The following is a 57,671-nucleotide window of genomic DNA, read 5'->3' on the forward strand; positions in this document are numbered from 1 at the left end:
CCTTGTTGCCATTGTGCTAATGATTCAACTCCCATAGATTGTAAGAATGCTTGTAATTCTTGTTGGCTCATTTGTTTCATCATCACTTTTGAATGCTGAATATTTTGAACCTTTAAGTTAGATGGTTGTACTGTTGCAGCTTGTGCATCTAGAGAAGATACTCCTAAAGTAAGAGCTGTTGCAGCAGCTACAGATAATAAAACACGCTTTTTCATGATGTGTGTCCCCCTATATAAAGTTTTAATTTGTTTTCACACGATTTGTTTTTGACAGCCTGTCTGACTGACAAATTCATCGTAGCATACAATTTGCGAGAAAAAAGATGGAAAAAAATTCATAGACTTTAAAATTACCTAATTTATCCTAAGAGAAGGAGGGAGCAAAAATAAGAGAAATATAGAGTATAAAAGGAATTTATAGTGTTTTTATACTTGGTTTTAAGAGGGGGTTTTTGGATAAAGTTACCTAAATAGAAAATGAAGAATCCTATTGTATCAATGGTTTGAGCGATTTTTTGAGGAATATAATGGATTGATTTTTACAAAACTGTAATGTTTCTGTTGTTCTTTTTTATAATAAAGTAACATATTTTTAATGTTGTAGCAGACAAAAAAGCGGCTATCTCTTTACATAGACGAAGGAGATAGCCGTTTTCCTATTATTACGTATGTTACGAGTTATTACGAGTTAGTTTCAATTGCTTCTAATAATAAATCCACAATGTGAATTCCTCTTATCTTATGAGAAAGCCCTTCTCGCTCAATACCCAATTTCATTTGTAATAAACAACCTGGATTTGCAGTAACAATGGTTGCTGCTTCTGTTTCATGCACACGGTCCATTTTGTAATCTAGAAATTCCATTGATAACTCTGAATGAACAATATTGTAAATACCAGCAGAGCCACAGCAACGATCGGCATCTTTCATTTCTCGATATGTTGCACCTTGGATAGCCTCTAGTAACATACGAGGTTCAGAAGATGTGCGCATAACATTGCGTAAATGACAAGAGTCTTGATACGTAATAACTTGCGGCGTGAGTCGTAAGTCAGTTCGCTTATGGAAGTCTAGTTCTACTAGTATAGCAGTAATATCTTTAATCTTAGAAACAAACTGCTTAGCACGTTCAGCCCAATCCGGATCATCCTTTAAAAGATAATCATAGTCTACGAGGTAAGCTCCGCAACCACCAGCATTCGTAATAATATAGTCGATGTTTAAGTCTTCGAATGCTTTTATATTGCGCTTTGCTAATTCTTTTGCTCCACTCTTTTCACCAGCATGTCCATGCAATGCACCGCAGCAACTTTGTGTTTTCGGAATAACGATATCACAACCAGCTAATTGAAGAAGTTTCATCGTTGCGTTATTTGTTTCTAAAAACATCGTATCCATTAAGCAGCCTGTGAAGAATGCAACTTGTTTTTTCTTTGTACTTTCTGCAGGTAAAAATGAAGGACGATCTTTCATCGCTTTCATTTTAGGGACTTTTGGTAAAACGAGATCCATCGTTGCAAGTGTTTCGGGGAATAACTTCATAATCCCTGTTTTATGTGTTAGCGTTTGTAAACCAGAACGTTGATAAAATCCGATTAGTCCAGTTAATGTTCTCATTCGATTTTGATGGGGGAATAATCCTTCAAAAACGACTTTTCGAACAGCTTTCACTGGCACCGAGAATTTTTTATTTTGATTAATAATATCACGAGCTTCTTCTAATAAATGCCCATAATTTACACCAGATGGACAAACAGGCTCACAAGCACGGCAACCAAGACAAACGTTTAATGTATTCTCAACATCTTCATCTGGTTCGATTAAACCATCAACGACAGCTTTCATTAATGCGATACGTCCGCGCGGTGAATGTGACTCTTTATATCCGGATTGAATGTAGGTAGGACAAGTAGGTAAACAAAAACCGCATCGCATACAGTTTAGTAATTCATCTTCACTTAATCGTTCTTTAAATTCTTTTTGAATATTTTCTTTATTCAATGTCGTCATCGCTCAACCACCACTCTTTTTCGGGTGTCTTTCGCGAACATTTTTCCAGGATTCATAATGTTATTTGGATCGAAAGCTTGCTTTATTCCTTGCATAGCTGCAATACCTTCCTTACCTAATTTCATTTCTAAATATGGAGCTTTCATCGCACCAACACCATGTTCACCAGTAATTGTGCCACCAAGTTCAATTGCTTTCGCAAATATTTCAGCAAAAGCTTGTTCAGCTCGGTGCATTTCTTCTGCATTACGAGCGTCTGTCATACAAGTTGGATGTAAGTTACCATCACCAGCGTGTCCAAACGTACAAATAGGAATATTATATTTTTTTGCAATGGTATTAATAGCTTCAACCATTGGAGCTATTTGTGAACGTGGTACAGTTGCATCTTCTAATATTGTAGTAGGTTTTAATCGTGCGAGCGCTGATAGGGCACTACGGCGAGCGGTACGAAGCGCATCTGCTTCCGTCTCATCTTTTGCAACGCGAACATCAACTGCATTCATAGAGTGACAAACGTTAGCCATTTTTTCAATATCTCGATTGACTACTTCGGGTGGACCGTCTTGTTCGATTAATAAAATTGCTTTTACATCTGTAGGTAAACCGATTTGTGCAAACTCTTCTACTACTTCAATTGTCGGTTGGTCTAAAAACTCCAGTGTTGCTGGAATGATTTTATTTGCAATAATAGAAGAAACAGCACGTGCAGCTTCATTAATATCTTCATATAATGCAAGCATTGTTTTCTTTGTTTCAGGCATAGGAACAAGTTTTAATATGGCTTCTGTTACCACGCCAAGTGTTCCTTCAGAACCGATAAATAAACGAGTTAAATCGTAACCAGCTACATCTTTTGCTAATTTACCACCAGTGCGAATAATATCACCATTTGGTAAGACAAGTTCAAGCCCCATTACATAATCACGTGTTACGCCATATTTCAAACCGCGTAATCCACCTGAGTTTTCATTAATATTACCGCCGATTGTAGAAATTTTCATCGAGCTTGGATCTGGTGGATAAAATAAACCTTTTTCTTCTACCGCTTTAATAATATCAAGTGTAATGACACCAGCTTGTACAGTAATTGTTAAGTTTTCTTCATCAATTTCTAAAATATTGTTCATATGGCGGAAAATAAGGACGATACCGCCTTCAAGTGGACATGTTCCTGCGCAAAGATTTGTTCCAGACCCGCGCACATACACAGGAATTTTGTGAGTGTTACATACTTTTAACACTTCAGCTACTTCATTTGTATTACGAGGAGCAATGACTGCATCAGGCATTGCTTGGAAGTTTGGAGTGGCATCATAACTATAAGTTAAACGCCCCATATTGGATGTATCTACATTATCTTCGCCAACAATAGATACGAATGAATGAATAATTTGTTTTTCTAACATTGGAAATCCCCCTCAAACTGTTAACGTGTTTAGTTATAATAAACAACGTGGTAACAGTGCTTTCATTATAATGATAAAAAAGTCGAGGGATTCTTTCTATGTATAATCATCTAAAGATTAATCTGTTTTATCGTTCTTTTTTGTATGATTATCTAATAGGAGGAGTGCGAAGTATAAAACGTTTAAGTCTTTGAATTGTTTTGGATCAAGTCCTGTATGTTCTTCAATCTTTTTTAGCCTATAATGTAAGGTGTTAATGTGTATATGTAATTGTTTAGCTGTCTGTTTATAAGATTGGTTATAATCGATAAATAAGCGTAAAGTGTGCATAAGCTCAGGAGATGATAGTAAGCTTTCGATGGTACGCTCTAGAAATTGTTCACGCGTTTCGGCAGAAATATCTTGTAAACACATTTCTAAACGTAAATCTTCATTAAATACAATTTTTTTCGTTTCCAATGATACAGAAAGAGCACGTAATGCTTGTTCGTAACATATGTTCATATTGTTTGGGGTAACTGTTTGCCCAATCCCGATATATAAAGGAATAGAAAATAAAGCTTCGCAGTCTTGTTTTAACCGTTTTAAAAACTGATAAGTTTGTTCTTTGGAGCTCATCGCTGTAAATAAAATAAAACGATCATTTCCCCAGCGAACAAATAGATGCTCTTTTGTTAAAATATTTCGTACATGTTGCCATATTTTACGCTGGAGCATTGTGTCATTTTTGCCAATAGAAAACAAAACAAGTTGTTTTTTCTTATATAAATCAATGCCAAGTGTTTTGGCACGATCAAGAAAACTCGGGGACCACTCTGTATTTTGAAGCCAATCAAAGACAAAAGCTTCATAAGAACGGTGCTCAAGTTCTAATTGCTCTAAAAAGTAGTTTTCATGAATTAATAATTCGGTCATCTTACGCAATATTTCTCCGTAGCGTGAAATATTTTCAGGTTCTCCGGTAATCCCAATGACACCAATTACTTCATCATGAAATAATAGAGGAAGATTCATCCCAGCCTTTACACCTTGCAATCGCCTTTCATCTTCTTTTGTAATGATGACGGTTTTCTTTTGTTTAGCGCAGCGGAGTGCACCTTCATGAAATTGGCCAATTCTTTCTGTATCTGTACTTGCGATAATAACGCCTTCTATATTAATGATAATTATATTTTCTGTAATTAGTCTGCGTACTTCTCGTACAATTTTATTCGCTAAATCAGGAAATAGCATAATTGACACACCTCAAATTCTATTTGTTGTACATTATATATGTAAATTGAGTAAGAAAGGGGAATTTCACACTTTCCACACATTTATTTGTTATTTTACAATTATAACGAAATCATCTGAAGATGGAGGGAATCTTTTGAGAAAGTATGTTTTTCTTCTCTGTTTTTTATTTCTATTAGTAGGGTGTCAAGGAAGTTCATATACACCAATTGCTAAAGATAAAAATGTTATTATAACTACGAATATAAAAGAAGGCAGTATTAGTTTTATTGATAAAAAAGATAAAAAGTTAATTACGACATGGGAACTAAATGAGCCAATGGCCGGAATCACACTGCTTCCAAATGGCGATGAAATACTTGTATACGGTAAGCAATTAGAATATATGTATGTATATTCACTAGCGGAAGGAAGGCAAGTGGAAAAATATAAAACTGGAAAGGGCATTGTAAATGTGGTCGTATCAGCAGATAAAAAACAATTATTTGCTGCTGATCAAAATGTTCAAAAGGTAAGGTTCTTTACGATAAATGGGAAAGAGACAGGAAATGTTTCAACAGGAAAAGGACCTATAACGATGGTAGAGTATCAGAATCGGTTATCTGTACTAAACTTTTATGATACGAAACTAACGACAATTGATACGAAGAAAAAAGAAGTTGTTCAATCCTTTATGATTCCGCCAGCATCAACAGGAGCGACGATTAGTCCTGATGGGAAAGAAATATGGATTGGCGGGCATGGTGATGGAAATCAAGTGAATGAGAAAGTATTAGTGTATTCTTTACAGAGCGGTGAAATGGTACGTTCTTTACACGCTCCATTTATGCCTGTGAACATAACGAAAGATAATAAGTACGTATATGCATTAAGCCACGGTTCGAATATGCTTAGAAAATTTGATACTAGTACGTATAAAGAGGTAGCTTCCGTTGAAATAGGCTCAAATCCATTTGCATTTTTGAAAAGCGGAGCAGAAGGATATGTAGCAAGTTATGATAGTGATGAAGTGTGTGTTATGGATATGAAGAGTATGAAAATAAAACAAACAATTAAAGTCGGAAAAGGACCGTTTCAACTCATAGAGAGGGAAGGGAAGGACAATGAATAAATATAGAGTGCTAGTTGTAGATGATGAAAGTGATATGAGGCAGCTTGTTGGAATGTATTTGGATAACTTTGGATATGAGTGGGGAGAAGCTGAAAACGGAAAAGAGGCTCTTAAAAAACTAGAAACGAATCATTATGATTTCGTTGTATTAGATATAATGATGCCAGAAATGGATGGACTTTCAGTTTGTAAAGAAATTAGAAAAACGTCAGATGTGCCGATTATATTTTTAACCGCAAAAGGTGAAGAGTGGAATAGGGTGAATGGCTTACGTATGGGAGCAGATGATTATATTGTAAAACCGTTTAGTCCTGGTGAATTGGTTGCCCGTATGGAAGCTGTACTAAGAAGATATACAAAGCAAGAACAGCAAGAAGAGATTCAATTTGGACCAATTCTTATCAATGAAAAAAGCAGACGAATTGAGGCGAATGGTGAGTCGATTTCTCTTACTGTAAAAGAGTTTGATTTACTATATTTTCTTTGTCAGCATACAGGACAAGTATTTAGCCGGGAGCAATTACTTGAAAAGGTATGGGGATATGATTATGCCGGAAGTACAAGAACAGTAGATACGCACGTGAAAACGATGCGCTTGAAGCTTGGAGAAAGTGGAAACTACATTCAAACTGTTTGGGGTGTAGGCTATAAATTTGAGGTGTAACATATGTTTACGATGGTACAAAAACTTTGGCTTACAGTAGTATGTGCAGTATGTGTAACAGTGTCCTTTCTTTATTTCGTATCTTTATACTCGTATGAAAAGTTATACGTTGATAATTTAAAAACTTCGTTAGTAATGGAAGGGAAAAGTCTTGCTGCTCAATATGATAAGCGTGAAGGAATATCAACTTTTGAAGAGAAAGTAAGATCGTTTGATCAAATATCTAGTTCAGACGTTATTTTCGTATCTAATCCGCGTGATTTAAGCGCATGTTTGCCTTTTGATGTGCATCATCATTCTCTTATAAGTGAAGGAGATAGGCAAACGCTATTAGATGGGAAAACTGTGACAAAAATAGGATATGAAGAACATTTTGACCGTAATATTATGGGGGTTGTCATTCCTGTATTGGAAAATAAAAAATTAGTCGGAATTGTCTATTCGTATATTCCTTTAAAAAGTATAAAAGATTTAATCTATGATATGGGTCTTATTTTAGCACCGTTAGCAATTGCTATGATTTTAATTACGATATGGGTTGGAAGAAAAATTATAATTGCAATTACGAAGCCACTTTCGCAAATGGAGCGGGTTGCAAATCATTTGGCTACGGGAGATTTTTCGGAGCGGATTACAGTTTCTTCAGAGGATGAAATTGGACGATTAGGAAAAGCATTTAATAAAATGGCAAATTCATTAGAAACAGAAGATGTAAAGCGTAAGGAATTTTTAGCAAATGTTTCGCATGAACTTAGAACACCACTTAGTTATATAAAAGGGTATAGCGAGGCTATTTTAGATGGTGTTGCAAAGGGAGCTCAGCAGGAAAAAGTAACTCAGCTAATTCATAAAGAAGCAGGTCGTATGCAGCGTCTCGTTCATGACTTGTTAGACTTAGCACAATTAGAAGGTGAGCACTTTCCGTTAAAGAAGCAACCTATCGTTTTTTCACAGCTGATTGAAGACGTATTAGATACGTATGAGATTAAGTTTATAGAAAAGGAAATTCATATTTCAACCAATTTAAATCCAGAGGTCATTGTCATGATTGATGAGGATCGTATGCAACAAGTGCTTCATAATGTGTTAGATAATGCGATACGATATACAAATCAAAAAGGAAATATCGTTATAACTTTAGAGCAAATCGATGATTACTGTGAATTAAAAATAAAAGATACAGGAATTGGCATTGATATAGAGCATTTGGAGAATCTTGGGGAACGCTTTTACAGAGTTGATAAAGCGAGAAGTCGTCAACATGGTGGAACAGGTTTAGGCCTTGCTATTGTGAAACAAATTGTTCATATACATGGTGGACAGTGGAAAATTGAAAGTGAAAAAGATAAGGGAACAACGGTTATTATTAAACTGAATGTACAGGATGAGGGGGGCATGTTCTAATTTTTAGGGCATGTTCTTTATATTGAAGAAAATATTTATCCCGCTATTCGCCGGTCAGTAAGACCCTCACCTCAAAATTCAGCAGAAGCAAAGAAGTTAGGTGGAGGCACTGCTGCCCGTAAAAGCCCGATTGGTGAGGGCTAATAATCAGTGGGGGATGAACAAAACCCTCACTGATTAAAGTTTCACTTTATACGTAAAAATATAAATTAATATGTAATAAATATCGAAAATTTGACTATTTTATGAACAAAACATTTGTACTTCTTATCAATTCGGTCTAAAATAGTTATGATGCAAAGTTCTTATAAATCGTTTCAATTGTTGTTTGGAAGATACTGAGGTGATTTAACTGGAGTACAAATCTATTAAACCGAAAAAAATTTACGAAGAAGTATCTGAAGCTATTTTAACAATGATTAAAAATGGTACGTTAAAACCTGGTGACAAACTACTTCCTGTGCATCAATTAGCTGAGCAGTTTCAAGTTGGCAGATCTGCTGTTCGTGAAGCGCTAAGTGCGCTAAGAGCGATGGGCTTAATTGAGATGAAACAAGGAGAAGGTACATATGTGAAGAACTTCGATTCGTCTTCATTAACGAAATCATTAAACAATAGATTATTAATGAAGAAAGAAGATATTTTGAATTTATTAGAAGTACGAAAGGTGCTTGAAGTGGGGGCAGTTCGAGTAGCGGCGGCAAAACGTACGGAAGATAATTTACAAAATATGAAACATTGGTTAGATGAAATGGCAAAGAGCATTGGAGATGAAAAGGCTGGCGAAAAAGCCGATTTTCAATTTCATATGGGAATTGCAGAGTCTTCGCATAATAGCATTTTGCTTGAACTCATGAATCATGTTTCAGAGATGATTGCTGAAACGATTGGTGAATCAAGACGCATTATTTTATATGGTGAACAAACGACATCAGAACGACTTATAGAAGAGCATCAAGTTATATATGATGCGGTGTTAAAACAAGATGTAGAATTAGCGCAGCAAGCAATGCTAGATCACTTAACAAATGTAGAAAATATTGTCACAGGTAAAAACGATATAAATTCGTAATTTAATCTTTTAAAAATTTAATTTTCTGATAAAATAGAGAAAGATTAAGTAAGCGTTTTCTTTAGAAGAGGGAGAGGATAGGCCATGGTTGAGCCTATTTCTTCTCTGCTAAGTCATCTGATGACCATATATTTGTTGGTGAAGTTGTAAAAAGGGGGAGTAATAGTTATGAAAGTTACTTTATTTGTTACTTGTTTAGTCGATATGTTTGAAACAAATGTCGGCAAAGCAACGGTTGAAGTGTTGGAGCGTTTAGGTTGTGAAATTGAATTTCCAGAAGCGCAAGTTTGTTGTGGTCAGCCTGCTTATAATAGCGGCCATGTAGAAGCAGCAAAAGAAGCAATGAAACATATGATTGAAACTTTCGAAGATGCAGAATATATTGTTACGCCATCTGGTTCTTGTGCGACAATGTTTCATGAGTATCCACATGTTTTCAAAGATGATCCAAAGTGGGCTAAACGTGCACAAAAAGTTGCTGATAAAACTTATGAATTTACACAGTTTATTGTGGATGTTTTAAAGGTTACTGATGTTGGTGCAAGTTTACCAGGGGTCGCTACTATTCATAAATCATGTCATATGACACGTATGCTTGGAATAAAAGAAGCACCAGGAATTTTATTATCAAATGTAAAAGGATTAACTGTGAGAGATTTGCCAAACGTGCAAAATTGTTGCGGGTTTGGGGGAACGTTTTCAGTTAAGATGACTCCAATTTCTGAGCAAATGGTAGACGAAAAAGTAGATAGTGTAATGGAAACAGGTGCAGATTATTTAATCGGTGCAGATTGTGGGTGTTTGTTAAACATTGGCGGACGTATTGAGCGTTTAGGAAAAGAAGTAAAAGTAATGCATATTGCTGAGGTACTGAATAGTCGCTCATGAAGGGGGAACATAAGCTATGTCTATGAAAATCAGTGAGAAAAAATTTAATGATCGCGTTGGTGATGGAATTCAAGATTCGTTTATGCGCGGAGCAGTATCTTCTGCACAAACGCGTTTATATACGAATCGCTTAAAAGCCGCAGATGAACTAGGAAACTGGGAAGAGTGGCGTGAACTAGGTGAACAAATTCGTCAACATACGTTAGAAAATCTTGATTATTACTTAATGCAGTTAAGTGAAAATGTATCAAAAAGAGGCGGACACGTGTACTTTGCGAAAACGAAAGAGGAAGCAGCAAAGTATATTCAAGACGTTGCAAAAAAGAAGCAGGCAAAAAAGATAGTAAAATCAAAGTCGATGGTAACAGAAGAAATCAGTATGAACCATGCGCTTGAAGAGATTGGCTGTGAAGTGTTAGAGAGTGACTTAGGAGAATATATCTTGCAAGTAGATAACGATCCACCTTCACATATTATTGCACCTGCACTTCATAAAAATAGAACGCAAATTCGCGATGTATTTAAAGAAAAGCTAGGCTATGAAAATTCTGATGACCCGTATGAAATGACAAAGTTTGTTCGTAAACAACTTCGTGAGAAATTTATGGATGCAGAAATTGGTGTAACTGGTTGTAACTTTGCTGTTGCAAATACTGGCTCTCTTTGTTTAGTAACGAATGAAGGTAATGCAGATCTTGTTATGTCAATTCCTAAAACACAAATAGCGGTAATGGGTATGGAACGTATGGTTCCGACAATGGAAGAATTAGATGTTTTAGTTGGTTTACTATGTCGTAGTGCAGTAGGTCAAAAATTAACAAGTTATGTAACAGTAGCGGGGCCAATTCAAGAAGAAGAAGTTGATGGACCTGAAGAATTTCATTTAGTTGTTGTTGATAATGGTCGCTCTCAAATTCTTGGATCTGAATTCCGTTCAGTATTACAATGTATTCGTTGCGCTGCTTGTGTTAATGTATGTCCTGTATATCGTCACGTTGGTGGACATTCATATGGATCGATTTACTCAGGACCAATCGGTGCGGTATTAACACCGCTTCTAGGTGGATATGATGATTACAAAGAGCTTCCTTATGCATCTAGTTTATGCGGAGCATGTACAGAAGCTTGTCCAGTAAAAATTCCATTGCATGATTTATTATTAAAACATCGTCAAGTCATCGTTGAGCAAGAAGGTCGTGCACCACTTGCAGAAAAACTGGCTATGAAAATGTTTAGTATGGGTGCTTCTTCAGCTGCTTTATATAAAATGGGTTCAAAAATGGCACCAGCGGCAATGAGTCCATTTACATCTGGTAATCGTGTATCAAAAGGTGTTGGACCACTTAAAAACTGGACGGATATTCGTGAATTCCCAGCTCCAAGTAAAGAACGATTCCGTGATTGGTATAAAGATCATAAGAAAGGCGGGGATAAATAATGACAGGATTAATTCAAAACCGTGATGCCTTTCTAGATAACATTGCAAAAGAACTTGGGCGCGCGCGTAAAACAGAAGGTGTAGAGCGTCCAGTATGGAAAAGTAATGTGAATATAGAAACGTTAAAAGATTATTCACAAGAAGAATTACTAGAAGTGTTTAAAGAGCAATGTACAAACATTCATACAACTGTAGTAGAAACGACAAACGACCGTTTAGGTGAAGACCTTCAAAAAGTAATCATGGAAAACGGCGGGGGACCTATTTTATTATCAGCAGATGCGCGTTTTGATGCATATGGTTTAACATCTTTATTTAAAGAAGAACTTCCAAAACGAGATGTTGAAGTAAATGTATGGGATCCAGAGAGAAAAGACGAAAATATGCGTTTAGCTGAAAAAGCGAATATTGGTATTGCATTTAGTGATTATACATTAGCTGAATCTGGTACAATTGTTGTACAAAGTCATAAAGGTCAAGGGCGTTCTTTACACTTTTTACCGACTGTATATTTTGCTATTATTCCACGTGAAACACTTGTGCCTCGTATTACACAAGCAGTTCAGGATATGAACTCACGCGTAGAAAATGGGGAGACAGCGGCATCTTGTATTAACTTTATTACAGGGCCAAGTAACTCGGCTGACATCGAGATGAATCTTGTTGTCGGAGTACATGGACCATTAAAAGCAGTTTATTTCATCGTATAAAAGAGGGGAAAGCAGGCCAGGAAATGGCCTGCTTTTTAGTAGAATAAAGGATAATATGAAGTAGAAGTTCTCTCCTTTTTTTGCTATGTTTTTTTGGAAAGGAGAGGAAGGGATGTTCACTTATTTATATGCACTGTTAGCAGGGATGGTGTTTGGTTCTTTTTTTATGCTAGTTGCGATGAGGGTTCCATTAGGTGCTTCTATTATTACCCCGCGTTCACATTGTGATTATTGCAAATATGTGCTAAGGACAAAAGAACTAATCCCCATCATTTCATTTTATATACAAAGAGGCTGTTGTACGAATTGTAAGAGGAAAATTCCAATTATGTATGTAGCATTTGAATGTATAACAGGAGGTATATTTCTTCTTACAGTGTATATGATTGGAATAGAACGAGAGCTTATTATTATTTTATCCCGTTTTTCGCTACTTCTTATTATTTCAGTTACAGATTACTTATATATGTTAATTCCTGATTGTATTTTAATTTCGTTTGCCTTTTTACTCATTCTCGAAAGTGTTTTTGTACAATTAGTTACTTGGACAGATAGTATAGCTGGTAGTGGTGTTATATTTATTTTGTTATATTGCATGCAAAAGATATATCCAGAAGGGCTTGGCGGAGGAGATATAAAACTACTTTCGTTACTTGGATTTATAGTAGGAGTGAAAGGAGTTTTTATCGTTTTATTTTTAGCATCTTGTTTTAGTCTTTGTTTTTTCGGGATTGGTATCGGATTAAAACGTATAGAAGTACGAAAGCCAATTCCATTTGGTCCTTTTATTAGTCTCGGGGCAATATGTTATGTATTGGCCGCATATTCAAATTAGAGAGGGAATCGAAAATGAACGTATATATGGATGATCAAAGAAGTTGCCCGTTCGGGTATGTGCCCGCAACTACAGTAGAATGTGCTTTGCAAATGGTTCGGGATTATGATGTGAATATTCTTTCTCTTGATTTTAATATGGGATGGGGAGCGAAAAATGGACTAGATTTTGTAGAAGCTTTTTGTACAGAGGGGTTATATGTAAATGAAATTCACTTTCATACGAATGATGTCATCGGTATGCACAAGATGAAACAGAGAATGGATAAGGGAAAGGAAGAAGGAGAAATTACTCCTCACCTTGTTATTAAATACGTGGGAAGCTAAAAACTCCAAAGTAAAACTTTGGAGTTTTTAATGTTTCATATGGGCTTGTAAAGGAATAATCTCTTCTTGTTGAGCTGTTGCGATTTCAGTTTCTTCCTGTTGAACTTCAGGCGTTTTCTTTGTTAAGTAGTGGTATACCATACCGACAAATACTGATCCGCCAATAATGTTACCAATTGTAACAGGAATTAAGTTATGAATAGCACCTGAAAAAGAAATTGTCTCAGGATGCGGTGAAACTAAAGATAAAGCAAAGAGTGATAAGTTTGCAATACTATGTTCGTAACCAGATAAGAAGAATGTGAAAACAAGTAGCATCATGACCATTATTTTTGCTGTGTCACCTTTAACCTGAGAAGGTAAGAAGCAAGCAAGACATACGAGCCAGTTACATAAAATGGCTTTAAAGAATAACTGCATCGTAGGTGTATTCATCTTTCCTTCAACGACTTTACTCATTAAGTGACCGTGATCAATTGCTTCAAAAATTCCAGTTGCGTAAAATAGTAAGGCAAAGAATAATGCGCCGGCTAAGTTACCTGCATAACAAGCAACCCAGTTACGAAGTGTATCAGAAATCGTTGTTTCTTTTCTTAAAGTTGCGACAGTAAAGTACATTGTGTTCCCAGTAAACAATTCAGCACCGCCATATATAATAAGTACGAGAGCAATCCCGAAAAACATAGAAGCGGCTAAATAAGTTGCTGGTGAATCTGCAATGTGAAAAAAGTTACCTAATTTAAAACATAGTACAATAATAAAACCGATATAAATACCAGCAAGTGCAGCACGAATGAAATATTGCATTGGGTTTGTATCTAGTATTTTCTTTTTGCTTTTAGCCAGTTTGACAACATAATCTAGTCCTTGTTCTAGCATGAGTAATACGCTCCTTTAGTAAATCTTCTATAAATACTCCTTATATGAATAAAGTACATGGAATTGTTCTTACTTTCAATAAGTTTGTGCAATGTTTCACAAAAAGGACATACATACATTAAGAAAACGTTTACAAAAGGTAGTATAATGGAATTTTTTCTGGACATTGCGAGGAAGAAAGGAAAAAGAAAAAGCGCTGTAATTACAGCGCTTTTTCGTCTAAATTCTTTTCCACTTTTACTTCTACTTCTTTTGAGAAGAACCAACCACCAACTGCGATTCCGACTAATACAATCCAGAATGTAAGCTTCCACGGAGTGGATTCTGGGAATGAATGTGGAATTACATTTAATGCAGGATGTGCTAATGTATAAACTGCTAGCTTCACACCAACCCAACCTACAATTAAGAATGCTGCAGTTTCAAGCCCTGGTTTACGTTTTAAGATTTGTACGAAAGCAGTTGCTGCAAATCGCATAATGATTAATCCGATAAGTCCACCTACAAAGATAACAACGAATTGCCCAGTATCAAGACTACCAATTGTACCTAGTCCTGTTTTTGGTAAAGTCATTGCTAGTGCAACAGCAGCTAAAATTGAATCAACTGCGAAGGCGATATCAGCAACCTCAACTTTAAATACAGTCCACCAAAAGTTCTCTTGTTTTTTCTTTGCTTCTTTTTCTTCTGTTTCTTCATCTGTATTCTTTTTAACATATGTTTTAAATAAGTGATTACCAGCGATAAACATAAGGTAGATGGCACCGATTGCTTGCACTTGCCATACATCGACTAAGAACGAAATCATAAATAACGATCCAAATCGGAAAACGAATGCCCCCGCTAATCCGTAAAATAGTGCTTTCTTTCGTTTTTCTTCTGGTAAATGTTTTACCATAATTGCAAGAACAAGAGCGTTATCAGCCGCTAAAATCCCTTCAAGTGCAATTAGGATGAGTAATACCCAACCATACTCCAATAATAATGATACATCCATGTACATTCTCCTCTCATCTCTATAACTTCTAAATAAGTGAAGAATTTCCCCACTATTTAGTTTCCCCATACTCCTGCCTATTAACTTTGGAAGAATCTGGAAAAGAATGCAAAAAAGACCTCTGCCGTTAATAGGCAAAGGTCTTGCTAGACATATGTAATAAAAATGCCAACAAAGCCGGAAGAACTAAGTTCTACGTAATGACGACTTTGTTTCCAAGATATATTCTTGGACGCTACTCCCCTTTGGAGATATGTTATTATATTCTCATTATATGGATAATTTATACGGTTGTCAACCTGTTAAAATATCTTCATTCGGATATTTTATTTTTCGGTTCTTTTTACGAGCAAATGAAAATGCCAATGTTAAAGGACCCATTTTCCCAAAAAACATCATAAAAATAATAATCGCTTTTCCAATTATAGTTAAGTGGGGTGTTAAGTTCATACTGAGGCCAACAGTCCCAAATGCTGAAAATACTTCGAAAGCACTCATCAATAGAGGAACTCGTTCAGTAATACTTAAAATTAAAATAGCAAAAAAGATAAATGAAATAGAAATAATAGTAATGGTTAATGATTTGACAATGAGAGTATCTTTAATGGATTTTTTAAATACGACAATATCTTCTTGTTGTTGTAAAAATTTAAATACACCAAAAAATATGATTAAAAATGTTGTTAACTTAATCCCCCCACCCGTTGAAGCACTACCAGCACCAATAAACATAAGTAGCATCATTAATAGCAGGGAAGGTTTTGACAATGTAGAAATATCAACTGTATTAAACCCGGCAGTTCGCGTTGAAATTGCTTGGAAATAAGAGGCCATTCCTTCTTCAAATGGGGTAAAACCTCTCATAGAAAGAGAGTTATGGAACTCGAATATAAAAATAAAAAGGGTAGCAATAATGTTGATGATTAGAGTAGAAGAGAGCATAAGTTTTGAATGTAGTGTAAGGTTTTTAAAGTTTTTCTTTCTTTTTATGTCTACGATCACTGTAAAACCAATTCCACCTAAAATGATGAGAGAGGAAATGACGAAATTGACAATAATACTATGAGAATGGGACATTAAATTATCGCTCCACACAGAAAAACCAGCATTGTTAAAGGCTGAGATTGAATGGAAAAAACTATAATAGATCCCTTTGGTAACCCCGTATTTTGGTACCCACTCAAAAGAAAGAATTAAAGTAGCGATACATTCGACTGTAAAAGAGAATAAAAATAATGCTTTGGCAAGACGGATGACGCCGCCTATATTTGTTTGATTTAATGCTTGTTGTAATAAAATACGGTTTTGAAGACCGATTTTTCTGCCGAGCATAATCGCAATTAAGACAGCAAAGCTCATAATACCAAGTCCGCCAACTTGTATAAGCGTTAAAATGACACATTGTCCAAACAAAGTAAATACTTTTCCAGTGTCCACAACACCAAGCCCTGTAACCGTACAGGCAGAAACTGTTGTAAATAAAGCATCGAGCCATGAAATAGACGTTGTTGTAGCGATTGGAAGCTTTAATAAGCATGTACCTATAATTGATAACATGATAAAAGACAAAGTAAGAACGCGGGGAGGACTCATACGAATGTTAATCCGTTTCATGTTATATATCGTTCCTTTCTGTTTGCTCTTACTAGTATGTGAAAAAGTCCGATTATGTATGTGAAAAATAGAAAGAGGCAGAGAATATCTGCCTCTAAGCCATATGTTATATTATTATCCGCGTAATTGTTGTTGAGCTAAAGAAACAAGACGTTTTGTTACTTCACCGCCAACTGATCCGTTAGAACGAGATGCTGTATTAGACCCTAAGCTTACGCCGAATTCTTGTGCAATTTCATATTTAAATTGATCAAGTGCTTGTTCAGCACCTGGAACTAGTAATTTGTTTGTTTTTGCCATGAAGATACACATCCTTATGAGTAATCCAGTCCAGATAAGTACTTATCTGAATTGGTACTGTTATTTTATGTGGAACCGGCGTGCTCATACGCGGAAGTAATCGGTGTGATTAGAAGTTATTGGATAGAAAAAAGAGTAGCAAATTTGCTACTCTTTTTTTAGTATTGTCGCTGTACCTTCCACGACAATATCATCCGATTGATTATATATATTTGTTTGCAACGTAATGATTTTTTTATCGTCACGCTTCTTAATAACCTCTGCCACAACGCGAAGTGTATCACCGATTTTGACAGGGGCACGGAATGAAACATTTTGGGATAAATAAATTGTATTTTTGCCTGGGAGTTTCGTTCCAAGGATGGTAGAAATAAAACTCGAAACGAGCATACCATGGGCAATACGTTCTTTAAACATTGTCGTTTTCGCAAAAGAATCTAAAATGTGAATAGGATTCACATCTCCAGTCAATTTTGCAAAATTGATAACATCTTCATCTGTAATTGTTTTTGTAAGGGATGCTTGATCACCGACTTGAATCTCATCATAGCGAAGCTCCGGAACAGTTTGTGCTTCTTGAAATGGATTCATTTTGTCCTCCTTCTTTTCCATATCGAAAAATGTTAGCCATCTTGATGTAGTAGGAGGAAGAAAGAGTTTTGTTTGTGCTGCGGTTAGCTCCCACATTTTTCTTACTTGATGGAAGTAAATAGATTTTTTGAGTTTTCCTCGAACTTTTTTGCGAGTTCCAACTGTTTTGACTTGAACTCTTCCAAAAAACCCTCTAACTGTTTTTGAGCCTCTTCACGTTGTAATTGTTGTTGCTCAATAAATTGTTTTGTTGTTTCTTCAAATTGACCGCTTGTTTGTGTAAGAATTGACAAAGAAGTTTTTGTAGGAGAAACGGTAAGCTGATGCATATGAGCAGAAAGTTCCTTCCATTTGTCTTGCCACTCGTTAATTTGATCATTTAAGGAGTTTCCAGTTAATTGTTTCACGTAATCTGTATATTGGTTATTGAACTGAGCAGTGAGTTGTTGTAGTTCTTTTTCTAGTTCATCTACTCCTGATGTTAACTTATGCAAAGCGTCTTGTTGTTGTTTTAATGTTTCTAAAGTAAGTTGCTCTAACTGTTTCCCAGCTGAAGAGAAAAGGGAAAGTGATTGAGACCAGTTTTTCCAAAATGCATCGACTAATTCGTATGGTTTAGTTTCCATTGTTTGACCCCCAAATGTTTTTTTGCATATTGTGAACGCAGATTACTCTGCTGTACCACCAGGTGAAGATGAAGAATCCTTTTCATCCTTTTCTGGAGAAGTAGAAAATGGAAAGAATGCATTGGTGTATAACGTGAAAAACGTTCGCAACATATTTTGATAATGTTCAAAAGAAGTCGCACATGTTGTTAAATATTGCTCTCCATATTCAGTTAAAGAATAAATTCTTTTTGCTGGCCCTCCATCGCTTGTATCCCAAGTAGAAGAAATAAGGTTTTCTTTTTCTAACTTGCGTAGTGTTCTATAAACATTACCTTGGTCAACAGAAGAAAAGCCGATATCCATTAGCATTTGAATAAGTTTGTAACCATGAAGACTCCAGTCTTTTAGACAGAGAAGTAAGAAGGGAACTAAGAAGTTTTTTGGCATGGAGTTTGGTTGTTTCGCTTGGTTGCTCTCCAAACTTTCGCGTTGTTCTGGTTCATTTTGTAGCATGATTGTGCATCACCTCATGAATCAGTTAGATGGAATTTTTTGCTTATAAGTGCAATTTACACCTATCTGTTTTTAAAGTCAACACATTTGTTAGAAAATAGAAAAAAATAAAATATAGACTTGAAGTTTTATTCAGAATATTAGAAAATAGTGAATAGGTTGAATTGTTTCAAAAACGAAAAAAGGAGTGTAGGTAAAGTGATTGATCAAAAATTCGATCCACTACAAGCATGGAAAAATGCTTATGAACAAACCGAAACATTTTGGGGAAAAGCGCTCAATGAAACAATTAAAACAGAAGAATATTCTGCTTGGATGGGCAGCGTTCTAGATTTGAATTTGTTTTATCAAAAAGCATTAAATGATACGACAAAAAACTATTTAGAACAAGTAAATGTGCCGACGAAAGAGGATATCGCAAGAGTGGCTACGCTTGTTATTAACTTAGAAAATAAAGTAGATAACATTGAGGAGTTTCTAGAGGAGAAAGTAGATTCTTTAGGACAAGCTCCTACATTAAAGCGTGATGTGACGAAAGTAAAACAAGATATTCGTACGCTTGAAACAAAAGTAGATCAAATTTTAGAATTGCTAGAAAAGCAAAATGCAGTACTAGCTAGACTACAAGTACCTGTAAAAGAAGAGGTAAAGCCTGCGAATAAACCAGAAAATAAAAAATGATAAAAGCGCTTGTTTATAACATGTAAAAGAGAGAGGGAGAATCTCTTTTCGTGTATAAACAGCGAAACATAATTATATATGGACTCTATAGTATGAGTACCAAAATGATTCATAACAATCGTTCACAAATGCATTTAAGGGGGAAAAGAAATGGTTCAATTAAATGGAAAAGTAGCAATTGTAACAGGTGGAGCAAAAGGAATTGGAAAAGCAATTACAGTAGCATTAGCACAAGAGGGAGCGAAAGTAGTTATTAACTATAATAGCAGTAAAGAAGCAGCTGAAAATTTAGTAAATGAATTAGGAAAAGACGGACATGACGTTTATGCAGTGCAAGCGGATGTTTCTAAAGTAGAAGATGCAAACCGACTTGTAGAAGAATCTGTGAATCATTTTGGTAAAGTTGATATTCTTGTTAATAATGCTGGTATTACAAGAGATCGTACATTCAAAAAGTTAAATCGTGAAGATTGGGAGCGCGTAATTGACGTGAATTTAAGTAGCGTATTTAATACGACAAGCGCTGTTCTTCCATACATAACAGAAGCGGAAGAAGGAAGAATTATTAGCATTTCTTCTATTATTGGTCAAGCAGGTGGATTTGGCCAAACAAACTACTCAGCAGCAAAAGCAGGTATGTTAGGATTTACAAAATCATTAGCGTTAGAACTTGCAAAAACAAATGTCACTGTAAACGCTATTTGCCCAGGATTTATTGATACTGAAATGGTAGCAGAAGTACCAGAAGAAGTACGTCAAAAAATCGTTGCAAAAATCCCGAAAAAACGTTTTGGTCAAGCCGATGAAATTGCAAAAGGTGTAGTATACCTATGCCGTGACGGTGCGTATATCACAGGTCAACAATTAAACATTAACGGCGGATTATATATGTAATGAAGTAAGAAAAAAGTGCATATCCATAGCAGGAATGCACTTCTTTTTTTAAGAAGGAAATCGACCAAAAAGGAGATAAAAAAATGACTACATTTGCAACAGAATGGGAAAAGCAATTAGAGCTATACCCAGAAGAGTACCGAAAAGCATACCGCCGAGTGAAAAGGGCGAGTGAAATTTTATTACGTGAACCAGAGCCGCAAGTAGGGTTAACGCCGAAAGAGGTTATTTGGACGAAGAATAAGACGAAGCTTTATCGCTACATTCCAAAACAAGAAAAAACACAAAGAGTTCCAATTCTGTTAATATATGCTCTTATTAATAAACCATATATTATGGATTTAACTCCTGGAAATAGTTTAGTGGAATATCTAGTGGATCGTGGTTTTGATGTGTATATGCTTGATTGGGGCACATTTGGTTTAGAAGATAGTCATTTGAAATTTGATGATTTTGTGTTTGATTATATTGCAAAAGCAGTAAAAAAAGTAATGCGAACTGCAAAATCGGACGAGATTTCTTTACTTGGTTATTGCATGGGTGGAACGCTAACTTCTATTTATGCAGCACTTCATCCGCACATGCCAATTCGTAATTTAATTTTCATGACAAGTCCTTTTGATTTCTCTGAAACAGGATTGTATGGCCCTTTATTAGATGAGAAATACTTCAATTTAGATAAAGCGGTTGATACATTTGGAAATATTCCGCCAGAAATGATTGATTTCGGAAACAAAATGTTAAAGCCAATTACGAACTTTGTTGGTCCATATGTTGCTTTAGTAGATCGTTCAGAGAATGAGCGCTTCGTCGAAAGCTGGAGATTGGTTCAAAAGTGGGTTGGTGATGGTATTCCGTTCCCAGGTGAATCATACAGACAGTGGATTCGTGATTTTTATCAAAATAATAAGTTGGTTAAGGGTGAACTCGTTATTCGCGGACAAAAGGTAGACCTTGCAAATATTAAGGCGAATGTCTTAAATATTTCCGGGAAACGTGATCATATCGCTTTGCCATGTCAAGTAGAAGCATTACTAGACCATATTTCTAGCACAGATAAACAATATGTATGTTTACCAACAGGGCATATGTCTATCGTTTACGGTGGAACAGCTGTAAAACAAACATATCCGACGATTGGAAATTGGCTTGAAGAGCGTTCTAATTAAAAATAAAAAAATCCAACTAGCCTATGTTAGTTGGATTTTTTTATGAAAAATAACAAAACATAGAAAGGAGAAATTTATATTTTAGGAGTATAATTATGAAACTTATGATGGGTAAGTTGTTTTGGAATACAGGAGTTTCTGTACCTTGTTATCCACTGTTAGAAAATGATATGATATGTGATGTGCTCGTAGTTGGAAGCGGCGAAGCCGGTGCTCATATAGCGCATTCGTTAGCGAAAATTGGCATGAGTGTTACACTTATTGAAAAAAGAGCAATTGCGTGTGGTAGCACAGCTGCTAATACAGGTTTACTACAATTTCTTCATGATAAATCGTTAACCTCTCTTATCCATACATTTGGTAAAGAAAAAGGGGTACGAGCATATAAGCTTTGTTATGAAGCGCTAAGAACAATGGAAGAGGTTATACCGACTCTTGATATTAATCCCCATTTTATTCCGCGAAATAGTTTATATTATGCAAGTAAAAGTGAGGATGTCTCATTTTTACAAGAGGAATATAATACGTTACAGAATTATGGATTTCCAGTTGAATATTTTACAGAAGCTGATATTAAGAAACGTTATTCTTTTGCAAAACAAGCAGCGTTATATACGCAAGGTGATGCTGAGGTGAATCCGTATTTACTAGCGTATAGTTTTTTGCATAAAGCAAACCAAATGGGAGCTAATATATATGAACATACAGAGGCAATACATATAAAAAAATGCAAAAATGATTTAATATGTTACACGAAAACAGGAAATCAAATTGTAGCAAAGAATATTATTATGGCGACAGGTTATGAAGCGCTTTTTGGAAAGAAAGAAAAAAATACAACAGTAGACACCTCTTATGCAATTGTAACAAATGAAATAGATCAATTTGAAGGCTGGCATGAGCGATCGTTAATTTGGGAAACGGCACGGCCCTACTTATATTTTCGAACGTATCGAAACCGCATTATTGTAGGCGGATTAGATGAAGCGCTACAAATTCAAACAATTGGTGATACGAAATTATTGCATAAGCGTGATATCCTTATTAATATTGTAAAAGAGATGTTCCCGCAGTATAAAAATATACAGGCAGACTACTATTGGGCAGCCGCATTTGGTGGTACTCATGATGGTCTCCCCATTTTAAAAGAAGACGAAAAGATACATAATTTGTTTTATGCATTGCCGTATGGAGGTAATGGAACTGTATATGGAATGGTCTTTGCCAAATTATTTGAGCAGTTATTTACAAATAAAGAAAGTAAAGATTTTTCTTTATTTAATCGATAGAAAAAAGGTAGCGAAGTGATGGAATGAGAGACATAAAAAAGTTTTTACAAAAATTACGTCCTGTACAACTCATCGTTTTGTTTTATTTATTAGCGGTAGTTGTATCGGTGATATTGCTTAGTTTCCCGTTTGTTACGAAGCCTGGTGTGAAATGGACATTTATAGATGCGCTTTTTACATCGGTTAGTGCGGTAAGTGTTACGGGACTGTCTGTTATTACGATTTCAGATACGTTTACTACAGCAGGAATTATTGTTTTAGCCCTTATTTTACAATTAGGCGGCTTAGGAATTATGGCGCTTGGGACATTTGTTTGGATCATTACGGGGAAAAAGATTGGTTTGCAAAGAAGAAGATTAATTATGGCAGACCATAATCAAGGAAATTTATCGGGTCTCGTAGAATTGATGCGTTCTATTTTAATTGTAATTATTTCAATAGAACTTATTGGAGCAATCTTATTGGGGACAAGATTTTTACTTTACTTTCCGACTTGGCAAGAAGCTTATTTTCACGGTTTCTTTGCAGCTGTTAGTGCGACTACGAACGGCGGATTTGATTTAACAGGACAATCATTAATTCCGTATAAAAAAGATTATATTGTTCAAATGATTCATATGTTACTAATTATTTTAGGAGCGATTGGTTTCCCTGTGCTAATGGAAGTGAAACAATTCCTTAGTAAAAGGAGACAACAATTATTCCGTTTTTCATTATTTACAAAATTGACGACAACAACATTTTTTGCACTCGTTGTTGTTGGTACAATTATGATTTTTTTACTGGAGAGAAATCATTTTTTAGTAGGAAAGTCATGGCATGAAACTGTATTTTATACATTATTCCAATCTGTGACGACGCGAAGTGGTGGACTTGCAACAATGGATATACGTGAATTATCACAACCGACGCTTTTATTTATGAGTATATTAATGTTTATAGGGGCATCTCCAAGTTCGGTTGGGGGCGGAATACGTACAACTACATTTGCTGTTAGTATATTGTCACTATACACCTTTGCAAGGGGCGGTAGAACAGTTAGAGTCTTCAAACGTCAGCTACATGAAGAGGATGTACTGAAAGCATCTGTCGTTATGACGATGGGGATTTTGTTATGTGCTACTGCGCTATTCATTTTATCTATTACGGAAAATGTACCGCTTATGAGCTTAATTGTTGAAGTTTGTTCTGCTTTCGGAACGACGGGACTATCAACAGGTGTCACGCCTGATTTAACAACTGTTGGGAAACTTGTACTTATTGTGCTTATGTTTATCGGACGCGTTGGTATTTTAACATTTATTTTAGCTAGTGGTGGAAGGGAACAACCACCTCGCTATAAATACCCGAAAGAGCGGATTATTATTGGATAGTATGAAACCATTCTACCTACGTTAGGTAGAATGGTTTTTTAGTCGTTAATTCCAAATTGTGGATGCATGAAAGCTTCATCTTTATTATCCGCTTCGTTTTTTAGCAACTCTTGATTTTCTTCTGAAATCCACCCAATATCATTTGTAGGATGGATCCACTCATCGCCAGCCATAATGGCAGGATCTACTTCATCACTCCAATTGTTAAGCGGACTGTTCTCGGAATTATATTTACTGTCTCCAATTACAACATTATATTGATTCACAAAAGGTTGTTGCATCGTTTTTCCTGTTCCTTTAAAAGATGGAAAATTCATTTGATGCGGGAGCGTTTCGTCTAAAATGGGTGATTGAATCTTTTCTTTTTTCTTCAAAATTATCGCTCCTTTTTATAATGATTTCTTCATATGTAGTATTTCCATCTAACGCCTCTTATGTACTTGTTAACACTTGCCAGTAATAATTATTTTAAGTTGTTTCAAACTAGAGTAGAAAGTGATTTCTTGAGAGCAGGTGAATGTATTGGTAAAAAGAAAAGTGAAACAAAATGCGGCAATCAATAATAATAAAACTCCGAAAGAAAGCTTACCAGATGCAGAATTTGCATTAGAGTATGAAGGAGAAAATAGCGCAAAGTATGCGAATCGTAATTCAAAAAAAGGGAAACAAAAATGAGGCGTTTTTTACAAACGCCTCATTTTTTTGTGGGATTATAAAGGTTTTTTTAATTATTTGTAAATTTAGTGTTTTCTATTAGCAGAAAAATGCGAAAAAACATAGAAGTAGCAACGTATTACACAAAAACAAACAACAAACAAAAGATTAATGTTGGTTTAATACTGCTTTTACACTAGTTGTTTATATTTGAGTTGTACATAAGATTTGTAAAAGGAGAGAGAAACAGTGAAAAAAACAATCTTTAAAGCTGTAGCGACTGGAATGGTATTTTCGTTATTAATGGGGTGTGGTACAAAGAAGGAAGAAAGTGCTGGAGCGAAAGTGAAAGATGACAAATTATCTGGATCATTAACTGTTTACACAGCAATTGAAGAAGAGCTTGTACCAATTTATCTTGATTCCTTTAAAAAGAAATATCCTGATGTGAAATTGAACATTGTACGTGATTCAACAGGAGTTATTACTGCGAAATTGCTAGCTGAAGGGAAAAATACACAAGCAGATGTTGTATGGGGAACTGCGGCATCAAGTCTATTAGCTTTAGATAAAAAAGATATGTTAAAAGGATACTCTCCAAAAGGAGCAGATCGTGTTCTTCCACAATTTAAAGATGATAAGCAACCTGAAAAATGGGTAGGAAATACTGCATTTATGACGGGGATTGCTGTAAATAAAGAAGAGTTAAAGAAGAAAAATTTACCGATGCCAGAATCATATGAAGATTTAACGAAACCAGAGTATAAAGGAACACTTGTTATGCCACATCCAGCATCATCTGGAACAGGATTTTTAACAGTTTCTGCATGGCTACAAATCATGGGTGAAGATAAAGGCTGGGATTACATGAAGAAACTTCATGATAATATGGCAAGTTATACGCATTCAGGATCAAAACCAGCGAAATTAGCAGGAGCGGGTGAATATCCAGTTGGCGTATCAATGGTTTATAGTGCTTTGAAAGAGAAACAAAAAGGTGCACCAGTTGAAGTTGTATTGCCGAAAGAAGGATTAGGTTGGGAAGTAGAAGCGAACGCACTTATTAAAAAAGATAATGCAAAAAATGAAAAATTAGCGCAAGCATTTTTAGATTGGGCGATTACTGATGATGTAATGAAGTTATACTTCGAGAAAAATGGATTTGCGACAATTAAAAATGATTATAAACTTCCAGATGGATTCCCTAAAGATGTAACAGAAAAGTTATACAAAAAGAATGACTTTAAGTGGGCAGCAGAAAATCGTGACAAAATTTTAGAAAAATGGGAAAAAGAGTTTGGCCAAAAAGCAGAACCGAAAAAGTAAGTGAGTGGGAGAGAGAAAAAATGAGCGAATATTTATCAATTCAACACATTCAAAAACAGTTTGATGCATTTACAGCGTTAAAAGATATTTCTTTTACTGTGAACAAAAATGAGTTTGTATGTTTATTAGGCCCAAGTGGTTGTGGGAAAACGACATTGCTTCGAATTTTAGCAGGGCTAGAAGAGGCAACAACAGGTAGTATAGCTGTGAATGGAAAAGATATTACAGCATTACCTCCTGGAAAGAGAAACTTCGGAATGGTGTTTCAATCGTATGCATTATTTCCGAATTTAACAGCACTTGAAAATATTGAATACGGCTTAAAGACAAAAAAATATGGAAAAGTAGAAGTAAAAGAGAAAGCGCTAGAGGCGTTAAAACTTGTAGATTTGCTGAATGTAAAAGATAAATATCCTGCTCAAATGTCTGGTGGACAACAGCAGCGAGTGGCACTTGCACGTGCGCTCGCTCTGTCTCCAGATATTTTGTTACTCGATGAGCCGTTATCTGCTTTAGATGCAAAAGTACGTGAAAAGTTACGTAGAGAAATGCGTGATTTGCAAGAGAAAGTAGGAGTAACAACTATTATGGTCACGCATGATCAAGAAGAGGCATTAACGATGGCTGATAAAATTGTTGTAATGAATCATGCGGAAATTATGCAGATTGGAACACCAGAGGAGATTTATCAAAGACCGGCCAATCCGTTTGTGGCAGATTTTATTGGTTCTATTAATTTCTTTTCGAAAAATAACGAAGAGCATGCAATTCGTCCTGAACATGTAACAATTGTACAAAAGGACGGTATTAAAACAGTTGTGGAAAGTATGGAATTTCGTGGATCTGTATATCGAACGGAAGTGCGAGTCGTAGAAGAAAACACACACCTTTATAATGAGAAAATTGTAGTGGATATATTAGCATCAGAAGTAGAAGTAGCTGATATTAGAAAAGGAAAGCCGATTCAAATCTCTTTCTCAGAAAATCATATGTTGTCATATGGAAAGAAGGTCATTGTATAGATGGAGATGTTAGAAAACTACAAGGTAGAAAGTGCGAAAAAAAAGATTAAGAGAAGTATAGGGAAAGAGGAATGGATCCAAAGGCTTGTAATTATCGGTATGATTCTTTCCTTCCTTGTCATACTTGTATTACCACTATTACAACTATTTACACAAGCTTTTTATAATAAAGATGGAGTTTTCATTGGTTTAGCGAATTTCAGTAAATATTTTACAACACCAACTTTAGTTCAGTCTTTACAAAATACGGTATGGATTTCGGGCGCAACAACAATTATTTCAGTTTCAATTGCATTCGTTTACGCATATGCAATTGCCCGTACGAATGTTTTTGGAAAGCGTGTATTTCAGTATGTAGCGTTATTACCATTGTTTGCACCAACGATGATGCACGGTATAGCACTTACATATTTATTTGGTAATCAAGGGCTAGTAACGAAAGGAATGTTTGGGTTATTTGAAGGTATACAAATCCCTTTATATGGACCAGTAGGAATTGTAATAGCTGAAGTTATGTATACATTTCCGCAAGCCTTTCTCATATTACTAATTGCCTTTCAAGGATCCGATTATCGTTTATATGAAGCTTCTAATATGCTAGGGGCGAGTAAAACAAAACAATTTTTCACGGTTACTTTACCTAGTGTAAAGTACGGATTAATTAGTGCAATGTTTGTTGTGTTTACACTTAGTTTCACTGATTTTGGGGCACCAAAAATTGTTGGTGGACAATATAATGTGCTTGCTACTGACGTATACAAACAAGTAATTGGACAGCAAAATATGTCGATGGGTGCAACAGTTGGAATGATTTTATTAATCCCAGCTATATTCGCATTTGCAGTTGATCGTATTACGCAAAGAAAGCAGGCGAATTTCTTATCTTCAAAAGCAGTACCATACAGAATAATAGCTAATAAGAAAAGAGATGTCATCTCATTCATATACTGTAGTGTGATTACATTTATGATCATTCTGTTATTTGTGGCAGTTGGTATTGCTGCAAGTGTGAAAGTATGGCCATATAATATGAGTTTTACATTTGAGCATTTTAATTTTTCGAGTTTAACAGGAGATGGACTTGAAGCATTTAAAAATAGCGTAATTGTTTCAGCAGTTACAGCAGTTATTGGGGCGATTTTAACATTTGTATTTGCATATGCAATTGAGAAAATAGACCAGCTACAATTCTTCCGAAAAACAGGTTACTTTTTCTCTATCGTTCCTTTAGCCATACCAGGTTTAGTACTCGGATTAGGATATGTCTTTTTCTTTAGTCAACCAACGATTCAAATTTTGGGACTATCAGTAACGAACCCGTTTCATTCTTTATACGGAACAATCGCTGTGTTAGTACTAGTAAATATCATTCATTTTTATTCTGTAACATTTGTCACGGCAACGACTGCTTTAAAGAAATTAGATCGAGAGTTTGAGCTTGTTTCGCAGTCGATGGGTATTCCGTTTTATAAAACATTCTTTAGAGTAACGGTACCAATGTGTTTACCAGCAATTTTAGAAATGGTAATGTACTACTTCGTAAATTCAATGGTAACTGTATCGGCAGTTGTATTCCTATATGCAGCTGATTTTAAACTAGCTGCCGTATCAATCGTAAATATGGATGATGCAGGAAATGTGGCGCCAGCAGCTGCAATGAGTGTGCTTATTGTTGTTACAAATATTGTAGTAAGAGTTGTATATGAATGGGGAACGAAAGCACTTCGTAACCGAACTTCACAATGGCAAAAAAGATAAGTAAGAAAGGTGATGGACAGAATGAAAATTGAAGCAGTTATTTTTGATTGGGCAGGGACAACAGTTGATTATGGATGTTTTGCACCACTAGAAGTATTCATGGAGATTTTTCATAAACGGGGTGTAGCAATTACAGCAGAAGAAGCTCGTAAGCCAATGGGGTTATTAAAAATAGATCATGTAAGGGCACTTACTGAGATGCCTCGTATTGCGAGTGAGTGGAATCGTGTTTTCCGACAATTACCAACAGAAGCAGACATTCAGGAGATGTATGAAGAATTTGAAGAGATTCTCTTCGCTATTTTACCGCGCTATGCTTCGCCGATTAATGGAGTAAAAGAAGTGATTGCTTCTTTACGTGAAAGAGGAATTAAAATTGGTTCAACGACTGGTTATACGAGAGAAATGATGGATATTGTAGCAAAGGAAGCAGCGTTACAAGGATATAAACCTGATTTTCTTGTTACGCCAGATGATGTTCCAGCAGGCCGTCCATATCCATGGATGTGCTATAAAAATGCAATGGAACTTGGTGTGTATCCGATGAACCATATGATAAAAGTTGGGGACACAGTATCAGATATGAAAGAAGGTAGAAATGCTGGAATGTGGACAGTTGGTGTAATTCTTGGCAGTAGCGAGCTCGGTTTAACGGAAGAAGAAGTGGAGAATATGGATTCGGTAGAACTTCGTGAAAAAATAGAAGTAGTTCGCAATCGTTTCGTTGAAAATGGGGCGCACTTTACGATAGAAACGATGCAGGAACTCGAAAGCGTAATGGAACATATCGAGAAACAAGAACTTATTATTTCATAAAAGGGGAATAGGATCATGACTGAAAATCACTACTTATTATTAACACCAGGACCATTAACGACAACAAAATCAGTAAAAGAAGTTATGCTATACGATTGGTGTACGTGGGATGATGAATATAATACGATGGTGCAAGAAGTAAGAGCTAAACTTGTATCGTTAGCGACGAAGGAAGAAGAGAAATATACAACAGTGTTAATGCAAGGAAGCGGTACGTTTTCAGTTGAAGCAGTAATTGGTTCTGTTATTCCGGCAAATGGGAAGATTCTCGTTTGTACAAATGGTGCGTACGGTAAGCGCATTGTGCAAATGGCAGAGATGTTACAGATTGATGTAGTGGTCAGTCAAACAGAAGAGTGGGAACCTACTAATATTGTAGAAGTAGAGAAGTTATTGCAAGAAGATAAAGAGATTACGCATATTGCAGTTGTTCATTGCGAAACGACGACAGGCATTATAAATCCAATTGTAGATGTATGTAAATTAGGAAAACAGTATGGAAAGGTTACAATTGTTGATGCGATGAGTAGTTTCGGCGGGATTGAAATAGACATTGCTGATTTACAAATTGATTTTTTAATTAGTAGTGCGAATAAGTGTATTCAAGGGGTTCCTGGATTCGGATTTGTAATCGCAAAACGTGATGAATTATTGAAGTGTAAAGGGCAAGGACGCTCTTTATCTCTTGATTTATATGATCAATGGGAAACGATGGAAAAACAAAATGGGAAATGGCGTTTTACTTCACCTACACATGTTGTACATGCTTTTTATCAAGCACTACTTGAACTAGAAAAAGAGGGAGGAGTAAGAGCGCGTTACAATCGATATTACAACAATCAAAAACTACTAGTAAATAGAATGGGAGAAATCGGATTTAAGCCACTAGTAGATGAGGAATACCAATCTCCTATTATTACATCTTTCATTTATCCAAAAGAGGGATTCGAGTTTCAACAGTTATATAACGAATTAAAGCGTTATGGATTTGTTATTTACCCTGGGAAAATTTCGAAAGTAGATACGTTCCGCATTGGAAATATCGGTGATGTACATGAACAAGATATTAATCGCTTAGTTGATAGTATTGCTAAAGGAGCTGTTATTGGGTGAAAGTGTTTTGCTTAGGTGGAGCAGGTAAAATTTGTCGCGAAGCTATTTTGGATTTAGTTCAATTTTCATCTTTTGAGACAATTACAGTAGCTGATTTTAACGAGGTAGAGGGCCGTAAAGTAGTAGAATGGCTCAACGACCCTCGTGTTGATTTTGTAAAAGTAGATGTAACGGATCACGAGGATACGGTTGCAAAAATGATTGGTTATGACATTGTAATGGACGGTACGACGATAAAGTTAAACAGATTGTCGACCCGCTGTATTGCAGAAGCAGGATGTCACAGTGTGAACTTAAATGGATTTGGTGAAGAAAATGAATCGCATGCTATATTTGTTGAAAATGAAAAGATATGTTTACCTGGATTTGGCATGACGCCGGGTGTAACGCAAATGATGGCAATGCATGCAGCAAATCAATTGGATACTGTAGAGTCTGTCCGTGTAAGTCACGGTTCGTATCGTCCGATTGCTTTTTCTGCATCAATTACAGAGACAACGACATATGAATATGATCCATATTTACCATCGCGTACAGTGTATGAAGATGGTGAATTTAAGCAAGTACCTTCGTTTGCGCGTCCGAGAGAAATAGAATTGCCAGAGCCTTATGGTAAGGCAACGCAGTATATCATTCCGCATTCTGAAACGATTACGCTAGCAAAGGCATTAGAAAATAAAGGTGTCAAACTGATAGAGACGAGAGGAACTTGGCCACAGCAAAATATGCAACTTGTACGTGCTTTATATGATTACGGCATATTGCGTAATGATCAGATTGAAATAAACGGGAAAGAAATAGGCATTATGGATTGTATTTCACAGTATTTATTGCAATCGAAAGAAGGGCAAGAAACAGAGCTTTATGGTTATGCACTTCATGTAGAAGTAATAGGTATGAAAAATAATGAGAAGCAAAGACATGTGTTATATCATACACATCCGTTATCTGATGGTTCTGTTGTAGGATGGGAAAAATTAAGAGCGTATACGAGAAACGTCGGTATTCCATTTGGGATTGCTGCAGAGTTAATTGCAAATGGAAATGTAAATAGGGTGGGTGTTGTTACGCCTGAAGAAGCCTTTGAAAATCCACAATTGATTTTTGATGAGCTAGCAAAGCGCGGTATTCATATTCATGAAGAAGTTTCTACTTATAAAGAAAATTATAGCTTTGTATAAGTAAGGACGTTTATAAGGGAGATATAAATGAGGTGAAGCTATGTCTGTAGTAGGAGAAGAAAGAAAGCGAACCATTCTTGAAAAGGTAGAATTTAAAGGGAAAGTAAAGGTTTCAGAATTAGCGAGAGAATTTGCTGTATCAACAGAAACGATTCGTCGATATTTAGAAGAATTAGATCGTGAAAAGAAGCTGAAAAAAGTGTATGGTGGAGCTGTTCAACTTCCAGGCGCTGGAGTAGAGGCACCAATGTTAGAAAGAGAAATGCTACATATAGAAGAGAAGAAAAGAATTGGTTATAAAGCAGCGACATTTGTAGAAGACGGTGATGTCATTGCAATTGATGATGGAAGTACACCGCTTCAAATGGTTCCATACCTTGTTCATCGTAAAAACTTAACGATTGTAACAAGTTCATTTCCAGTCGCAACACAATTAATTTCTTCTATTAATAAAAAGATGTTTCACGGTGAAGTTTTGTTTATAGGTGGAAAAGTATCTCCAAAGCATTCGCGTGTATCAGGGTCTATTTCTCAGCAAGTCATACAGCAATTTCATTTTCATAAAGCGTTCGTTTCGATTGATGGGTTATTACCTAGTTTTGGAGTTTCCAGCTTTGAATTAGAGAAAGCGAAATTGTCAGAGGCGATGATGAAATTAGCTGAGAAAACATATATTTTATGTGATCATACGAAGGTAGGCGTGAAAGGGAATTATCGTATAGCAGCAATTTCGCGTATTCAACACGTAATTTGTGATAAAAAAATGCCATATAGCTTTGAAGAAGAACTTAAGAAGCATAATATTCAGTGGACAGTTTGTTAAATACAGTGAAAGCACATAAACTCCCGCCTAATTTTTAGGAGGGAGTTTTATTATCTGTAAATCGTAAAATAAAAGATTTGCAGTTATGCAAAAAGTGGACACATTTTCTCACCTCTTTCATATAATTTACCAATACAAAAAAAGTTGGTCGAAGGAAAGAAGGGAGAACATGTCAGAACGAATATATAATAAACTTGTATTGTACGCGAATATTTTGCAAAAAATCGGTGTCATCAATGAGAAGGAAAAAAGTGAAATTCTTCATACGATAGGTAAAAAAGCCCTTTGAATAAAGGGCTTTTTTATTTTTTATCTTTAAAAATATAAATTTAATGTAATATTCTCATTGACAATGATAATGATATTCATTATCATTTATTTGTGGATAATTGATAATACTTATCAATTGTAAAGATTATATATGATAGGGGATATTATTTTGAAAAAAAATTACATGAAGGCGCTAGTAGTAGCGACAACATTAGCAATTCCATTTGCTACGTACTCTACTCCAGCATTAGCGGCATTAAAAGTTGAAGCAAATCAATCGGTAGCAGCAGCGAGTGATCGCACGTATGATACTGAGATTAAAATATATAAGGACCAAAAAGATGAGCCATCTATGGTTTCTCAATATATAAAAGATCCTAAAGTAACGATTGCAGCTGGCAAAAAAATTGTCACTGTAACAATGCAAGATAGTGATTATTTTCAATATCTTAGAATAGAAGATAGAAACCAGCCTGGTGTATTTCATGATGTGAAGGTTTTGTCAGAAGATAAGAGGAAGAATGGAACGAAAGTAGTTCAATTTGAAATTGGTGAGTTTGAGAAGAAGCACAATATGCAAATGCATATACTTATTCCAGCTATTGGATATGATCACAAATATCAAGTTCAATTTGAAATTAAAGATCCAACTGTAGGTAACAAAGAAACAGAGAAACCAGATGATAACTCTAATTCAGGCAATACGGAAACGGATAATCCAGTTGATAATCAAAATATGATAACAGATAACAAATTAAGAGAACTTGTGAATAAAAAAGTATTTAATAGAAAAGATTTAAATACACCAATTACGAAAGAAGAGTTATTACAAGTAAAGGATTTGTTTTTAAATACGAATGAGATACTTGATTATAGTGCATTAAAATATATGCCAAATTTAAAATCTTTAACAGTTGCGAATGCGAAGATAAAAGATCCGTCGTTCTTTGCGAACTTAAAGCAATTAAGTCATTTAGCTTTGCGTGGTAATGAATTTTCAGATGTAACGCCACTTGTTAAGATGGATAATTTAGAATCTCTTGATTTAAGTAATAATAAAATTACAAACGTTGCACCACTAACTGAAATGAAAAATGTAAAAAGTTTATTTCTATCAGGCAACCAAATAGAAGATGTAACAGCATTAGCGAAAATGGAACAACTAGATTACTTGAATTTAGCAAATAATAAAATTACGAACGTTGCTCCATTAAGCGCTTTGAAAAATGTAACATACTTAACTTTAGCAGGTAATCAAATTGAAGATATTAAAGCGTTATATTCATTACCTTTAACAGACTTAGTATTAACACGTAATAAAGTTAAAGATTTATCCGGCATTGAGCAAATGAAGCAATTAGAAGAATTGTGGATCGGGAAAAATGAAATAAAAGATGTTACTCCTCTAAGTAAGATGACACAGTTAAAACAATTACACTTACCTAACAATGAGTTAAAGGATATTACGCCATTATCAAGTTTAGTAAACTTACAAAAGCTTGATTTAGAAGCGAATTATATTTCAGACTTATCACCAGTTAGTAATTTGAAAAAATTAGTATTTCTAAGTTTTGTTGCAAATGAAATCCATGATGTCCGACCAGTTATAGAACTAAGTAAGACGGCTTATATTAATGTCCAAAATCAAAAAGTATTTTTAGAGGAAACAGAAGTAAATAAAGAAGTAAAAGTACCTATATATGAAAAAGATGGTGAGGTTTCTACGAAAATCCGTCTGAAGAGCGATAACGGTACGTATAGTAATGGTGTAGTGAAATGGAGTACACCAGGTGAGAAAATATATGAATTTGGTGTGAAAGATCCATTCGCGGATACAGGAATTTTCTTTACAGGGTCTATTATTCAAAATGTAGTAGAAAGTAAAGACGGTAATACGTCTAAAGAAGATGAGAAAACAGAAGTGGTAGAATTTAAAGATGTACCAAAGGGACATTGGTCAGAAGAAGCAATTAATTACTTAGCGAAAGAAAAATTATTTATAGGCTATGGAAATGGTGAATTTGGATTTGGTGATAACATTACTCGTGGACAAGTAGCTCTTCTAATACAAAGGTATTTAAAATTAGAAAATAATCTAGTACCAAAAACGGCATTTACAGATACGAAAGGAAATATGTATGAAACGGCTATTGATGCAGTGGTTCAAGCTGGAATTATGACAGGCTATGGAAATGGTATGTTCCGTCCAGATGGAGTATTAACTCGATATGAAATGTCAGTAGTATTACAAAGAGTATTTCAGTTAAAAGAAAATGAAAATAGTGCAGAGAATTTTAAAGATATACCAAATGACCATTGGGCGAAAGGATATGTGAAAGCTTTAGTGGATAATAAAATATCAAAAGGCGATGGGGAAGGGAATTTTTTAGGAGATAATTTCGTAACACGTGAACAATATGCACAGTTTTTATATAATGCAATAAAGAAATAAAGTGAAACTTTAATCAGTGGGGGTTTTGTTCATTCCCCACTGATTATTAGCCCTCACTAATCGGGCTGCCCGTTAATGCGGAATAAAAAATGAGGAAAATACGCTATTCTTTAATTAAAGAGTAGCGTATTTTTATGTACAAAATGAAATAGGAAATAGATAGGAGTATAGACATATGAATAGCCTATTTTAAAGAAGAACCACGAAACTATATTGACAAAAAAGCGTTCTCATGTGATAATTCAATTAATTTTTAGAATAATCAAAAAATATTCCTTTTACATAGAAAGGATTCGAACCTTATATGAATATTATGCCGGGGGTGACGAAATGTTATTTTTTCTGAAGAAATGGAATGAATTAAAAGATGTGAAATCTGAATTGGCACTTCGTGATTGGTTTTATGGTACCAAAATTAGCTTATCGCTATGTACGTCAAAAGAGCCGTTAACATTCTTAGTAAATGTTGAAGGAAGAGATAAAGGGCTATTTTCGGAAGAAGATTTTATTGTCGTAAATTGCATGTGCGAGTCAGTATTTGAAAATGAAGAAAAACCAGCTGCAGAGTCATTTATGCATGCGGATATTTATAAAAAAAGTAGTGCAGGATGTATTTTACAAGTGCAGACTGTAGATAGTCATTTAATATCAGAGTTATATGGGGAAGAAGGAGAAGTAACGTTCGATAAACGCAGTGTGGAGCGTGTTTTCGGAAAAGAAGGTATAACAGAAATGACAATTCCAATTGTAGAAGATGAAAAAAAATTCGCTGATTTATTAGAAAGGAATGTTCCGAATTTCATTGAAGGTGGAGGAGTAGTTCTTGTTCATAATTACGGCATGATTGTGTGGGGAAAAACGCCAGAAGAGGCGAAAAAATGGCTAGAGGGTATAGAATATTTAATGAACTATCATGTAAAGTTATTAATGATTAAGGGGGCAAGGAGCTCTGTTATATAAAAATGGATGTGATATAGCTACAAGTTAATAAATAAATGAAAGCGTTTTAAAAATAATTTCACTCATAAAATATAGGTCTCCTTATTATATATAGATTACATGTTGACATGTAAGGAGGAACATATTTTGCGAGTTAAATATCATTTTCTGCCAAAGCAGCAAGTAACATTTTGCAAAATAAATGATTCTGGTGAAGAGGCACTGCAAATGATGAACGAAACGGGATTTCGAGCCATCCCGGTATTAGCAGAAGATGAGAAGAAATTCACGGGGATTATTTATAAAGTAGATTTATTAGAAAAAAAATGCAATAGCGGATTAGAGCATGTAAGTGCAGGGGATATGCTCGACGATTCCAATGCATTTATTTTTGAAAAGGATTCCTTCTTCAGAGCCTTTTATGTAATTCGTCGGCTTCCGTTTTTAGCCGTGCTAAATGATTATAATGAATTTGTCGGTATGTTAACGCATTCGAATATATTTGATGTTATTGAAGATTCATTTGGTATGCGAACAGGTGGTTATATATTAACAATTGCAACACAAGATTGTAAGGGAACGATTAAAGAGCTTGGGACATTGTTAAAAGCATATAATATCGGTGGCCTATTTACGCTAGATAACGGTGATCAATATATCCGCCGCGTTATTGTAAATATATCAGATGAGTTAGATGAAACAAAATTAAAGCAATTAATCGGAAAAATAGAGAAAAAAGGATTCAGAGTGAGTCACGTAGATTATATTTAAGTTAAAAAGAAAAGTACCTATCTGTTATATATAGATAGGTACTTTTTTGTCCCACTATTTGTGGGTAGTAAAATCCACGCCTCAAAATTTGGTGAAAGCAAAGAAGTTAGGTGGGCGGGTGTTACCTGTAAAAGCCCAATTGGTGAGGGCTGATTATATGTGAGTAATGAACTTTATTTTGAAACAGGAGGCGGGGATAATGCTAGATCAGATAAGAAAATAAAGTCTGCATGCTCACGAATTTTAGGGATAGAAGTTTCAATAACGCGTGATGTAATTTCACCTGGGGGGCCCACATGCCCGATAGCTACCATAATAGGTTTTTCTTGAATTTTTTTGATGAGTAATTGGGCTTGTTTTGAAATATGTCCTGCTGTATACACATCATCAAAAAATAGTTGGTTTTCAATAATAGGAACTCCTAATTCTTTTCCGATTTTTGGGACGACACTATTAGGATTCGTTTTACTATCTAAGTAAAATAAACCGTGTTTTTTACAAGCAGCAAGTATAAGGCGAACAATTCTTTCATCCGCTGTTACTTTTGACCCCATATGATTGTTCATTCCAATTGCATGCGGTACTTCTTGAATGGCTTGTTCAAGTCGGTTGTTTATTTCTTCATCGCTTAAATCAGTTGTAATTGCTTTCGGCCCAAGCCATTCTTTTTTACCTTTTATAGGTTCCATTGGCATATGTATAATAACTTCATGGCCTTTCTTATGGGCAGCTATTGCGTCTTCTTTTGTGGAAGGAAGAAAAGGCATAACAGCAACAGTGAGTGGAATGGGAAGTGATAACATTTGATTAGTCCCCTTCATATTATTACCGAAATCATCAATGACAATAGCAACTTTATTCGTATGAGCATTTGCTTGAATAGGAAATAAGAAAGACGGTAAAAACAAAACAATGATGAATAATGCAATCGTATATTTTCGCATATAAATATTTCCTTTCTATTGTTATCCTGCTATTTGTGGGTAGTAAGACTCCCACCTCAACATTGGGCTGGATAGGTGGGAGATTCACTGCCTACCCGATTGGTGAATGCTAATTATCAGTGGGGGCTGAACAAAAAAACACTGATTAAAGTTTCACTTTATCAATCATCATTATGTTTTGCTTTTTTATATAAATTAAACAAAAAATGTCGAAGAAAAGTAGGTGGAAAATTAAGAATCCCCGGTTTACGTAGAATTTATAAAAAAAGAAGATGAAAAAAATGTCTATTATTGCGAATGTATTTACAAAGATAGAATAATTTGTAATAATTCTCAAAGTGAGGGTAAAGATTTGTAAATTACAGGGAGAAAATGTTAAATTTTCTGATTCTTCAAATTTGCATATGATTAAGTAGTTAAAAAAAGTCAATGGAGAAGTGAAGTTAAGAGCATGGAAGTATAATAAGGGGGATATGGATGTTTACTGTAAAAAGGAAGTACACATTAGAAAAGCTTTCACGTGATATTCATATGAAACGTGAAGAAATGATTCAACTAGGATTAACAAGTGGGCTAAATAGTAGGGAGACAATTCAAGTTAGTCAAGAATTGGACAAGCTTATTTTACAATATCAATGTTATAAAGAAAAACAAACACCGAAATGGTTTTCAATTATAAAAATACCTATTTTCCAAATCGGGTATGAAGGAAAATCAAATAATTTTTGGCGAATGCTTGTGGCTGGTTTTATGAAATAAGTATAATTACCCTTATAGGATAAGGATAATTATACTATGTGTAACGGAATTTCGATATGAACTGTCGTTCCTTCATTTTCTGTACTGTCGATAAAAATATGCCCATTATACATCTCTACAATTCGTTTACATATGACAAGTCCAAGACCTGTTCCAGTATCTTTATTAGTAAAGAACGGATGAAAGAGGTGTTTTTGAATATGTTGCGGAATCTCTTTTCCAGTATCTGTAATATGCAGTTGTGCGTGTGTTTCATTGTTTTTTACTACAATGGTTAGTGTATCATTAGAAGTCATGGCCTCAATTGCATTTTTGGTAATGTTTAAAACCACTTGTTTCATATGGTCTTTCGAACAACGGATATGAACAGGATGGTCTGGCAAATGTAAATGGAATACAATGTTATGTAAATTCGCCTCAGATTGAATAATTAATGCTACCTCATTTAGAATTGTTCTTACATCATATGTTTGTTCGATGATGGCGGTTGGCTTTCCTAGAATAAGAAATTCACTTACAATTTCATTGATTCGCTCTATTTCTTGTTCAATTACGGAAAAGTAGAACTGATCTTGTTCATCTTTATATTTCTCTTTTAATAGAGCGACGAGTCCTTTAATTCCAGTAAGAGGATTACGGATTTCGTGTGCTGTACTCGCTGCAAAAGTTCCAACTAATTCAATTTTCTGTAGTTCATTTTGTTGTCTTTCAAGTTTTGTTTGACGTTTTAACAACATATATTGAGCAAGCAAAAATAAAATAGACATTAAAAATAAAGTAGCTATACACTCTATTGCAACCCACTGGTATAAGGTTTTTTGATGAATGGGTAATGGAGAAACAGAGACCTTCCAATTTAATCTTTGGAGTGGGGTAGTAAGCATATTAGAATGCGTATCACTTGTGTCGTTATTATCATCGGTTAGAAAAACTACATCATGTTTATCAGTTACCTCAAAATGGTATTGCGGTTTAATGGCATTTAAAGAAGAGGAAATGTAATCAAAGCGTAAACTAGCTAATAATAATCCTGAGAGCTCCTTCTGTTTATTAAATATGGGGGCAGCAATCATAATAGCTTTATGTCCAAGAACGCGATCAGTAATGACTGATGATACAGTGGTTTTTTTAGTTTGGAGCGCGTCTTGAATATATTTACGGTCTGAAACATCTATAGGCTTTGATTCATCTTCAGATGCGATTGTAATGACTCCTTCTGGTGTAGCGTAATATAGACCAGAAAAGCGTGCATCGTTTCCATCTGTATCATGTACAATTTGTTTAATGCCATTTATATTACCAGTCTCGGTGCCTACAACTTTTGCAAGCATGTCTAAAGCAGAAATTGCTTCACCAAGATGATGATCCAAATAATCTCTATATAAAAAGAGAACTGTATGAGCAGATAATTTGTTTTCCTGTTTCATTTTATATGTATGATACGAATAAAATGTAGCACCAATCCCTATTGTCGGTAGGATAACAAGCAATATATATATAATTATGCTTTGGAATTTGACTTTCAAATGTGGTACTCCTTCTTTTTTTATTATCATTATATATAAACTATGTTAAAATTGTCATGTTTTTATTCAAGAATGATTTTTAATATATTAGGGGAGAGGAAATGGATGAGTGAATGCTCATTCGGAATTCACATGAAGTATGAAGTGGTATTTTCTTTTTATTGCTGAGAATTTAAGTGAAGGGTTGAAAGTTGTATGACATCAAATAATGAACGAGAAGATATTTCTCAATCTTTAAAAGTATTTATTGCATTATCTCGTGTACATCGTTCTGTTATGGATACTACAAATAAATCTATACAAAGTAACGGGTTAAATCCAACTGAATTTGCTGTATTAGAACTGCTATATCATAAAGGCGGTCAACCACTCCAGCAAATTGGTGAGCGCATTTTAATAGCTAGTGGCAGCATTACATATGTTGTAGATAAGTTGGAGAAAAAGGGATTAGTAAAGAGAATCCCATGTCCGAATGACAGACGTGTTATTTACGCGCAATTAACTGAGTCTGGCGAGAACTTTATTGCTTCTATTTTTCCGGGGCATGAGAAAGTTATACATCAGTCTTTTGAAATGTTAACGAAAGATGAAAAAGATGAATTACTTGATTTATTAAAAAAAATTGGGAAGTATGAAAAATAATATGTTCCAAAGGAGCTTTGGATAAATAAATCCAAGGCTTTTTTATTTGTAATGAACTCATGGCAGTCACTGCCGAAATTTGTTGAAAATTAAGAGGGGATTCGAGAATACGTATTGAATTATAATAAAGGTATGTAATGGAGAGGAGGCTCGTTCATGTCATTTAAAGACTATGAATATAAACGCCCAAATATTGAAGAGTTAAAAGAGAAATTTACTGTTGCTTTAGAGAAGTTTGATAACGCAAAAACTGTAGAAGAACAAAAACAAGTCATTCATTCAATTAATGAGATTCGCAACGATTTTGGTACAATGGGAAACCTTTGTTACATTCGCCATTCTGTTGATACGACGGATACTTTTTATAAGGAGGAGCAGGATTTCTTTGATGAATTCTCTCCAGTTGTACAAGGATATGGTACAAAATATTATAAGGCACTCATTAATTCTCCATTTCGTGAAGAATTAGAGGCGTATTATGGAAAACAATTATTTGCTCTAGCAGAATGTGATTTAAAAACATATTCAGATGAAGTCGTGAAAGATTTACAATTAGAAAATAAATTATCATCGCAATATACACAGTTATTAGCATCTGCAAAAATTGACTTTGCTGGAGAAGAAAGAACGTTATCGCAACTGATTCCGTTTATGCAAGGAAAAGAAAGAAGCGAACGTAAAGCAGCAAGTGAAGCATACTACGGATTTTTAGCTGGAAATGAGGAAGAACTAGATCGTATTTATGATGAGCTTGTTAAAGTGAGAACGAAAATCGCAAAATCTTTAGGTTTCAAAAACTTTGTTGAACTTGGATATGCAAGAATGTACCGTACAGATTATAATGCGGAGATGGTGGCTAATTACCGTCAGCAAGTGCTAGATTATATCGTTCCCGTTACAACGGAATTAAGAAAGCGACAACAAGCACGTATCGGTGTAGAGAAGTTAGCTTATTACGACGAAAACTTTGAGTTTGCTACAGGTAACCCAACTCCAAAAGGAGATGCGGATTGGATTGTTGATCATGGAAAGACAATGTATAAAGAGTTATCGGTTGAAACAAATGAATTTTTCAATTTCATGCTAGATAATGATTTATTAGATTTAGTTGCGAAAAAAGGAAAAGCTGGTGGCGGATATTGTACATATATTGAGAATTATAAAGCGCCATTTATTTTCTCAAACTTCAATGGAACATCTGGTGACATTGATGTATTAACACATGAAGCAGGTCATGCTTTCCAAGTATATGAAAGTCGTAAATTTGAAATTCCAGAATATAATTGGCCAACATATGAGGCATGTGAAATCCACTCTATGAGTATGGAATTCTTTACATGGCCATGGATGAAGCTATTCTTTGAAGAAGATGCAGATAAATATTACTTCTCTCACTTAAGTTCAGCACTTCTGTTTTTACCTTATGGTGTATCTGTTGATGAATATCAACATTATGTATATGAAAATCCTGAAGCATCACCTGAAGAGCGTAAGACAGCATGGCGTAACATAGAGAAGAAATATTTACCACATCGTGATTATGAGGATAATGATTATTTAGAGCGCGGTGGTTTTTGGCAACGTCAAGGGCATATTTATAGCTCACCGTTCTATTATATTGATTACACGCTTGCTCAAATTTGTGCGCTACAATTTTGGAAACGTGCAAGAGATAATAGACAAGAGGCTTGGGAAGATTATGTGAATCTGTGCCAACAAGGTGGAAGTAAATCGTTCTTAGAATTAGTAGAAGTTGCAAATTTAACATCACCATTTGCTGAAGGCTGTGTGAAAAGTGTTATTACAGAAATTGAAGCATGGTTACATGCGATTGACGACACAAAATTGTAAAAAACATGCGCTTTTTTTCACATGTTTAACATCGACATAATGGGAAAATGATGAGATAATAAAAGAAAATTCAGAATACTAAAGAGGTGTTTCTAATAAGGAGCACCTCTTTTCACAAACAAAAGGGGGGAACAAGTATGCTTCAATCTAATATGGATGTAAGTTTAGAAAGTTTAGTAAACTCATTACAGTCTACTCGAAGCACGCTATTATCAGAAATTGAAATGTTAAATGACACAGAAGTGAATGTAAAGCCACGCCGTGATAAATGGAGCATTATTCAAATTTTACACCACTTGCATTTAGTTGAACAATCTGTCACGTCTGCCCTTGTATATGCTTTACAAAAAAAGGAAAGAAACATGACTCCATTTAAAGACCTCCAACTTACGCTTGATCGCACACATAAACGAGAAGCTCCTCAGCAAATGCAACCAACAGAAACTTTAATGAAAAAACAGCAAGGAATTCAATTGCTAGAACATTCACGCCAAGAACTATTACACGCGCTTCATAGTGTTATAGATGAAAAAGATCTATTTGAAAATGGATTAAAGCATCCTGTTTTTAATGATCTGAATTTGTATCAATGGGTTCAATTTCTTGATTTGCATGAACAAAGACATCTTACGCAGTTAAAAGAGGCGAAACATGCAATTTTGCAACGCTAAAGTGGAAGAAGTGGGAAACCACTTCTTTTTTGATACGTGCATAGTTTTCTTTCTTATTTTGGAATACTACATGGAGAAAGAAAAGAAGGAGTTGAAAAAACATGTCTAAGAAGAAGCGAGAAGAAGAGCGCGCCTGGAAAGCACGTAAAGAAAATCAACAACCGCACGGAAAAGTGAAAGCTTTTGCTGAATTAGTTGAAGGAACAGAAAAAACGTGATGAGTATTTCATCACGTTTTTTGTATGAGTGGAAAAGTTAATAAAAAGGTTGTACCGATTCCTTTTTCACTTATAATATCAATTTTTCCATTCATAGCTTGAACAACACTGAATACGACCATCATTCCAAGTCCAGTACCTTTTTCTTTCGTTGAATAAAAAGGAGAGCCAAGACGTTTTACTTGTTCTGAATCCATACCGACTCCTGTATCTTTTATATATAACTGAATATGCTTATGATCAGGAACTAATGTGAAATAAAGATCACCGCCTTTTGGCATAGCCTCAATGCAATTTTTTAAAATATTTAATAAACATTGATTTAGTTTTTGCTTTTCTCCAACGATAAAAAAAGAAGTGCTTTGCTTTATATAATGAGTACGTACATTTGTTAAATTAGCAAGCGGTGTAATTAACGACAATGCATGTAGTAATTCTTCTTCTAACTGTAATGTTTGTTCTTTTTCAATGCTTGGTTTAGCAAAGGTTAAATAATCTGTAAGAACATGATTTGCTTGTTCGATGCCATTAATGGCAATGTCGATATATAATTTTCGTTCCTGCTCAGTGCATGTATCTGATTGTAACAGTTGTAAAAAACCTTTCGTTGAAGTTAATGGATTGCGAATTTCATGAGAGATAGACGCTGCCATTTCACCAATTAAATGAAACTTTTCAGCATTTATAAGTTCGTTTTGGAGACGAACTTGAGTTTGTAATATGTGTAGTAAATATAGAATTAGAATCGTACCAAGCATTGAACATAATTCATACACAATAATATGCGGTATATAATCAGTCTTATTTGTAACCTTTGAAAGGAAGAAGGGTATCCAACTAAATCCGTATGTGAGACTGTAGATAATAGCAAGTGTTATTTTTATACGATTAGAAGTTCGATTGAAAAATTTATATGTTAATAATAGAACAATAAATAGAAGAACAGAACCGATAAGAGATGGGAAAACACCTACCCCACCTAATAATAAGCGATATATGTTTAATACAACTAAGATAGAACCACCAGCAATAGGCCCTCCCGTTAATGTACCGACAATTAATACAATATGGCGCATATCAAATTGAAAACCATTATTTGTTTTTGCTGCAAATGTAATACAGAGTACGGTAGCAAGGCAACAGAGTACAATGAATATAGCTGAATTTAATTTAGGAGAGCGTTTCCCTTTTTGATTCCAAAATAAATGATATACGAGCATTGTAATCAGGATGAATAATATATTTAAAAAGAGATAAATAATAAAGGATTTCAGTGGGATGCCTCCTCTCTTCTTAGATTAAATTAATCATACTATAAAATGAAAGAAATGAAATAATAAATAGCGGAAAAATCAGAAATTTTTACGCTAGTATACAATATGTTACAATAAGCTGTGTCAATGAAAGAAGAAATTCCGTGCATCGCGCGGGAGAGGTTCGCGAACTCCCTCTATAAAAAACTATGGAAACAACAATATCCTTAGGTATTGTTTTGTTTTTTTATTGTGACAGTTCAAGAACGTTCTTTCTTCTTATTTATAGTAGAGAAGGAGAATGAGTGAAATGAAAAAAGAAAAAGCAGTTGTTGTTTTTAGTGGAGGACAAGATAGTACGACATGTTTATTTTGGGCAATAGAGCAGTTTGCAGAGGTAGAAGCTGTAACGTTTAATTACAATCAACGTCATAAGCTAGAAATTGATTGTGCAGCGGAAATTGCAAAAGAACTAGGAATAAAGCATACGGTACTAGATATGAGTCTATTAAATCAACTTGCTCCAAATGCGTTAACGAGAACGGATATGGAGATTACACATGAAGAAGGTGAATTGCCATCGACATTTGTAGATGGACGAAATTTACTCTTCTTATCATTTGCTGCTGTATTAGCAAAACAAGTTGGAGCACGTCATATTGTAACGGGTGTATGTGAAACTGATTTCAGTGGTTATCCAGACTGCCGTGACGTGTTTGTGAAATCGTTAAATGTTACTTTAAATTTATCTATGGATTACCCGTTTGTCATTCACACGCCACTTATGTGGATTGATAAGGCTGAAACATGGAAATTATCAGATGAACTTGGAGCATTTGAGTTTGTTCGAGAAAAAACATTAACATGTTATAACGGAATCATTGGTGATGGTTGCGGTGAATGTCCAGCATGTCAACTTCGTAAAGCAGGATTAGATACGTACCTACAAGAACGCGAAGGAGCGAATAACTAATGGATAACTTTTTTGGATTTCGCATCGTAGAGAATTTGCAAAAAATGGACAAGGATATTCAGCGTAAACAACTCAAATACCATAATAAAAGAGTAATGGTCAGCAAGGAATTTACATTTGATGCAGCACACCATTTACACTGTTATGAAGGGAAATGTAAAAACTTACACGGTCACACATATAAAGTTGTATTTGGAATTAGTGGATATGTAAATGAAATAGGTCTTGCAATTGACTTTGGAGATATAAAAGAAATTTGGAAAAATGAAATCGAAATTTATCTAGATCATCGTTATTTAAACGAAACGTTACCTGCAATGAATACGACTGCTGAAAATATGGTCGTTTGGATTTATGAAAAGATGGCAGAAGCACTAACAAAAGAGAATCGAGTGAACGAATATAAAGGAGCTCGCGTTGAATTTGTTCGTCTATTTGAGACGCCGACTAGTTATGCGGAAGTAAGACGGGAGTGGATGCTTGATGAGTAAAATCCCTGTCTTAGAAATATTCGGTCCGACTATTCAAGGTGAAGGAATGGTTGTAGGGCAAAAAACAATGTTTATTCGTACAGCTGGTTGTGATTATAGCTGTGCTTGGTGTGATTCTGCTTTTACGTGGGATGGATCAGCTAAAGATCAAATTAGACAGATGACACCAGAAGATATTTGGGATGAGCTTGTTGCAATTGGAGGAGAAAATTTTTCTCATGTTACGATTTCAGGTGGAAATCCGGCATTGCTGAAAAATATTGAGTTTCTTCTTTCTATATTAAAAGAAAATGGAATGCGAACGGCAATTGAAACGCAAGGGAGTAAATGGCAAGATTGGTTACTTCAAATTGATGAGGTAACAATTTCTCCAAAACCACCAAGTTCAACGATGAAAACAGATTTTCATAAGTTAGATGCTATTATTCAGAAACTAGCAGGAAAAGATATTAGTTTAAAAGTAGTAGTATTCGATGATCATGATTTTGAATATGCAGTTAAGATGCACGAACGTTATCCAAAGGTACCATTTTTCTTACAAGTAGGAAACGATGATACAAAAACAGTGGATGATGCGATGCTTATAAAAAATTTATTAGATAAGTATGAATGGCTGATTGATAAAGCTGTAAATTGTAAAGAGATGAATGATGCAAAAGTATTGCCTCAGCTTCATGCGTTAGTATGGGGAAATAAGCGCGGCGTATAACGAGAAGGGATGTTTAAAATGACAGGAAGATTAGATGAAGATTTAAAAGATGTAACATTACTAGGGAATCAAAATACAAAATATTTATTTGAATATAGCCCAGAAATATTAGAGGTATTTGATAATAATCATCCAAACCGTGATTATTTTGTAAAATTCAATTGTCCTGAATTTACAAGTTTATGCCCGAAAACAGGACAACCAGATTTTGCAACAATTTATATTAGCTATATTCCAGAGCAAAAAATGGTAGAGAGTAAATCTTTAAAGTTGTATTTATTTAGTTTCCGCAATCATGGTGATTTCCACGAAGATTGCATGAACGTTATTATGAACGATTTAATTAAATTAATGGATCCGCGTTATATTGAGGTATGGGGGAAATTCACACCACGTGGTGGCATTTCAATTGATCCATACTGCAACTACGGGCGCCCAGGTACGAAGTATGAACAAATGGCTGACTACCGCATGATGAACCACGATCTATATCCGGAAACAATTGATAATCGTTAATAGAAAGAAAGGGCCTGTATAGTATACAGGCCCTTTCTTTCTATTATATTATGCATTTTGATTAATGACAGTATAGTTTTTATGACTTACAACTGTAAGAGGTTCCATATCTAGTTCTCTAAAATTCTTCATAATTGTTATATCAACAATAACAGAGTTTTGATTTACTTTTTGAACACGGCCTTGCATTCCACCTTTAAATTCGATGATATCTCCAGTTTCTGCGATCTGCATAAGCAACTCTCCTTGTTACAGTTTTCCCAAAAAAAGAATAAATTTGGGTTTTTTTATTTCCTCCTATTTTGAACCATATTTCCTACTTTGTAAATGTTTCCAAAGTAAAAATTCGAAAAATATTCACTTTTTGTAAGAAAATATGTAGAAAATCCATGTTTTTTAGAAAAAATAGCAAAAATGCGAGAATCTTTATATCGAGGTATAATGAAAAAGTAGAATAACCTGCTGAAGTGGGAGAAATTAGAGGCGGTAAAATGATGTTTGAATTTGTGGGGAGTGTTATAGCTTTAATTTTATTTTTATTTTCTTATATGCATTTAAAAAAGATTCGTCAATATGATACGAGTACATATTTTGATGGGATGGATGGTATCCATGCTTCGATAACACATGATAGTGGTGGGGAGATGTAAAGGTATATAACTTTATTTTCTTGCGTGGTATGATGTTTAGAACTAGTGCATAATAGAGTTCATAAGTGATGAATGGAGAGTGAAAAGAATGAAGATTTCTTTTATTCGTCATGGTTGTTTAAGTCGTATAAGAGAACCGATGACAATTAATTCATTTCACGAATGGATGAAACAGTATGATTCCGAGTCAATGATACAAAAAGCTAAAATGCCGATAGAAACAATAGAGGCAATTGAAGCAGCGAAATTTGTCTTAACAAGTGATCAAAGGCGTGCTGTACAATCAGCAGCTGAATTGACGGATTCTTTATCTTTTATGCAAAATTCTCTTTTTAGAGAAGCTGAAGTTCCTTCATGCTTTTTTGCTCCGAAGTGGTTGAAATGCACAATTAAGGTATGGATGTTCATTGGACGAACATTATGGATACTTGGCTACCATAAAGATGTTGAGTCTTATAAGGAAGTAAGAGAGAGGGTAAGGCAAGCGGCTTACCTGTTACATCGTTATGCTCTCGTACATGGAAGTATAGCTCTTGTAGGTCATAATTATGTGAATGTAATGATTGGTGCCGAACTGAGAGCGATGGGATGGTCTGGTTCTCCTATTTTGCACAGAGAGCCATGGGGATGTACAACATATACGTTTCACGAGGCGATGGATGGAAATATATTAAATACAAATTTAACATAAAAGCACACGATTTATATAAATCGTGTGCTTTCTTTTTAAGATATAGAAATTTTGACGTTTAATGGTTTTACGAGATGAGCATAAGGTTCCCCTACTAGCATAACAATTTCATCTTTTTTATAACCTAACTTTTCGTATAGTGAATAGGCGCGTTTGTTTTCTAAATTAACAAGTAAAGCGATTTTTTTATGCCCTTTTTCAGTTGCATAGATTTCGGCAGCTTCAATTAATTTAGAACCTATACCTTTTCCGCCGTGTGCACTTGAAACTGATAATGTATCAATGTAATACTCATCAAGCTCAGCTTCTTTTTCTAACGTAATTGATTCATCTTTATGTAATGCTCTTAAGTGATGTACAATTGGTGCGTCAAGCTGTGTTGCTTCACTACCGTGATAAGCGACAATAATTCCAACTGCACTCTCGTCTTGTTCATAGACAAAACAGTTTTCGTAGCTCAGACGGTTATTTTCTTTTGAGAACCATGTCTCAAGTCCTAGTAATACTTCTGCTTCAACTGTGCTACCTGTGATTTTTTCAGCAATTTCATGCAGAGCATTATACAATAAAGGAGCTATTGCTATTGCATCTGTCTTTTTTGCTTTCCGAATCATAGTATCCCTCCTAGTTCTATTTGTATATTGTAGCATAGTGGTATGGAACTTTGCATAATTGAATGCCGAAATGTTTGATATAGAGAAGTAGCTATGTTAGTATATGATATTTAGTGGACATATAGTAAAACAATATTGTTTGCGAAATAACGAAAATAAAATCATGGCATAACAACGAGATAAAGTGAAACGTTAATCAGTAAGATTTTTTGTTCATTCTACGACTGATTAGTAGTCAACACCAATCGGACTACCTGCAAATAGCGGGATAAATTTACAGTTGTTGACCTATAGAATATAAGATAAAATAAAATATTGCAGAGAGGTGAAATACATGGATAAAGAATTAGCAAATACAATTTTAGATCAGCTAAAAAATGGTGAAATAAAGGAGTATGTTGTTACGAAAGATGTATTTTATACGTTCAGAGAAGTTGTTGTAAATAGAGAAGACTTTAAGCATTTCATTGGTAACGCACAGCGAGGCGGGCAAGTGATTTATACATATTCAGAAACGCCACGTTCATAAAGGAGAATTTTGATCAGCAGGGCATCTCTCACTGATTAGTAGCCTTCACCAAACAGACGTTTCATGCGGGATAAATAAAAGATAAAGGAGAGGGGAATTATGGGCGATTTTAAACAAGGCATTTTACCACATTGGGATTATATGTGGAAAGATAGAGCCGGCAATCGATTTATGGGAATGGTTATGTATCCAGAGAAACGAAAATGTTCAGCAAAAATGCTTCAGAAAATAAAAAGAGCATATGAAGAAGCAATAGAAATTAAAGTAACTGTACAAGTTCAACATACATATCAGTACGTAGAAGGACTGATTGTATACTTTGATGAAGAGGCTCCTGTATGTACAATGCTTGATAAAGATGAAAATCCACATCATATATTTGTAAAAGATATTTTGCGCATTGAGTACTCTGAATAAACTTTTCATAAATAAATTGAAGTTCCATAATAATAATCTTTTTCTATAATAGTTATCTTTTAGTATGTAACGAAAAACGAAAGTATATGTATAATATATTTAATAAGGTAAATTTGATAAATGTAATCGTTTTTTAGAGCAGATTATAGTTTCATATCTGTTCTTTTTTGCGTGATGCTGGAGAAATATATTTCTTCAGCATCTACCGTTTTATGACAAAATATATTGTTAACTTTTTTAAAAATAAGGTTAAATTCGTTGACAACTTTTTTGAAAAGCACTTTATTGACATGAGTTTTAGAATGTTGTTTCATAGTCATTGTATTGAAAAAAAACGGCTATCATGTCGAAAAGTAAAAGTTAAAAAAAGAAAGAATTTATACATATATCTTGTGTCTTATTTTGAAACGTAATACAATATATAGAGAAATCAAGAACAACATATAGAGAATATAGATTTGAGAGGGAGGGTCGGAAATGTTAGTTGCATATGATTCTATGACAGGAAACGTGAAGCGTTTCATTCACAAATTAAATATGCCGGCCGTTCAAATTGATGAAGATCTAGTAATAGATGAAGACTTTATTCTTATTACGTATACAACAGGTTTTGGAAATGTACCAGAACGTGTTTTAGACTTTTTAGAGCGCAATAATGAAAAATTAAAAGGCGTATCTGCAAGCGGCAATCGTAACTGGGGAGACATGTTCGGTGCAAGTGCTGACAAGATTTCTACTAAATATGAAGTGCCTATTGTATCAAAATTTGAGTTATCTGGAACAAATAACGATGTAGAATATTTTAAGGAAAGGGTGCGGGAGATTGCGACACATTGAACTGAATAATGAAATCACGCAAATGCAGGACGGTTTTTATCAGCTTCATAAAGATAAAGAGGCATTAGAAGTCTTTATGGAAGAAGCTAGAGAGAATACCGTTCCTTTTAATAGCGTGGCAGAGCGAATGGAGTATATGAAAGAACATGATTACTATTACAACGTTCTGGACGAGTATAGCTTGGAGGAAGTAGAGGAAGTATATAACATCGCTTATGGTGAAAACTTCGAGTTCCAATCTTATATGGCAGCATCTAAGTTCTACAAAGATTATGCGTTAAAAACGAATGATCAAAAACAATACTTAGAAAGCTATGAAGATCGTGTAGCAATTGTTTCATTATACTTAGGACGCGGTGATGTTTCGAAAGCAAGACAATTCGCAAGCATGATTGTAAAACAAAACTACCAACCAGCGACACCAACCTTTTTAAATGCGGGAAGAAGCAGAAGAGGAGAAATGGTGTCTTGTTTCTTGTTAGAGATGGATGATAGCTTAAATTCAATTGGCTTTAACATTAATACTGCGATGCAATTATCAAAAATCGGCGGGGGAGTAGCTTTAAACTTATCTAAGCTACGCGCACGTGGTGAGCAAATTAAAGGTATCGACAACGCTGCAAGTGGCGTAGTACCTGTTATGAAATTGCTTGAAGATTCGTTTTCATATGCGAATCAGCTTGGCCAACGAAAAGGTGCCGGTGCAGTATATTTAAACATTTTCCATTGGGATATTATTGAATTCCTTGATACAAAAAAAATAAATGCCGATGAGAAGAGCCGTATTCAGTCTCTATCAATCGGAATTATCGTTCCAAGTAAGTTCTTTGAGCTTGCTGAGAAAAACGAACCTTTCCATGTTTTCGCGCCTTATACGGTTTATAAAGAATATGGCAAGCATTTAGATGATATTGACATTGATGAAATGTACGATGAATTAATGAGCAATCCGAAAGTGAAGAAGAAGCCACTAGATATTAGTGCACGTGATATGCTTATTAAAATCGCTATGATTCAGCTTGAGTCTGGTTACCCATACTTAATGTTTAAATCAAATGCAAATAATCAACATCCATTGAAGGATATTGGAACTGTGAAGATGTCGAACTTATGTACAGAAATCTTCCAGCTTCAAGAAACTTCAGAAATAAATGATTACGGTACAGATGACATTATCCGTCGTGATATTAACTGTAACTTAGGATCGTTAAATATCGTAAACGTAATGGAAAATAAAGAAATTCGTGAAGCAGTTCATGCGGGAATGGAAGCTTTAACAGCTGTTTCTGATATGACGATTATTCCGAATGCACCAACTGTGAAAAAAGCAAATGACGAGCTTCATTCAGTTGGACTTGGAGCAATGAACTTACACGGATATTTAGCAAAAAATAAAATCGCTTATGAAAGTGCAGAAGCGAAAGAATTCGCTCGTACATTCTTTATGATGTTAAATTACTATTCTATTGAGAAAAGTATGGAAATCGCTACAGAAAAAGGCGAGACATTTAAAGACTTCGATAAATCTGATTATGCGAATGGCACATACTTCGAAAAGTATGAAACGACAGATTACAGTCCTGTAACTGAAAAAGTTCAGCAACTATTTGAAGGAATTCATATTCCGACAAAAGAAGATTGGACAAGTTTAAAAGAGCAAGTGCAGAAGAATGGTTTATACAACTCATATCGTCTTGCCATTGCTCCAACACAATCAATCAGTTACGTTCAAAATGCAACTTCAAGCGTAATGCCGATCGTAAGTCAAATCGAATCAAGAACATATGCGAATGCGACAACATATTATCCAATGCCGTATTTATCAAAAGATACGTTCTGGTACTATAAATCTTCTTACGATATGAATCAGTTTAAATTAATTGATTTAATCGCAGAAATTCAAGAACATATTGACCAAGGAATTAGTACAATTCTTTACGTTAATAGTGATATTTCAACACGTGAATTAGCACGTTACTACATCTATGCACATAAAAAAGGCTTAAAGAGTCTGTATTATACGAGAACACGTAAATTAAGCGTGGAAGAGTGTGTGGCTTGTACCGTTTAATATAAAAAGTGAGACATGATGAGCAGGGTTTTCTGAACCCTGCTCATGCTTAGTTATCATATTTAGAGAAGGGGCGATTTAATGCGTGCGGTAAACTGGAACAAAAAAGAAGATGATTTTAGTTTAATGTTTTGGAAGCAAAATATCGCTCAGTTTTGGACAGAAGAGGAAATCGCGGTATCTTCTGACAAAAATACTTGGGCACAATTATCAAAAGAAGAGCAGATTGCTTATAAGCGTGTATTAGGTGGTTTAACACTTTTAGATACGAAACAAGGCGGCGAAGGTATGCCTCTTGTACTTGTTCATCTTGAAAATTTACAAGCGAAAAGTGTATTAGCTTTCATGGGTGCTATGGAAGAAGTACATGCGAAGAGTTACAGTCATATCTTTACAACGTTAGCTACTGAAGAAGAAATTGATGATATTTTTGAATGGGTAGATACTCATCCATTACTTGAGAAAAAGGCCGGTATTATTACTGGTTACTATCGTCGTTTGCTAAAGCCTGAAGTAACGAAAAAAGAGTTATACATGGCAATGGTAGCAAGTGTGTTCTTAGAAAGTTATTTATTCTATAGTGGATTCTTCTATCCGCTTTACTTAGCTGGTCAAGGAAAACTAACAGCAAGTGGTGAGATTATCAACTTGATAATTCGTGATGAGTCAATTCACGGCGTATTCGTCGGTATTTTAGCACAACAAATCTTCGCAGAACTTTCTGCAGAAGAGCAACAAGAAGTGCAAAAAGAAACACAAGAGTTATTAATGGAACTATATGAAATTGAAATGGCCTATACAGAAGAAATTTACACTTCTATCGGTCTTGTAGAAGATGTAAATCGTTTCGTTCGTTACAATGCGAATAAAGGGCTTATGAACTTAGGACTTGAGCCGAAGTTTGAAGAAGAAGAAATTAACCCAATCGTTTTAAATGGTTTACGTACAGATACGAAAAACCATGATTTCTTCTCTGTAAAAGGAAATGGTTACGTAAAAGCAACGAACGTTGAAAAGTTAGCTGACGATGACTTCGTGTTTAACTTTTAATATAGGATTATAAAGAAAAGCTGTCTTATTGATTGATAAGACAGCTTTTCTTTATAATTTTGTTTACATAACACTATTATTTTTGTATAGCGATTTATATTTGGGAAGTTCTATTCGGTTAACGGATAGAACTTTTTTGTAATTAAATGGGTATTTACAAACCTTTTGTATCAGTGTATTATTTAACTAGTACACCGATACAAAAGGAGGGAAGAAATGAAAATAGAGTTTTCTCCAAATACACCAATTTACATTCAGGTAATGGAATACATAAAAAAAGAAATCGTAACAGGACATTTATTGCCTGGTGATAAAATTCCCTCTGTCCGTGAATTAGCGAGTGAATTACAAGTTAATCCAAATACGATTCAGCGTACATTTCAAGAGCTAGAACGGGATGGAGTTGTTGTAACACGTAGAGGAATGGGACGGTATGTAACGAATGAAGGGGAGAAAATTATGGAGCTGCGAAAAGAGATGGCGAAAGAATTACTTCATTCTTTTATAGATGGAATGGACAATTTAGGTTTTTCAGAAGAAGAAATTCTTACAATTCTTCGTTCTTCATTACATGATAAGAGGGAGGAGAGCCAATGACAGAGCTATTGAAAATAGAAAACTTATGGAAGAGATACGGATTAAAAGCAGTGATCCGTGAATTAAACATAGAGATTACGGAAGGGAAAATCGTTGGGCTTGTTGGAGATAACGGGAGCGGGAAAACGACGTTATTGAAAATGATTGCAGGCTTGCAACACCCTTCTGAAGGTAGTATTACAATAGACGGTAAAAAGGTAGGATTACAGACGAAAGAAATCGTTTCATTTATGTCCGATAAGCCAGTCTTTGATGATTGGATGACTGTAAAAGACGCTTTATTTTTTTACCGAGATTTTTATAAAGACTTCGATATTCAAAAAGCGGTAGATACGATTGCAGAATTTAAAATACCGTTAGAAGAAAAAATTACAGCATTGTCAAAAGGTATGGTTGAGAAGCTGCAGATTATTTTAACGTTTTCTCGAAAAGTGAAGCTATACGTACTGGATGAGCCGTTGGGCGGGATTGATCTTGTTTCTAGAGAACATGTACTTGAGCTAATACTTAAATTTTATCGTGAAGATTGTACGCTACTTATATCGACTCATTTAATAAGAGAAATCGAAAATATATTCGATGAAGTAATCTTTTTGAAAGATGGAGAAATAATATTGCATGAAAATGTGGAAGAACTACGATTTCAAAAGGGTAAAGCAGTACATGAGCTGTTTAAGGAGGCCTATGAGAAATGAGTCAGCTTTTTCGTTATCTGTATAATTGTAATAAGAGAAAGATAGCCATTATTTACTTTGGTTTTATTACAGTTTCATTCATTCTTTTATTTAATATGAAAGGAGTTTCAGGAGTTAGAATTTCAGGTAGGCAAGATATAATTATTATTATATTCTTTATCGTACTAGGTATAAATGGATTTGCAATTCTTTTAACAGGTATATCGTCTTTTCGGAAAATGTTAAAAAACTCTATGCTACGTTATACTTCTATTTCAGCAAAAAAGTATATATGTGCAAATATTTTATTCTGTGTACTACTCTTTATGATTTTACTAGGAATAGGAATCATTTTTCTATACTATTTTTCTTTAAATATTTACAATGGAAAAACTAATTTAGGTATTCAGCAAGCAATACACAGTTTATATAATTATGGAATATTACATCATATATTATCTATTTTCTTATGGGGACTAGATTTTCTTAATATGCTAGTTTCTATTTATTTTATTATAGTAATTGTAAAACTATTCAATGTGAAATCATCGATGAATAAAGTTGCTTGTTTAGTTTTATTCGTCATTTTTACCGCATTTAATGGAGGAATAACGTATATTTTTCAGCAAATAGAAAAGTATGTGTTTGCTATAAATAATATTGGATTTATAGATCAAAATGGTTTTTTAAATACATCATTTTATTCTGGTACAGAGGTTACAATTTTAAATCTATTTTTTAATTGTTTATTAACAATTATATTACTAGTAGTTACAGGTCACATTATCGATAAAAAACTAGAAGTCTAAAGGAGGAATCAGCATTGGGAAACGTAGTAGTAAAGTTAGAGAATGTTCGAAAAAGGATTGGTGGAACGGAAATTATTCGTGGTTTATCATTTGAGGTTCGTGAAGGAGAAGTATACGGATTCCTTGGACCGAATGGTAGCGGTAAGACGACGACGATCCGTATGATGACAGGTCTTATTTCAATGACAGAGGGCGATATTACAATTTGTGGACATAGTATTCGCTCGGAGCGTGAAAAGGCACTAGAGCAAATTGGAGCGATTGTAGAAAATCCTGAACTATATGATTATATGACAGGAATGCAAAACTTAAAGCATTTTGCGAATATGGCCATTACACCAATTAGTAAAGAGCGGATTGCTGAGATTGTAAAGCTTGTTGAATTAGAGCATGCGATTCATAAAAAGGTGAAAACATATTCACTTGGTATGAAACAACGTTTAGGAATTGCACAGGCATTACTTCATCAGCCGAAAATCTTAATTTTAGATGAGCCGACAAATGGACTAGATCCAGCTGGTATTCGCCAAATTCGTGATTATTTACAACGTTTAGCGAAAGAAGAGAATATTGCTGTAATCGTATCAAGTCACTTATTGAGTGAAATTGAATTAATGTGTGATCGCGTCGTTATTATTAAACAAGGTGAGTTTGTACAAGAGTACAACTTACATGAAAAAGTGAAACATGATGAGGCAGTCGTTGTAGCGTTTGAAGTAGATGAAGTTCAGAAAGCAAATGAAATCATTAAAGGTAAAGCAAAAGGGAATGTAATTGTAGCATCTGTAACAAAAGACAACATTCCGCAACTTGTAAAAAAACTTGTTCATGCTGATGTGCTTGTATATGGCGTTACTGTTCAAAATAAAACTTTAGAGGATGAGTTCTTAGCGATTACTGGGGGAGTGAAAGCGTAATGTTTAAATTAATTCAAAATGAATTTTTAAAGTTGCATGCGAAAAAAGGTATGTATATTTTAATTGGTGTCATTGCGGCACTCGAAATTTTAGGTACTTTAGCAATGTTGAAGTGGGGAAAAGGTGATGA

Annotated in this window: 63 protein-coding genes and 2 riboswitches (2 of these 65 cut by a window edge); of the genes, 46 read left to right on the top strand and 17 right to left on the bottom strand. The window is 34.8% G+C overall.

The features are described 5' to 3' along the window. The 4 genes from DN407_RS06420 to DN407_RS06435 all read right to left on the bottom strand — a co-directional run. Positions 1 to 215, bottom strand: the beginning of a protein-coding gene (locus DN407_RS06420) for a CAP domain-containing protein (RefSeq protein WP_000747588.1). It extends 613 nt beyond the left edge of the window; the window shows 215 of its 828 coding nt (coding positions 1-215); it begins with the start codon at positions 213 to 215; its stop codon lies off the left edge, out of view. 465 nt (positions 216 to 680) lie between these two features. Further along, positions 681 to 2,009 (bottom strand): (Fe-S)-binding protein, encoded by a 1,329-nt coding sequence (locus DN407_RS06425; protein WP_000209648.1) that lies wholly within the window; start codon positions 2,007 to 2,009, stop codon positions 681 to 683. After that, the gene (gene glcD, locus DN407_RS06430) at positions 2,006 to 3,418 is read right to left on the bottom strand and encodes a glycolate oxidase subunit GlcD (protein ID WP_000890754.1); all 1,413 of its coding nucleotides are present in this window, start codon (positions 3,416 to 3,418) and stop codon (positions 2,006 to 2,008) included. Before glcD ends, DN407_RS06425 begins: the two co-directional genes overlap by 4 nt. A gap of 117 nt (positions 3,419 to 3,535) precedes the next feature. Beyond that, the gene (locus tag DN407_RS06435) at positions 3,536 to 4,660 is read right to left on the bottom strand and encodes a CdaR family transcriptional regulator (protein WP_001999325.1); all 1,125 of its coding nucleotides are present in this window, start codon (positions 4,658 to 4,660) and stop codon (positions 3,536 to 3,538) included. A gap of 127 nt (positions 4,661 to 4,787) precedes the next feature. On the opposite strand from DN407_RS06435, the gene DN407_RS06440 reads away from it, so the two are divergent. The 9 genes from DN407_RS06440 (at position 4,788) to DN407_RS06480 (ending at position 13,099) form a co-directional block, all read left to right on the top strand. Continuing rightward, positions 4,788 to 5,762, top strand: a complete 975-nt coding sequence (locus tag DN407_RS06440) for a YncE family protein (protein ID WP_001234147.1) — start codon at positions 4,788 to 4,790, stop codon at positions 5,760 to 5,762. Then, a complete protein-coding gene (locus tag DN407_RS06445) occupies positions 5,755 to 6,426 on the top strand; it encodes a response regulator transcription factor (protein ID WP_001046405.1) in 672 nt (223 codons plus the stop codon). Before DN407_RS06440 ends, DN407_RS06445 begins: the two co-directional genes overlap by 8 nt. 3 nt (positions 6,427 to 6,429) lie before the next feature. Further along, positions 6,430 to 7,830, top strand: coding sequence for a sensor histidine kinase (locus DN407_RS06450; RefSeq protein WP_000494818.1), 1,401 nt, complete (start codon positions 6,430 to 6,432; stop codon positions 7,828 to 7,830). A gap of 382 nt (positions 7,831 to 8,212) precedes the next feature. Beyond that, positions 8,213 to 8,902, top strand: coding sequence for a FadR/GntR family transcriptional regulator (locus DN407_RS06455; RefSeq protein WP_254905699.1), 690 nt, complete (start codon positions 8,213 to 8,215; stop codon positions 8,900 to 8,902). Positions 8,903 to 9,070: 168 nt separating this feature from the next. Beyond that, on the top strand, positions 9,071 to 9,790 hold the full coding sequence (locus DN407_RS06460) for a (Fe-S)-binding protein (RefSeq protein WP_000869150.1): 720 nt from the start codon (positions 9,071 to 9,073) through the stop codon (positions 9,788 to 9,790). 16 nt (positions 9,791 to 9,806) lie between these two features. After that, positions 9,807 to 11,228: a LutB/LldF family L-lactate oxidation iron-sulfur protein gene (locus tag DN407_RS06465; protein ID WP_000061922.1), complete on the top strand. Its 1,422-nt coding sequence runs from the start codon at positions 9,807 to 9,809 to the stop codon at positions 11,226 to 11,228. Beyond that, the gene (locus DN407_RS06470; protein WP_000147183.1) at positions 11,228 to 11,938 is read left to right on the top strand and encodes a LutC/YkgG family protein; all 711 of its coding nucleotides are present in this window, start codon (positions 11,228 to 11,230) and stop codon (positions 11,936 to 11,938) included. The genes DN407_RS06465 and DN407_RS06470 overlap by 1 nt, the downstream gene beginning before the upstream one ends. A 112-nt stretch (positions 11,939 to 12,050) precedes the next feature. Next, positions 12,051 to 12,773: a prepilin peptidase gene (locus DN407_RS06475; protein WP_149216123.1), complete on the top strand. Its 723-nt coding sequence runs from the start codon at positions 12,051 to 12,053 to the stop codon at positions 12,771 to 12,773. 14 nt (positions 12,774 to 12,787) lie between these two features. Further along, positions 12,788 to 13,099 carry a cyclic-phosphate processing receiver domain-containing protein gene (locus DN407_RS06480; protein WP_001103760.1) on the top strand — a complete coding sequence of 104 codons (312 nt, stop codon included), beginning with the start codon at positions 12,788 to 12,790 and terminating at the stop codon, positions 13,097 to 13,099. Positions 13,100 to 13,126: 27 nt separating this feature from the next. On the opposite strand, the gene DN407_RS06485 is transcribed toward DN407_RS06480, so the two are convergent. The 7 genes from DN407_RS06485 to phaQ all read right to left on the bottom strand — a co-directional run bounded on the left by DN407_RS06485 (position 13,127) and on the right by phaQ (position 18,601). Then, complete coding sequence (locus DN407_RS06485; RefSeq protein ID WP_000893027.1) at positions 13,127 to 13,978, bottom strand: formate/nitrite transporter family protein; 852 nt, start codon at positions 13,976 to 13,978, stop codon at positions 13,127 to 13,129. A 202-nt stretch (positions 13,979 to 14,180) separates the two neighbouring features. After that, on the bottom strand, positions 14,181 to 14,975 hold the full coding sequence (locus DN407_RS06490) for a TerC family protein (protein ID WP_000383326.1): 795 nt from the start codon (positions 14,973 to 14,975) through the stop codon (positions 14,181 to 14,183). Positions 14,976 to 15,057: 82 nt separating this feature from the next. Continuing rightward, a riboswitch (yybP-ykoY riboswitch) is annotated at positions 15,058 to 15,231 on the bottom strand. Between the two features lie 38 nt (positions 15,232 to 15,269). Continuing rightward, complete coding sequence (locus DN407_RS06495; RefSeq protein ID WP_097997935.1) at positions 15,270 to 16,589, bottom strand: TrkH family potassium uptake protein; 1,320 nt, start codon at positions 16,587 to 16,589, stop codon at positions 15,270 to 15,272. 114 nt (positions 16,590 to 16,703) lie between these two features. Continuing rightward, a complete protein-coding gene (locus DN407_RS06500) occupies positions 16,704 to 16,889 on the bottom strand; it encodes an alpha/beta-type small acid-soluble spore protein (RefSeq protein WP_001140707.1) in 186 nt (61 codons plus the stop codon). Between the two features lie 147 nt (positions 16,890 to 17,036). After that, the gene (locus DN407_RS06505; RefSeq protein ID WP_001067916.1) at positions 17,037 to 17,480 is read right to left on the bottom strand and encodes a MaoC family dehydratase; all 444 of its coding nucleotides are present in this window, start codon (positions 17,478 to 17,480) and stop codon (positions 17,037 to 17,039) included. A gap of 101 nt (positions 17,481 to 17,581) precedes the next feature. Then, complete coding sequence (gene phaP / locus DN407_RS06510; RefSeq protein WP_000448594.1) at positions 17,582 to 18,106, bottom strand: polyhydroxyalkanoic acid inclusion protein PhaP; 525 nt, start codon at positions 18,104 to 18,106, stop codon at positions 17,582 to 17,584. Between the two features lie 42 nt (positions 18,107 to 18,148). Beyond that, entirely contained in the window at positions 18,149 to 18,601 is a 453-nt protein-coding gene (gene phaQ / locus DN407_RS06515; protein WP_000939955.1) for a poly-beta-hydroxybutyrate-responsive repressor, read from the bottom strand. 198 nt (positions 18,602 to 18,799) lie between these two features. Here phaQ and phaR point away from each other — a divergent pair, with 198 nt between their 5' ends. The 5 genes from phaR to DN407_RS06540 all read left to right on the top strand — a co-directional run bounded on the left by phaR (position 18,800) and on the right by DN407_RS06540 (position 24,007). Beyond that, positions 18,800 to 19,282 carry a polyhydroxyalkanoic acid synthase subunit PhaR gene (gene phaR / locus DN407_RS06520; RefSeq protein ID WP_149216124.1) on the top strand — a complete coding sequence of 161 codons (483 nt, stop codon included), beginning with the start codon at positions 18,800 to 18,802 and terminating at the stop codon, positions 19,280 to 19,282. Between the two features lie 150 nt (positions 19,283 to 19,432). Continuing rightward, complete coding sequence (locus DN407_RS06525; RefSeq protein ID WP_097796514.1) at positions 19,433 to 20,176, top strand: acetoacetyl-CoA reductase; 744 nt, start codon at positions 19,433 to 19,435, stop codon at positions 20,174 to 20,176. A gap of 83 nt (positions 20,177 to 20,259) precedes the next feature. Next, positions 20,260 to 21,345 carry a class III poly(R)-hydroxyalkanoic acid synthase subunit PhaC gene (gene phaC / locus DN407_RS06530; protein ID WP_000206336.1) on the top strand — a complete coding sequence of 362 codons (1,086 nt, stop codon included), beginning with the start codon at positions 20,260 to 20,262 and terminating at the stop codon, positions 21,343 to 21,345. Positions 21,346 to 21,440: 95 nt separating this feature from the next. Beyond that, positions 21,441 to 22,634 (top strand): NAD(P)/FAD-dependent oxidoreductase, encoded by a 1,194-nt coding sequence (locus DN407_RS06535; protein ID WP_098581036.1) that lies wholly within the window; start codon positions 21,441 to 21,443, stop codon positions 22,632 to 22,634. Between the two features lie 23 nt (positions 22,635 to 22,657). Then, entirely contained in the window at positions 22,658 to 24,007 is a 1,350-nt protein-coding gene (locus DN407_RS06540; RefSeq protein ID WP_098581037.1) for a TrkH family potassium uptake protein, read from the top strand. A gap of 38 nt (positions 24,008 to 24,045) precedes the next feature. Here the strand turns inward: DN407_RS06540 and DN407_RS06545 are convergent, their stop codons facing one another. Further along, positions 24,046 to 24,381: a DUF3905 domain-containing protein gene (locus DN407_RS06545; protein WP_000726027.1), complete on the bottom strand. Its 336-nt coding sequence runs from the start codon at positions 24,379 to 24,381 to the stop codon at positions 24,046 to 24,048. Between the two features lie 148 nt (positions 24,382 to 24,529). Between DN407_RS06545 and DN407_RS31535 the strand changes: the two genes are divergently transcribed. From DN407_RS31535 to cbpA, 11 genes are all read left to right on the top strand, one after another. Continuing rightward, the gene (locus DN407_RS31535) at positions 24,530 to 24,682 is read left to right on the top strand and encodes a hypothetical protein (RefSeq protein ID WP_000240799.1); all 153 of its coding nucleotides are present in this window, start codon (positions 24,530 to 24,532) and stop codon (positions 24,680 to 24,682) included. Between the two features lie 228 nt (positions 24,683 to 24,910). Continuing rightward, positions 24,911 to 25,987: a putative 2-aminoethylphosphonate ABC transporter substrate-binding protein gene (locus DN407_RS06555; protein ID WP_149216125.1), complete on the top strand. Its 1,077-nt coding sequence runs from the start codon at positions 24,911 to 24,913 to the stop codon at positions 25,985 to 25,987. A gap of 20 nt (positions 25,988 to 26,007) precedes the next feature. Further along, entirely contained in the window at positions 26,008 to 27,009 is a 1,002-nt protein-coding gene (locus DN407_RS06560) for a putative 2-aminoethylphosphonate ABC transporter ATP-binding protein (protein WP_000006192.1), read from the top strand. Continuing rightward, positions 27,010 to 28,767 (top strand): putative 2-aminoethylphosphonate ABC transporter permease subunit, encoded by a 1,758-nt coding sequence (locus tag DN407_RS06565; RefSeq protein ID WP_000425518.1) that lies wholly within the window; start codon positions 27,010 to 27,012, stop codon positions 28,765 to 28,767. 21 nt (positions 28,768 to 28,788) lie between these two features. Then, a complete protein-coding gene (gene phnX, locus DN407_RS06570) occupies positions 28,789 to 29,583 on the top strand; it encodes a phosphonoacetaldehyde hydrolase (protein ID WP_000687366.1) in 795 nt (264 codons plus the stop codon). A 15-nt stretch (positions 29,584 to 29,598) separates the two neighbouring features. Continuing rightward, positions 29,599 to 30,696, top strand: a complete 1,098-nt coding sequence (gene phnW, locus DN407_RS06575) for a 2-aminoethylphosphonate--pyruvate transaminase (RefSeq protein WP_000138230.1) — start codon at positions 29,599 to 29,601, stop codon at positions 30,694 to 30,696. After that, positions 30,693 to 31,877, top strand: a complete 1,185-nt coding sequence (locus DN407_RS06580) for a saccharopine dehydrogenase family protein (RefSeq protein WP_149216126.1) — start codon at positions 30,693 to 30,695, stop codon at positions 31,875 to 31,877. Before phnW ends, DN407_RS06580 begins: the two co-directional genes overlap by 4 nt. 40 nt (positions 31,878 to 31,917) lie before the next feature. Further along, positions 31,918 to 32,700, top strand: a complete 783-nt coding sequence (locus tag DN407_RS06585) for a DeoR/GlpR family DNA-binding transcription regulator (RefSeq protein WP_000117667.1) — start codon at positions 31,918 to 31,920, stop codon at positions 32,698 to 32,700. Positions 32,701 to 33,121: 421 nt separating this feature from the next. Continuing rightward, positions 33,122 to 35,422, top strand: coding sequence for an NEAT domain-containing leucine-rich repeat protein (locus DN407_RS06590; RefSeq protein WP_149216127.1), 2,301 nt, complete (start codon positions 33,122 to 33,124; stop codon positions 35,420 to 35,422). Positions 35,423 to 35,752: 330 nt separating this feature from the next. Further along, positions 35,753 to 36,382 (top strand): class II aldolase/adducin family protein, encoded by a 630-nt coding sequence (locus DN407_RS06595; RefSeq protein ID WP_000896005.1) that lies wholly within the window; start codon positions 35,753 to 35,755, stop codon positions 36,380 to 36,382. A gap of 126 nt (positions 36,383 to 36,508) precedes the next feature. Next, complete coding sequence (cbpA, locus tag DN407_RS06600) at positions 36,509 to 37,132, top strand: cyclic di-AMP binding protein CbpA (protein ID WP_001264207.1); 624 nt, start codon at positions 36,509 to 36,511, stop codon at positions 37,130 to 37,132. Positions 37,133 to 37,305: 173 nt separating this feature from the next. On the opposite strand, the gene DN407_RS06605 is transcribed toward cbpA, so the two are convergent. Beyond that, positions 37,306 to 38,076 carry a divergent polysaccharide deacetylase family protein gene (locus DN407_RS06605; protein ID WP_001234107.1) on the bottom strand — a complete coding sequence of 257 codons (771 nt, stop codon included), beginning with the start codon at positions 38,074 to 38,076 and terminating at the stop codon, positions 37,306 to 37,308. Positions 38,077 to 38,553: 477 nt separating this feature from the next. On the opposite strand from DN407_RS06605, the gene DN407_RS06610 reads away from it, so the two are divergent. Beyond that, positions 38,554 to 38,835: an aspartyl-phosphate phosphatase Spo0E family protein gene (locus DN407_RS06610; RefSeq protein WP_000495536.1), complete on the top strand. Its 282-nt coding sequence runs from the start codon at positions 38,554 to 38,556 to the stop codon at positions 38,833 to 38,835. Positions 38,836 to 38,864: 29 nt separating this feature from the next. Here the strand turns inward: DN407_RS06610 and DN407_RS06615 are convergent, their stop codons facing one another. After that, on the bottom strand, positions 38,865 to 40,361 hold the full coding sequence (locus DN407_RS06615; RefSeq protein ID WP_149216128.1) for a DUF3149 domain-containing protein: 1,497 nt from the start codon (positions 40,359 to 40,361) through the stop codon (positions 38,865 to 38,867). Between the two features lie 195 nt (positions 40,362 to 40,556). On the opposite strand from DN407_RS06615, the gene DN407_RS06620 reads away from it, so the two are divergent. From DN407_RS06620 to DN407_RS32050, 4 genes are all read left to right on the top strand, one after another. Continuing rightward, on the top strand, positions 40,557 to 41,003 hold the full coding sequence (locus DN407_RS06620; protein WP_000203336.1) for a MarR family winged helix-turn-helix transcriptional regulator: 447 nt from the start codon (positions 40,557 to 40,559) through the stop codon (positions 41,001 to 41,003). A 156-nt stretch (positions 41,004 to 41,159) separates the two neighbouring features. Further along, positions 41,160 to 42,854 (top strand): M3 family oligoendopeptidase, encoded by a 1,695-nt coding sequence (locus DN407_RS06625; RefSeq protein WP_000008579.1) that lies wholly within the window; start codon positions 41,160 to 41,162, stop codon positions 42,852 to 42,854. A gap of 137 nt (positions 42,855 to 42,991) precedes the next feature. After that, positions 42,992 to 43,525 carry a DinB family protein gene (locus DN407_RS06630; RefSeq protein ID WP_000941970.1) on the top strand — a complete coding sequence of 178 codons (534 nt, stop codon included), beginning with the start codon at positions 42,992 to 42,994 and terminating at the stop codon, positions 43,523 to 43,525. A gap of 101 nt (positions 43,526 to 43,626) precedes the next feature. Continuing rightward, complete coding sequence (locus tag DN407_RS32050) at positions 43,627 to 43,743, top strand: DUF6254 family protein (protein ID WP_000038355.1); 117 nt, start codon at positions 43,627 to 43,629, stop codon at positions 43,741 to 43,743. A gap of 11 nt (positions 43,744 to 43,754) precedes the next feature. Here the strand turns inward: DN407_RS32050 and kinB are convergent, their stop codons facing one another. Then, positions 43,755 to 44,963 (bottom strand): sporulation sensor histidine kinase KinB, encoded by a 1,209-nt coding sequence (kinB, locus tag DN407_RS06635; RefSeq protein WP_000964155.1) that lies wholly within the window; start codon positions 44,961 to 44,963, stop codon positions 43,755 to 43,757. Positions 44,964 to 45,169: 206 nt separating this feature from the next. Then, positions 45,170 to 45,213, top strand: a riboswitch (PreQ1 riboswitch). 93 nt (positions 45,214 to 45,306) lie between these two features. On the opposite strand from kinB, the gene queC reads away from it, so the two are divergent. Genes queC through queF form a run of 4 tightly spaced genes read left to right on the top strand, consistent with a single transcriptional unit; the run spans position 45,307 to position 47,685 of the window. After that, entirely contained in the window at positions 45,307 to 45,969 is a 663-nt protein-coding gene (queC, locus tag DN407_RS06640; RefSeq protein ID WP_000711595.1) for a 7-cyano-7-deazaguanine synthase QueC, read from the top strand. Continuing rightward, the gene (queD, locus tag DN407_RS06645) at positions 45,969 to 46,460 is read left to right on the top strand and encodes a 6-carboxytetrahydropterin synthase QueD (protein WP_000368414.1); all 492 of its coding nucleotides are present in this window, start codon (positions 45,969 to 45,971) and stop codon (positions 46,458 to 46,460) included. The genes queC and queD overlap by 1 nt, the downstream gene beginning before the upstream one ends. Then, positions 46,453 to 47,169 carry a 7-carboxy-7-deazaguanine synthase QueE gene (gene queE / locus DN407_RS06650; protein ID WP_000036298.1) on the top strand — a complete coding sequence of 239 codons (717 nt, stop codon included), beginning with the start codon at positions 46,453 to 46,455 and terminating at the stop codon, positions 47,167 to 47,169. Before queD ends, queE begins: the two co-directional genes overlap by 8 nt. 18 nt (positions 47,170 to 47,187) lie before the next feature. After that, entirely contained in the window at positions 47,188 to 47,685 is a 498-nt protein-coding gene (gene queF, locus DN407_RS06655) for a preQ(1) synthase (RefSeq protein WP_001986050.1), read from the top strand. Between the two features lie 48 nt (positions 47,686 to 47,733). Here queF and DN407_RS06660 read toward each other — a convergent pair whose 3' ends face one another. Beyond that, positions 47,734 to 47,919: a YkvS family protein gene (locus DN407_RS06660; RefSeq protein ID WP_001165082.1), complete on the bottom strand. Its 186-nt coding sequence runs from the start codon at positions 47,917 to 47,919 to the stop codon at positions 47,734 to 47,736. 260 nt (positions 47,920 to 48,179) lie between these two features. On the opposite strand from DN407_RS06660, the gene DN407_RS31540 reads away from it, so the two are divergent. Together DN407_RS31540 and DN407_RS06665 are read left to right on the top strand one after the other, a co-directional pair. Continuing rightward, positions 48,180 to 48,335: a hypothetical protein gene (locus DN407_RS31540; RefSeq protein ID WP_000461432.1), complete on the top strand. Its 156-nt coding sequence runs from the start codon at positions 48,180 to 48,182 to the stop codon at positions 48,333 to 48,335. Between the two features lie 88 nt (positions 48,336 to 48,423). After that, entirely contained in the window at positions 48,424 to 49,026 is a 603-nt protein-coding gene (locus DN407_RS06665) for a histidine phosphatase family protein (protein WP_000703098.1), read from the top strand. 35 nt (positions 49,027 to 49,061) lie between these two features. Here the strand turns inward: DN407_RS06665 and DN407_RS06670 are convergent, their stop codons facing one another. Next, entirely contained in the window at positions 49,062 to 49,640 is a 579-nt protein-coding gene (locus DN407_RS06670) for a GNAT family N-acetyltransferase (protein WP_098783124.1), read from the bottom strand. Positions 49,641 to 49,974: 334 nt separating this feature from the next. Between DN407_RS06670 and DN407_RS06675 the strand changes: the two genes are divergently transcribed. From DN407_RS06675 to DN407_RS06725, 10 genes are all read left to right on the top strand, one after another. After that, positions 49,975 to 50,169 carry a hypothetical protein gene (locus DN407_RS06675; RefSeq protein WP_000356684.1) on the top strand — a complete coding sequence of 65 codons (195 nt, stop codon included), beginning with the start codon at positions 49,975 to 49,977 and terminating at the stop codon, positions 50,167 to 50,169. A 99-nt stretch (positions 50,170 to 50,268) separates the two neighbouring features. Continuing rightward, complete coding sequence (locus tag DN407_RS06680; RefSeq protein WP_000502197.1) at positions 50,269 to 50,586, top strand: hypothetical protein; 318 nt, start codon at positions 50,269 to 50,271, stop codon at positions 50,584 to 50,586. A 477-nt stretch (positions 50,587 to 51,063) separates the two neighbouring features. Continuing rightward, entirely contained in the window at positions 51,064 to 51,423 is a 360-nt protein-coding gene (gene nrdI, locus DN407_RS06690) for a class Ib ribonucleoside-diphosphate reductase assembly flavoprotein NrdI (RefSeq protein WP_000959447.1), read from the top strand. Then, on the top strand, positions 51,410 to 53,494 hold the full coding sequence (nrdE, locus tag DN407_RS06695) for a class 1b ribonucleoside-diphosphate reductase subunit alpha (RefSeq protein WP_001215839.1): 2,085 nt from the start codon (positions 51,410 to 51,412) through the stop codon (positions 53,492 to 53,494). The genes nrdI and nrdE overlap by 14 nt, the downstream gene beginning before the upstream one ends. A gap of 81 nt (positions 53,495 to 53,575) precedes the next feature. After that, positions 53,576 to 54,544, top strand: a complete 969-nt coding sequence (gene nrdF / locus DN407_RS06700; RefSeq protein WP_001203012.1) for a class 1b ribonucleoside-diphosphate reductase subunit beta — start codon at positions 53,576 to 53,578, stop codon at positions 54,542 to 54,544. A gap of 216 nt (positions 54,545 to 54,760) precedes the next feature. Further along, complete coding sequence (locus DN407_RS06705; protein WP_000687512.1) at positions 54,761 to 55,141, top strand: GntR family transcriptional regulator; 381 nt, start codon at positions 54,761 to 54,763, stop codon at positions 55,139 to 55,141. Then, positions 55,138 to 55,836 (top strand): ABC transporter ATP-binding protein, encoded by a 699-nt coding sequence (locus tag DN407_RS06710; RefSeq protein ID WP_000137748.1) that lies wholly within the window; start codon positions 55,138 to 55,140, stop codon positions 55,834 to 55,836. Before DN407_RS06705 ends, DN407_RS06710 begins: the two co-directional genes overlap by 4 nt. Beyond that, positions 55,833 to 56,624 (top strand): hypothetical protein, encoded by a 792-nt coding sequence (locus tag DN407_RS06715; RefSeq protein ID WP_000080438.1) that lies wholly within the window; start codon positions 55,833 to 55,835, stop codon positions 56,622 to 56,624. Before DN407_RS06710 ends, DN407_RS06715 begins: the two co-directional genes overlap by 4 nt. A 14-nt stretch (positions 56,625 to 56,638) precedes the next feature. After that, positions 56,639 to 57,541 carry an ABC transporter ATP-binding protein gene (locus DN407_RS06720; protein ID WP_000528820.1) on the top strand — a complete coding sequence of 301 codons (903 nt, stop codon included), beginning with the start codon at positions 56,639 to 56,641 and terminating at the stop codon, positions 57,539 to 57,541. Beyond that, on the top strand, positions 57,541 to 57,671 hold the 5' portion of the coding sequence (locus DN407_RS06725) for an ABC transporter permease (protein ID WP_000475428.1). 646 nt of this gene lie beyond the right edge of the window; the window shows 131 of its 777 coding nt (coding positions 1-131); it begins with the start codon at positions 57,541 to 57,543; its stop codon lies off the right edge, out of view. Before DN407_RS06720 ends, DN407_RS06725 begins: the two co-directional genes overlap by 1 nt.

The sequence above is a fragment of the Bacillus sp. JAS24-2 genome, from assembly GCF_008274905.1.
Taxonomy (GTDB): domain Bacteria; phylum Bacillota; class Bacilli; order Bacillales; family Bacillaceae_G; genus Bacillus_A; species Bacillus_A cereus.

Coding starts and splice junctions, on each gene's coding strand:
- DN407_RS06425 (WP_000209648.1), bottom strand. CDS start 2,009: ATGACGACATTGAATAAAGAAAATATTCAAAAAGAATTTAAAGAACGA.
- glcD (WP_000890754.1), bottom strand. CDS start 3,418: ATGTTAGAAAAACAAATTATTCATTCATTCGTATCTATTGTTGGCGAA.
- DN407_RS06445 (WP_001046405.1), top strand. CDS start 5,755: ATGAATAAATATAGAGTGCTAGTTGTAGATGATGAAAGTGATATGAGG.
- DN407_RS06450 (WP_000494818.1), top strand. CDS start 6,430: ATGTTTACGATGGTACAAAAACTTTGGCTTACAGTAGTATGTGCAGTA.
- DN407_RS06460 (WP_000869150.1), top strand. CDS start 9,071: ATGAAAGTTACTTTATTTGTTACTTGTTTAGTCGATATGTTTGAAACA.
- DN407_RS06465 (WP_000061922.1), top strand. CDS start 9,807: ATGTCTATGAAAATCAGTGAGAAAAAATTTAATGATCGCGTTGGTGAT.
- DN407_RS06470 (WP_000147183.1), top strand. CDS start 11,228: ATGACAGGATTAATTCAAAACCGTGATGCCTTTCTAGATAACATTGCA.
- DN407_RS06475 (WP_149216123.1), top strand. CDS start 12,051: ATGTTCACTTATTTATATGCACTGTTAGCAGGGATGGTGTTTGGTTCT.
- DN407_RS06480 (WP_001103760.1), top strand. CDS start 12,788: ATGAACGTATATATGGATGATCAAAGAAGTTGCCCGTTCGGGTATGTG.
- DN407_RS06485 (WP_000893027.1), bottom strand. CDS start 13,978: ATGCTAGAACAAGGACTAGATTATGTTGTCAAACTGGCTAAAAGCAAA.
- DN407_RS06490 (WP_000383326.1), bottom strand. CDS start 14,975: ATGGATGTATCATTATTATTGGAGTATGGTTGGGTATTACTCATCCTA.
- DN407_RS06495 (WP_097997935.1), bottom strand. CDS start 16,589: ATGAAACGGATTAACATTCGTATGAGTCCTCCCCGCGTTCTTACTTTG.
- DN407_RS06500 (WP_001140707.1), bottom strand. CDS start 16,889: ATGGCAAAAACAAACAAATTACTAGTTCCAGGTGCTGAACAAGCACTT.
- DN407_RS06505 (WP_001067916.1), bottom strand. CDS start 17,480: ATGAATCCATTTCAAGAAGCACAAACTGTTCCGGAGCTTCGCTATGAT.
- phaP (WP_000448594.1), bottom strand. CDS start 18,106: ATGGAAACTAAACCATACGAATTAGTCGATGCATTTTGGAAAAACTGG.
- phaQ (WP_000939955.1), bottom strand. CDS start 18,601: ATGCTACAAAATGAACCAGAACAACGCGAAAGTTTGGAGAGCAACCAA.
- DN407_RS06525 (WP_097796514.1), top strand. CDS start 19,433: ATGGTTCAATTAAATGGAAAAGTAGCAATTGTAACAGGTGGAGCAAAA.
- phaC (WP_000206336.1), top strand. CDS start 20,260: ATGACTACATTTGCAACAGAATGGGAAAAGCAATTAGAGCTATACCCA.
- DN407_RS06535 (WP_098581036.1), top strand. CDS start 21,441: ATGAAACTTATGATGGGTAAGTTGTTTTGGAATACAGGAGTTTCTGTA.
- DN407_RS06540 (WP_098581037.1), top strand. CDS start 22,658: ATGAGAGACATAAAAAAGTTTTTACAAAAATTACGTCCTGTACAACTC.
- DN407_RS06560 (WP_000006192.1), top strand. CDS start 26,008: ATGAGCGAATATTTATCAATTCAACACATTCAAAAACAGTTTGATGCA.
- DN407_RS06565 (WP_000425518.1), top strand. CDS start 27,010: ATGGAGATGTTAGAAAACTACAAGGTAGAAAGTGCGAAAAAAAAGATT.
- phnX (WP_000687366.1), top strand. CDS start 28,789: ATGAAAATTGAAGCAGTTATTTTTGATTGGGCAGGGACAACAGTTGAT.
- phnW (WP_000138230.1), top strand. CDS start 29,599: ATGACTGAAAATCACTACTTATTATTAACACCAGGACCATTAACGACA.
- DN407_RS06585 (WP_000117667.1), top strand. CDS start 31,918: ATGTCTGTAGTAGGAGAAGAAAGAAAGCGAACCATTCTTGAAAAGGTA.
- DN407_RS06590 (WP_149216127.1), top strand. CDS start 33,122: ATGATAGGGGATATTATTTTGAAAAAAAATTACATGAAGGCGCTAGTA.
- DN407_RS06595 (WP_000896005.1), top strand. CDS start 35,753: ATGTTATTTTTTCTGAAGAAATGGAATGAATTAAAAGATGTGAAATCT.
- DN407_RS06605 (WP_001234107.1), bottom strand. CDS start 38,076: ATGCGAAAATATACGATTGCATTATTCATCATTGTTTTGTTTTTACCG.
- DN407_RS06610 (WP_000495536.1), top strand. CDS start 38,554: ATGTTTACTGTAAAAAGGAAGTACACATTAGAAAAGCTTTCACGTGAT.
- DN407_RS06620 (WP_000203336.1), top strand. CDS start 40,557: ATGACATCAAATAATGAACGAGAAGATATTTCTCAATCTTTAAAAGTA.
- DN407_RS06625 (WP_000008579.1), top strand. CDS start 41,160: ATGTCATTTAAAGACTATGAATATAAACGCCCAAATATTGAAGAGTTA.
- DN407_RS06630 (WP_000941970.1), top strand. CDS start 42,992: ATGCTTCAATCTAATATGGATGTAAGTTTAGAAAGTTTAGTAAACTCA.
- DN407_RS32050 (WP_000038355.1), top strand. CDS start 43,627: ATGTCTAAGAAGAAGCGAGAAGAAGAGCGCGCCTGGAAAGCACGTAAA.
- kinB (WP_000964155.1), bottom strand. CDS start 44,963: ATGCTCGTATATCATTTATTTTGGAATCAAAAAGGGAAACGCTCTCCT.
- queC (WP_000711595.1), top strand. CDS start 45,307: ATGAAAAAAGAAAAAGCAGTTGTTGTTTTTAGTGGAGGACAAGATAGT.
- queD (WP_000368414.1), top strand. CDS start 45,969: ATGGATAACTTTTTTGGATTTCGCATCGTAGAGAATTTGCAAAAAATG.
- queE (WP_000036298.1), top strand. CDS start 46,453: ATGAGTAAAATCCCTGTCTTAGAAATATTCGGTCCGACTATTCAAGGT.
- queF (WP_001986050.1), top strand. CDS start 47,188: ATGACAGGAAGATTAGATGAAGATTTAAAAGATGTAACATTACTAGGG.
- DN407_RS06660 (WP_001165082.1), bottom strand. CDS start 47,919: ATGCAGATCGCAGAAACTGGAGATATCATCGAATTTAAAGGTGGAATG.
- DN407_RS31540 (WP_000461432.1), top strand. CDS start 48,180: ATGTTTGAATTTGTGGGGAGTGTTATAGCTTTAATTTTATTTTTATTT.
- DN407_RS06665 (WP_000703098.1), top strand. CDS start 48,424: ATGAAGATTTCTTTTATTCGTCATGGTTGTTTAAGTCGTATAAGAGAA.
- DN407_RS06670 (WP_098783124.1), bottom strand. CDS start 49,640: ATGATTCGGAAAGCAAAAAAGACAGATGCAATAGCAATAGCTCCTTTA.
- DN407_RS06675 (WP_000356684.1), top strand. CDS start 49,975: ATGGATAAAGAATTAGCAAATACAATTTTAGATCAGCTAAAAAATGGT.
- DN407_RS06680 (WP_000502197.1), top strand. CDS start 50,269: ATGGGCGATTTTAAACAAGGCATTTTACCACATTGGGATTATATGTGG.
- nrdI (WP_000959447.1), top strand. CDS start 51,064: ATGTTAGTTGCATATGATTCTATGACAGGAAACGTGAAGCGTTTCATT.
- nrdF (WP_001203012.1), top strand. CDS start 53,576: ATGCGTGCGGTAAACTGGAACAAAAAAGAAGATGATTTTAGTTTAATG.
- DN407_RS06705 (WP_000687512.1), top strand. CDS start 54,761: ATGAAAATAGAGTTTTCTCCAAATACACCAATTTACATTCAGGTAATG.
- DN407_RS06710 (WP_000137748.1), top strand. CDS start 55,138: ATGACAGAGCTATTGAAAATAGAAAACTTATGGAAGAGATACGGATTA.
- DN407_RS06715 (WP_000080438.1), top strand. CDS start 55,833: ATGAGTCAGCTTTTTCGTTATCTGTATAATTGTAATAAGAGAAAGATA.